Below are 55964 nucleotides of genomic sequence, written 5' to 3'. Positions count from 1 at the left end.
CCTCGGCCCGCAGCCTGATCGAGCCGCTGATGGCGCTTTACGGCATTGCGGCGGGCGACCATGGCGGGCGGCTGACGCTCTGCGTGCCGGCGCGCCTTGCGGCGCCCGCGCGCCGTATCGATGTGCTGGCGGAGCCGGAGGAGGGCGGGCGGATCGAGGAGACGATCGGCCATGCGAGCGACTTTGCAACCGGCGCGGTGCTGGACCTTTACGATGCCAGCCGCGACTATGAGCGGCGCACGCTGCGCTCGCGCCGCCTCGGCCCGGCCGGCGAGCGCACGCTGAGCCTGTCCCTGCCGGGAACGCTGCACGAGACAGCGGCCGAAGCGGCGATGGAGACGGCGCTCGCCGACCAACAGCTCGCCCGCCGGCGTCTGACCTTTCACCTCTCGCCGAGCGAGATCGCGGTCGAGCCGGGCGACCGGCTGCGCCTTGCCGACGGGCCGGCGGGCCTCTGGCTGGTGGAGCGGATCGAGGACGGGGCGATGCGGCGGATCGAGGCCCGCGCTTTCGCGGCCGGCCCGGCGCTCTCGGCATCCTCGGGGGAAACCGCTGCCGCCACGCCGCGGCGCGAGGCCTCCGATGGCTACCAGCCGGTCGTGGTGCTGATGGACCTGCCGATGATGGGCAATGCCGCGCCGGAAAGCTTTGCCAGCGCGGCGGTGCTGGCGCGGCCCTGGCGCAGCACGGTGCTGTCGTCCTCCGCAACCGGCGAAGGCTATCGCCTGCGCTGCCGGATCGACCGGCCGGCGCGGCTTGGCCGGCTGGTCGAGGCGCTGGGGGCGGGCGTTTGCGGGCGTTTTGACCGCCGGCAGGCGCTGGTGGTCGATCTCTCCTTCGGTGGCCTCTCTTCGGTGTCTCCCGGCGATGTGCTGAACGGTGCCAACCGCGCCGTGCTTGTGGCCGGCGATGGGCGTCTGGAAGTCATCGCCTTCACCGCCGCCGAAGAAATCGCGGCGGGCCGTTTCCGGCTGACGGGCCTGCTGCGCGGCCTCTTCGGCACCGACGACGCCATGTCGGCGGGCTTTGCCGCCGGGGACCGCTTCCTGATGCTGGACGAGGCGGTGACCTCGCTGGCGCTGGCCGCCGACGAGGCGGGCCGGAGCCTCAACTGGATCGCCGAAGCGGCGGGCCGCGCTTTGCCGCCGGTGGGGCCGCAGGTCTTTGCGGGCGGCCTGCGCGCCGTGACGCCGCTGGCGCCCGTGCACCTTCGCGCCCGCCGGCAGGACGATGGCAGCGTGGTCTTCGGCTGGCTGCGGCGCGGACGGATCGAGGCCGACACATGGTTCGACGGCGACGTGCCGCTGGACGAGCCGGAGGAGCGCTACCGCATCGAGGTGCTCGCGGGCGCGGATGTGCTGCGCCGCGCGGAGACGACGACCGATCGATGGACCTATGCGGCGAGCGAGGAGATCGCGGATTTCGGCGCGCCGCAGGAGACCATCGCCATCCGTGTGCGCCAGATCGGCGCGCGCATGGCCAATGGCCTGCCGGCGACGGCGCGGCTTGCGCCCTGATGGCGGCACACATCCTTCAACAGCAAAGGAGAGGCACATGATCGACATGAAGAACTGGTACGAATCGAAGGCCGTCTGGGGCGGTATCGTCGCTGTCGGCGCATCGCTGGCCGGCCTATTCGGCGTCAACCTCCCGGAAGGGACGGCCCATGACGTGACCGAAGCCCTCACCGCCATTGCCGGCGCCGTCGGTGGCCTGATCGCCGTTTATGGGCGCCTTTCCGCCGACAAGCGGCTGCGGTAACGACCATTTGAACGGCTGCAAGGGCAGATGCGTAGGCTATGACCGGGGCGGGAACTGCCGCCTCGGCAGCGGTGGTCGGGGTGAGAGTGTGCGGTGCAAAAACGACGGCCGACATTCATTCCGCATTCAGCCGCATTCGGATAAACCCTTGACCACGATCACTTCCCTGTCGAAAGTGCAACCATGTCGTCACCGATCATCATTGCCGTGCTTGCTGTCGGACTGTCCGGCCCGAGCGTTCCGCCGCGCGCGGATGGCGGGGGCGTGATTCTGGCTGCCGAAGACTGCGCCGCTGCTGCCGCCCGGGTCGTTGCCGAGACCGGTGGCATTCTGCTGTCGGCCATTCCCAAGAGCGACGGGACCTGCGAGGTCATCGTTCTCAAGAACAAGGACGGCGAGCGGCGCGAGAAGATCATCCGCCGCGAGCAGCCCTGAGGCGCTGGCAGGACCGGCCTCGGCAACGGGGCGTCATAATTGGGGCCGGACGGGGGCGGCATGGGGGAAAACGCGGCGTGCCCGCAATTCCATCATGATACGCTGCCATGAGAGGCGGCAAGAACAGGGCCGGCGCGACCCGACGGGGCGGTGCCGGAGCCAGGTGGAACGGAGCAAGGCATAGATGCGCATACTCGTGGTCGAGGACGATGAGAACCTGAACCGGCAGCTGACCGAGGCGCTGAAGGAAGCGGGATACGTCGTCGATCAGGCCCATGACGGCGAGGAAGGCCATTTTCTCGGCGACACCGAGCCCTATGACGCCGTCATCCTCGACATCGGCCTGCCGGAGATGGACGGCATCACCGTGCTGGAGAAGTGGCGCGCTGCGGCCAAGCGCATGCCGGTGCTGATCCTGACCGCCCGCGACCGCTGGAGCGACAAGGTGAGCGGCATCGACGCCGGTGCCGACGATTACGTCACCAAGCCCTTCCATGTGGAGGAGGTGCTGGCCCGCATTCGCGCGCTGATCCGCCGCGCCGCCGGCCATGCGAGCTCCGAGATCGTCTGCGGCCCCGTGCGCCTCGACACCAAGGGCTCCAAGGCGACGGTGGACGGGGTGCAGTTGAAGCTGACCTCGCACGAATTCCGGCTGCTGTCCTACCTCATGCACCATATGGGGCAGGTCGTGTCCCGCACCGAGCTGGTCGAGCACATGTACGACCAGGATTTCGACCGCGATTCCAACACGATCGAGGTCTTTGTCGGCCGCCTGCGCAAGAAGATCGGCAATGACCTGATCGAGACGGTGCGTGGCCTCGGCTACCGGATGCAAGCGCCCGGCAATGGCCATTAGATCCCTCACGATCCGCGTTCTGCTGGTCTCGACCATCTGGGCGGCGCTGGCGCTCGTGGTGACGGGCGTGACCATCTCCACCCTCTACCGGCGCGGCTCCGAGCGCGGCTTCCAGGACCTCTTGCGCGCCCAGCTCTACAACGTCATCAACTCGGTGACCGTCAACGACAAGGCGGCGCTGTCCGGCAGTCCGCAACTGGGAGACCTGCGCTTTTCCCAGCCGCAGACCGGCTGGTACTGGATCGTCGAGCCGATCGGCGAGTTCAAGACGGCGCCGCTGGTCTCCACCTCGCTCGGCTCCGGGACGCTGCCAATCGTCAGCGTCGACGAGGTGCCCTTCGACTTCCGCTACGAGCGCTTCTACACGACGAAGGACAGCTTCGGAAATTCGGTGGAAGTGGCCGAAACCGAGGTGGTGCTCGATATTGACGGGCGCACGGCGCGCTTTCGCGTGGCCGGCAACCGCGCGGTCCTTGAGGCCGACGTCAACGCCTTCGACCGCAACCTCGCCATCGCGCTCTCCATCTTCGGTCTCGGCGGCCTCGGCATGAACGCACTCGCCATTCTCTTCGGGTTGAGACCGCTCGATGGCGCGCGGCGCTCGCTGGAGAAGATCCGGGCCGGGGAGAGCGAGCGTCTGGACGGCGAATTCCCGCGCGAAATCATGCCGCTCACCACCGAGATGAACGCGCTGATCGAGAGCAACCGGCGCATCGTTGAGCGCGCCCGCATGCAGGTCGGCAATCTCGCCCACTCGCTGAAGACGCCGATCGCGGTGCTGCTCAACGAGGCGCGGGTGCTGGAGACGCCGCATTCGGAGGTGATCCGCATGCAGGCCGAGGCCATGCAGTCGCAGGTGCAGTCCTACCTCAACCGTGCCCGCATCGCCGCCCAGCGCGAGACGGTGCTGGCGCGCACCGATGTGGAGCCGACGCTGGAGCGCCTGATCCGTGTGATGCGGCGCCTGCATGCCGAGCGCGTCTTCACCCTGGATGTCGATCCGCCCGTGCTGATTCTCGCCATGGAACAGCAGGATGTGGAAGAGACGGTCGGCAACCTCCTGGAGAACGCCGCGCGCTTTGCCGTGAGCGAGGTCAGGATCGTCGTCCGGGCAGCGCCGGACGGGGTCAGCGGGCCGGATGCAGCGCGCAAGCACTGGGCGACGATCGCCGTCGAGGATGACGGGCCGGGGCTGGAGCCGGACGAGATCGCCTATGCCCTGAAACGCGGCCGGCGGCTGGACGAAAGCAAGCCGGGCACGGGACTCGGCCTGTCCATCGTCTCGGAAATCGTCTCGGAATATCAGGGCACGCTCAGCCTTTCGCGCGGGTCGCTCGGCGGCCTGAAGGCCGACCTGGTGCTGCCGGTGGCGACTTGACGCATCGCAGCCCCGCGCCAACTTTGTCTGGCGCTTCAAGCGTGCGGCCATGAGGTTGGACAAATGTGATGAATGCCGTTTGCTGCGATTGCGTCCACGGGCGGCGAATGTCAAAAGACAGGCGGATCGGGCGTTATCCTCCTTTACAGGGGACGGCGCGGCAGGACAGCGGGAAACGGGCATGATGGGTAGGGCGTTGAAGCAGTTTGATGCGGGCGTGAAGTCGGTCTGCGTAGCCTTTGCATGCATGGCCCTGGCGGCCTGCACGACGACGGCACGGGCGCCGTTGACCGCGGCGCTGGGCGGAAGCTCGGCAGCGGCGACGACGGGCTCGCAGACCTATCTTGCTGCGCTGCAGGGCGGAATTATCGGACGTCTTCCTTCGGCCGACCTCGGCAGGGCCGATCGCCAGCGGGCGCTCGAGGCCGAATATCGCGCGCTGGAAGCAGCGCCGGGCGGCCAGCCCGTCGCCTGGAAGGGAAGCGCCATATCCGGCGAAGTGGTCGCCGCGGCGCCCTATCAGGTGGGTTCGCAGAACTGCCGCCAATACAGCCACACCATCGTTGCCGGCAGCCAGACGCAGACCGCACGGGGCGTGGCCTGCCGCAACCCGAACGGCAGCTGGACGCCGCTCGGCTGATCGCCAGCTCTCGCTCTTGCGGCGAAACGCCTCAAATTTCGGTGTGGCCAGTCTTTGATGTTGGAATGGGCAGGGCCGCATAGTAATTGAGCGGTATGCTTTTCTGGATCATCGTGTCGGCCTTGACGGCCGCAGCCGCCGCCCTCGTCATGTTGCCGCTTTTGCGGGCCGGCAAGCTATCGGCCAGCCCGGCCGCCGGACACGACGTTTCCGTTTATCGCGACCAACTGGACGAGCTGGAGCGCGACCGCGCATCGGGGCTGATCACGAGCGGCGAGGCGGAACTGGCGCGGGCCGAAATTGCCCGGCGCCTCTTCGCCGCCACCGATGCCGCCAATAAGGCCAGCGCCTCGGCCGGGTCACCGCTGCTGCGGCGGCTTGGGTTTGCGCTGATCTTTCTCTGTCTTCCCGCCGTGGGGCTTGGCTTCTACCTGCGGACCGGCAGCCCGGAAATGCCGGACCAGCCGCTGGCGGCCCGTCTCGCCAATCCCGGCGACGACATGAATGTTCTCCTGGCGCGCGCCGAAAACCATCTGGCGACCAACCCGGGCGACGGCGCGGGCTGGGACCTGCTGGCGCCGATCTACATGCGGGCCGGCAGGTTCGACGATGCGGCGAACGCCTATGCGCGGGCGCTCGACATTCTCGGCGCGACGCCCGACCGGCTCGGGGGCTATGCCGAGGCACAGGTCGCACTCTCCGGCGGGCTGGTGACGACCGAGGCGCAGGAGGCGCTGCAAAAGGCCCTGGTGCTTGACCCGAAGGACGCCCGGGCGCAATTTTATCTCGCTCTCGGCCTTGAGCAGGAGGGCAAGCGCGAGGCGGCGCTGACGGCCTTCGAACAGCTGGCGGCCGAGGCGCCGAAGGATGCGCCCTGGCTCGGCGCCGTCAATGACCATGTGACCTCCCTGCGCAGCGGAACCGCGCAGGCGGCCGCGCCGGAAGAGACCGCCAAGGCGCCGGGCAACCCGACGGCCGACGATGTGGCTGCCGCCTCCGGCATGGAAGCGGGCGACCGCCAGCAGATGATTCGCGGCATGGTGGACAGTCTCGCCGCCCGGCTGAAGGACGACCCGAAGAATTTCGAAGGCTGGGCCCGCCTTATTCGGTCCTATGTTGTGCTGGATCAAAGGGACAAGGCGGCAGAGGCGCTAGGGACGGGCCTGAAAACCTTCCCCGCCGATGGCGCGGAGGGGCAGCAATTGCTGGCGCTGGCACAGGAACTCGGCCTGTCCGCACCGCAAGCAGCACCCGCTGAGGGAGAGGGCAAATGACCCGCAAGCAGAAACGGCTGGCCATTATCGGTGGTGGGGTGAGTTTTCTTCTGGCCGCCGTGCTGCTGGTGATGTTCGCCTTCAGCCAGGCTGTCGCCTATTTCTACATGCCGGAAGACCTTGCCAAGACGCCGGTGCCGCCGGACACCCGCATCCGCCTCGGCGGATTGGTGGCGGAGGGCTCGGTCAAGCGCGGCGAGGGATCGACCGTCAGCTTCTCGGTGACCGACAGCCTCAACACCATTCCGGTCACCTATACCGGTATCCTGCCCGACCTCTTCCGCGAGGGGCAGGGCGTGGTCACCGAAGGCAGGTTCGAACCGGGAAATCCGGTTTTCGTCGCGGATACGGTCCTTGCCAAGCATGACGAGACCTACATGCCCAAGGAGGTCGCCGATCGCCTGAAGAAACAAGGCGTCTGGCAGGGTGGAGACGGGCAGGGCGCAAACGCCGATACCGGCAGCGGGGCGACGCAATGATCATCGAGATCGGGCATTATGCGCTGGTTCTGGCACTGGCGACGGCAATCATCCAGTCCATCCTGCCCGTGATCGGAGCCCTCCGGCAGGATGGCGCCACCATGTCGGTGGGATCGACGGCGGCGCTGGCCACCTTCCTGCTCGTCGCTGTCTCGTTCGGCGCGCTGACCTATGGCTACGTCGTTTCGGATTTTTCGGTCAGCAACGTGTGGGAAAACTCCCATTCGATGAAGCCGATGATCTACAAGGTCTCGGGCGTTTGGGGGAACCATGAGGGCTCGATGCTGCTCTGGCTCCTCATCCTCACTTTTTTCTCGGCGCTCGTCGTTGTCTTCGGCCGCAACCTGCCGGAACAGTTGAAGGCCCTGGTGCTGGCCGTGCAGGCCTGGATCGCCACAGCCTTCGGCCTCTTCATCCTGCTGACCTCCAACCCCTTCATCCGCCTCGCGCCGGCCCCGGGCGAGGGCCGCGACCTCAATCCGGTGCTGCAGGATATCGGCCTCGCCATCCACCCGCCGCTGCTCTATCTCGGCTATGTCGGCTTTTCCGTCTGCTTCTCCTTTGCCGTGGCCGCCCTCATCGAGGGCCGGCTCGACGCCGCCTGGGCGCGCTGGGTGCGCCCCTGGACGCTGGCCGCCTGGGCCTTCCTGACGGCCGGCATCTCGATGGGTTCCTACTGGGCCTATTACGAACTTGGCTGGGGCGGCTGGTGGTTCTGGGATCCGGTCGAAAACGCCTCCTTCATGCCCTGGCTCGCCGGCACCGCGCTGCTCCACTCCGCGCTCGTCATGGAAAAGCGCGAGGCGCTGAAGATCTGGACGGTGCTGCTCGCCATCATCACCTTCTCGCTGTCCCTGCTTGGCACCTTCCTCGTGCGCTCGGGCGTGCTGACATCGGTGCATGCTTTTGCGACCGACCCGGCGCGCGGGGTCTTCATCCTCGTCATTCTCTGCATCTTCATCGGCGGCGCCTTTGCGCTTTTCGCCTTGCGTGCCACGCGGCTGAAGGCGGGTGGCCTTTTCGCGCCGATCTCGCGCGAGGGCGCGTTGGTCTTCAACAACCTGATCCTCACGACGGCGACGGCGACGGTGCTGACGGGCACGCTCTATCCGCTGGTGCTGGAAGGGCTGACGGGCGAGAAGATCTCGGTCGGCGCGCCCTTCTTCAACATCACCTTCGGGCTCCTGATGCTGCCCCTGCTGTTTGCCGTGCCCTTCGGTCCGCTGCTCGCGTGGAAGCGCGGCGACCTCCTGGCGGCCGGGCAGCGCCTCTTCGCCGCCGCCGGCATCGGTATCGTCGCGGCCCTTGTCTGGGCCTATGTCGAAACCGGGGCGCCGGTGCTGGCCTATGCGGGCCTTGCGCTGGGCTTTTACCTCTTCATCGGCTCCTTTGCCGACCTCTGGCTGCGCTCCGGCATCGGCAAGGTGGCACCGGCCGTCGCCTGGCGGCGCTTCTCGGGCCTGCCGCGCTCGGCCTTCGGGACGGCACTCGCCCATGCCGGCCTCGGCGTGACGCTGATCGGGATTGTCGCGGTGACGGCCTTCGAGGAGGAGGTGGTGGTGGAGATGAAGCCCGGCGTGACGGCGCAAGCCGGCGGCTATACGCTGACCTTCGACGGCATGCGTGACGGGCAGGGGCCGAACTACACCGAGCAATCCGCCCATTTCACCGTATCCAAGGGTGGGGTACAAGTGACCGACATCTGGTCGTCGAAGCGCCTGTTCACGGCCCGGCGCATGCCGACGACGGAAGCCGGCATTCGCACCTTCGGGCTCAGCCAGCTCTACGTTTCGCTGGGCGATCCCATGGCGGACGGCGGCATCGTGGTGCGCATCTGGTGGAAGCCTTTCGTGCTGTGCATCTGGGGCGGGACTCTGCTGATGATGGCGGGCGGCGCCGTCTCGCTGACCGACCGGCGCCTGCGCGTGGGGGCGCCCGCCAAGGCCCGGCGTCATGCAAAAGCAGCAACCCCGGAGCCGGCCGAATGATCCGCCGGACCCTCATTGCGCTGGCTCTTCTGGCCGCCTCGGCCCTGCCGACGCTTGCCGTCAACCCGGACGAAGTGCTCTCCGACCCGGCGCTTGAAGCGCGCGCCCGGGCGCTCTCGGCGCAGTTGCGCTGCATGGTGTGCCAGAACCAGTCGATCGACGATTCCAATGCCGAGCTTGCCAAGGACCTGCGCGTGCTGGTGCGCGAGCGCATCACCAATGGCGACAGCGACCAGGCGGTGATCGACTATGTCGTCTCGCGCTACGGGGAATTCGTTCTGCTCAAGCCGCGATTCGAGGCCAAGACACTGATCTTGTGGGGCGCGCCGGCTGCCCTGCTGCTGATCGGCGGCGCGGCCATGATCGTTGCCGCGCGCCGCAGGGCAGGCCGGGTGACGGGCGTTGCGCTTTCCGATGCCGAAACGAAACGGCTGGCGTCGCTGCTTGCAGATCGCGACCGCGGCTGATCACGACGCCGAAGATTACCAAGATTTCATCTTCCGGACAGATGCAGTTAAGGTCGGACGAACTATCTCTCATGTCACAGGCTGCAACATGCAGCTTCGACATTCAACGACGAGAGAAGGCTACTCGACCATGACGACAAACGCTTCCAAGCGCTCCCCCTTCAAGATGGTTCTGCAGACCTCGGCGGTCGCCGGTATCGCCGCCGTCATGCTCGCCACCGGCATTCCGGCGGCCGTGACCTCTTCCTTCGCCGAGCCCGTCAAGGTGGCGACGCCGCAGCAGGTTCCGAGCTTCGCCGACGTCGTCAGCGCGGTCTCCCCGGCGGTCGTGTCGGTCCGCGTCGAAAGCCGCGTCAAGCCCGTCTCCGATGACGGCTCCTACGGCTTCGACTTCGGCGGACGTGGTTTCGACCAGTTGCCGGACGATCATCCGCTGAAGCGCTTCTTCCGCGAATTCGGTGGCCCGGAGATGCGCGGCGATGGTGGCGGCGAGCGCCACGCCGAGCGCGGCCCGAAGGCCGGTCCGCGTGAAGGCCGCCTGCGCCCGACGGCCCAGGGCTCCGGCTTCTTCATCTCTGAAGACGGCTACATCGTCACCAACAACCACGTTGTCTCGGACGGCTCCGCCTTCAAGGTGGTGATGAACGACGGCACCGAATACGATGCCAAGCTGGTCGGCAGGGACAGCCGTACAGACCTTGCCGTTCTCAAGGTCGATGCCAAGCGCAAGTTCACCTATGTCAGCTTTGCCGATGACAGCAAGGTGCGTGTCGGTGACTGGGTCGTTGCCGTTGGCAACCCCTTCGGTCTCGGTGGCACCGTCACGGCCGGCATCATCTCCGCCTTCGGGCGAGACATCGGCTCCGGCCCCTATGACGACTATATCCAGGTCGATGCGGCCGTGAACCGCGGCAATTCCGGTGGCCCGACCTTTGATCTGGAAGGGCAGGTCGTCGGCATCAACACCGCGATCTTCTCGCCGTCGGGCGGCAGCGTCGGTATCGCTTTTGCCATCCCCGCTTCCGTCGCCAAGTCGGTCGTGGAAGACCTGATCAAGGACGGCAGCGTATCGCGCGGCTGGCTTGGTGTGCAGATCCAGCCGGTGACGCAGGATATCGCCGAATCGCTGGGCCTGTCGGAAGCCAAGGGCGCCCTCGTGGTCGAGCCGCAGGCCGGTTCGCCGGGCGAAAAGGCCGGCATCGAGAAGGGCGACGTGGTGACGGCGCTGAACGGCGAGGAAATCGCCAGCCCCCGCGAACTGGCCCGCAAGGTGGCGCTGCTGCGTGCCGGCTCCGAGGCGGATGTCACGATCTGGCGCAACGGCAAGTCCGAGACGAAGAAGGTCACGATCGGCGCCCTGCCGGCTGACGAAAAGCAGGCTTCGGCAAACGACAATGACGGCGCCGAGACCGAGACCCAGCAGCCGGCCAGCGAGAAGGCCCTTGCCGATCTCGGCGTGACGGTGACGCCCTCCGACGATGGAACGGGCCTGAAGATCGCCTCGGTCGATCCGGACTCCGACGCCAGCGACAAGGGCTTGAAGCAGGGTGAGACCATCGTCACCGTCAACAATCAGACGGTGAAGTCCGCCGATGACGTTGCCAAGGTGCTCGACGCCGCCCGCAAGGACGGCCGTACCAAGGCCCTGTTCCAGATCCAGTCCGAAAGCGGCAGCCGCTTCGTGGCACTGCCGATCAACCAGGGTTGATCAGCCAGACGCCGGGTGGATGATCCGCCCGGCGGACGGTCCGGGGCGCCGCGAGACACTTCTTCGCGGCGCCCCGCTATCTTTCGGCAGGGCCCGATCGGCGCCAATCCTGCCATCTCTCCGCCAATTGAAAGCGCAATCAAGCAGTTGTGACGGCAAGGGAAGTCGGATTATGGTCGCGCACATGAAGATTCTCATCATCGAAGACGATATCGAGGCCGCCGCCTATCTGGTGAAGGCTTTTCGCGAGGCCGGCATTGTCAGCGACCACGCCAGCGATGGTGACAGCGGCCTCTTCATGGCGAGCGAAAACAGCTATGACGCGCTGGTCGTGGATCGCATGCTGCCGCGGCGTGACGGTCTGGCGGTGATTTCCGAACTGCGCCGCAAGAACATCCACACGCCGGCCCTCATCCTCTCCGCGCTCGGGCAGGTGGACGACCGCGTCACGGGCCTTCGCGCCGGCGGCGACGATTACCTGCCCAAGCCCTATGCCTTCAACGAGCTTCTCGCCCGCATCGAGGTTCTCGGCCGCCGCAAGGGTGCACCGGAACAGGATACCGTCTACCGTGTCGGCGACCTCGAACTCGATCGTCTCTCGCATACGGTGCGCCGGCAGGGCCGGGAAATACCGTTGCAGCCGCGCGAGTTCCGCCTGCTGGAATATCTCATGAAGAATGCCGGGCAGGTGGTGACCCGCACCATGCTGCTCGAAAACGTCTGGGACTATCATTTCGACCCGCAGACCAACGTCATTGACGTGCATGTGTCGCGGCTACGCTCGAAGATCGAGAAGGACTTCGACCAGCCGCTGCTGCGGACCGTGCGCGGCGCCGGATACATGATGAAGGACGAGCGCTCCGAATGATGGCAGGTCCCCGCGCACTGGCGGCGAGAGCATGAAGCGTATCAGGGTTCTGCTGCGCTCCACGGCCGTCCGCCTGTCGGCGCTGTTCCTGCTGCTCTTTGCGATCTGCGCCGGCATCCTGGTCGTTTATGTCACGGCGATGTCGGAGCGGCTGCTGCAACAGCAGACCCGCGAGGCGGTCGCGGCCGAAGTGGCGCAGATCGAGGCCATCTACGACCGGTCCGGCGTCAACGGCCTGCTGCGGACCCTGGAGCGCCGCGCCCGCCAGCCGGGCGCAAACCTTTACGTCATTGCCGGGCCGACCGGCGAAATCCTCGCCGGCAACGTCGCCTCGCTTGCCCCCGGCCTTCTGGAGGCGGAAGGCTGGACGGACGATCCTTTCACCTACACGCGCTTCACCGACGAGGGAAAGACCCGTCACGTGGCGATCGCGCAGGTCTTCTTCATGCCGAACGGTCTGCGCGTTCTGGTGGGCCGGGACCTGCAGGAGCCGGAGAATTTTCGCGTGCTGATCCGCCGCGCCCTGATGGTCGCGCTCGGAACGATGGGCGTCGGCGCGCTGCTGATCTGGTTCGGCATCGGCCGCAATGCACTGAAACGCATCGAGCGCATGTCGGAGGCGAGCACCCGCATCATGGAGGGTGACCTGTCCCAGCGCCTGCCGACCAGCGGCACGGGCGACGAATTCGACCGCCTGTCGGAATCGCTGAACGCGATGCTGGAGCGGATCGAGAAGCTCAACGAGGGCCTGAGGCAAGTCTCCGACAACATCGCCCATGACCTGAAGACTCCGCTGACGCGGCTGCGCAATCGCGCCGAGGCCGCGCTTGCCGGCCATGAGGTCGACCATCAGGTGACGCTGGAGCAGATCATCGGCGAGTCCGATCAGTTGATCCGCACCTTCAATGCGCTTTTGATGATCTCCCGCGTCGAGGCGGGGTCGGCCGTCGCCGAAATGAGCACGATCGGCCTCAGCGGCATCGTCGCCGACAGCGCCGAGCTTTACGAGGCCCTGGCGGAGGATCGGGGCCTGCGGCTCGTCGCGGATATCGCGCCCGGCATCACCATTACCGGCAATCGCGAACTGGTGGGGCAGGCGATCGGCAATCTGCTCGACAATGCCATCAAATATTCCGAAGGCGCGCTCGATCCGATCATTCGTGTCACGCTGAAATCGGAAAGCGGGTTCGCGCGGCTTTCCGTGGCCGATTACGGGCCCGGCGTGCCGGCCGAGCGCCGCATGGACGTCATCAAACGCTTCGTGCGCCTCGATGAAAGCCGCAGCAAGCCGGGCACCGGCCTCGGCCTTTCTCTGGTGGAGGCGGTGATGGAACTGCACCACGGCCAGTTGGAACTGTCCGACACCGAGCCACATGCGGCCGCGCGCGGCCTGACGGCCTGCCTGATCTTCCCGGCCTCTGTCTGATCCGGTCGCGGCCCGCCCCTCAGAAAGCGATTCCGCTTTCTTGCCCGATGCGTTAGCCTTTTCCCATGCCGTCGTCGCATGGAAGACGGCATCCGCGACAAGACAAGAGCGGCAGCATTGCCGCCGCGATGGGAGACGACATGCAGGATGAGGAAGGCGCGGCCGTGCTCGGGGCGCTCAAGACGTGCCCTATTCGCCCTTTCAAGCAGGCTGACGTGCGCGCCATTCTTGCCGATCTCAGGGACATGGCCAAATCGGCGCCGTCCTTGAAGGCAGCGCTGGAGGCCGAAGCGCCGGTGCGCGACCTGCTGGTGGCGGCCTTCTCGCTTTCCACCTATCTGCGCGACATGGCGCTGCCCTGCATCGAGACGCTGGATGCGCTGATGATACGGCCGCTGGATGCCATTCTCGCCGAAGCGCTGACCGCCGCCCGTGATGCCTGGAAGACAGCGGAGGGAAAGGCTGCCTCGGATGGCGAGGTCATGGCCCGTCTGCGGCGCGCCAAGCGGCAGGTGGCCTTTGCCGTCGGTCTGGCGGATCTCGGCGGGCTCATCGATGGCCGGCAGGCGACGGCGGCGCTGTCCGATCTCGCCGATACGGCGGTGGCCGCCACGATCGACCATCTTCTGCTCTCGGCCCATGAGGCGGGGCACCTCAGACTGTCTGATCCCGGCGCGCCGTCCGAGGGCTCGGGCCTCGTGGTGCTCGGCATGGGCAAGCATGGCGCGCGGGAGCTGAATTACTCCTCCGACATCGATATCGTCGTCTTCTACGATCCGGATGCGGCGATCATTCTTGATGAGGAGAAGGCGCCGGAGATGTTCGCGCGGCTGATGCGGCGACTGGTGCGCATCCTGCAGGAACGATCGGGCGACGGATACTGCTTCCGGACCGACCTTCGCCTGCGGCCCGACCCCGGCTCCACCCCGCTCGCCATCCCCGTGGAGGCCGCGCTGATCTATTACGAGGGGCGTGGCCAGAACTGGGAGCGGGCCGCCTACATCAAGGCGCGGCCGGTGGCCGGCGACATCCGGGCCGGCGAAGCGTTCCTGCGGGAACTCGTGCCCTTCGTCTTCCGCAAATATCTCGACTATGCCGCGATCGCCGACATCCACTCCATCAAGCGGCAGATCCACGCCCACAAGGGCCATGGCGAGATCGCCGTCAAAGGGCACAACATCAAGCTCGGTCGCGGCGGCATTCGCGAAATCGAGTTTTTCGTGCAGACCCAGCAACTGATCGCTGGCGGACGCATGCCGGAATTGAGGCTGCGCGGCACGGAGGCGATGCTGGCGGCGCTGGCGAAGGCGGGCTGGATCGACGCGGAGACGGCCCGCGAACTGACCGAGTCCTACTGGTTCCTGCGCGATGTCGAGCACCGCATCCAGATGGTCGCCGACGAGCAGAGCCATACGCTGCCGGAGAGCGAGGCGGAGCTGAAGCGCATCGCCTACATGGCCGGCTTTGCCGATACCGGAACATTTTCGACGGTGCTGTCGCGTATCCTGAAGACCGTGGAACGGCGCTATGCCCAGCTCTTCGAGCAGGAGCGCAAGCTGTCGGGCGAGGGCGGCAACCTTGTCTTCACCGGGCAGGGGGATGACCCGGATACGTTGAAGACCTTGGAAAGCCTCGGTTTCGAGCGCCCAGCCGACATCTCCCGAATCATCCGCACCTGGCACTACGGCCGCTACCGCGCCACCCAATCGGTGGAGGCGCGCGAGCGGCTGACGGAACTGACGCCGGAACTGCTGCGCGTCTTCGGGCAGAGCAAGCGGGCCGACGAAGCGCTGGCGCGCTTCGACAGCTTCCTGTCCGGCCTTCCCGCCGGCATCCAGCTCTTCTCGCTGATCGCCAGCAATCCGCCGCTGCTGAAGCTCATCGTCAACATCATGTCCGCCGCGCCGCGCCTTGCCGATATCATCGCGGCTCGTCCGCATGTCTTCGACGGCATGCTCGATCCGCGCCTTCTGGCGGAACTGCCGACGCGGGAGGAAACGCGAAAGCGGCTTGCCAGCTTCGTCGGCGGTGCGCGCCACTACGAGGAGAAGCTGGACCGGCTGCGCATCTTCGCGGCCGAGCAGCGTTTCCTGATCGGCATCCGTCTGCTGACCGGCGCCATCACAGGCGAGCGCGCCGGCCGCGCCTTTACCGCCGTTGCCGATCTCGTCATCGAAGCGGCACTTGCCGCCGTGCTCCAGGAAATCGAGGCGGCGCATGGCCGCATCGAGGGCGGGCGCGTTGCGGTGCTCGGCATGGGCAAGCTCGGCAGCCACGAACTGACGGATGGATCCGACGTCGATCTCATCCTGCTCTATGATCACGCCGACGATGCGGGCGATTCCGATGGGGCCAAGCCGATCGATGCCCTGCGCTACTTCACCCGCGTCACCCAGCGCCTCATCGCCGCCCTGTCGGCGCCGACGGCCGAAGGCGTGCTCTATGCCGTCGACATGCGCCTTCGTCCCTCCGGCAACAAGGGCCCGGTCGCGACGCGCCTCGGTGCCTTCGCCAAATATCAGCGGGAGGAGGCCTGGACGTGGGAACACATGGCGCTGACGCGGGCAAGGGTGATTGCCGGCGACGCGGCGCTTGCCGAGGCGACCCGCGCCACCATCGCCACCGTCCTTGCGGCCGGGCGCGACCCGGCACAACTGGCTGGCGATGTCTCGGAGATGCGGGCGCTGATCGAAACGGAAAAGCCGCCGCGCGACCTCTGGGACCTGAAGCTGATTGCCGGCGGTCTCGTCGATATCGAGTTCATCGCCCAGTTCCTTGCGCTTTCGGCTTCGGCCGCAGCGCCCCCGGTGGCGGGAACGCCATCGACCGGCGAGTTGATCGCAAAGCTCGGCGCGGCGCACATGACGAGTGAGGAGACGGACCGCGTGCAGGAGGCGCTGGCGCTCTTTACCGAGATCGCGCAGATCATCCGGCTGTGCATCGACGGTCACTTCGACCCGAAGGAAACGCCCGCCGGCCTCATCGATCTCGTGTGCCGCGCCGCTGACGCTCCGGACCTGCGCGCCGCCGAAGCCGATATCCGCCGCCTCTCCACCACCGTGCGCGGCATCTTCCGGCGGCTGGTCGGGGAGAAGAAGGCAGGGCGGGGGACGGGGGGCTGAATCTCCCTCAGGCCACCGCCTGCTCGAACCCTTGATCGGCCACGTGGTCGGGAATGCGCACGGTGATGATCGTGCCGACATTTTCGGTCGAAACGATCTTCATGCGTCCGCCATGCAGATGGGTCAGCGAGCGGGAGATGGCGAGGCCAAGGCCGGAACCGCCCTTGCTCTTGGCATACTGGCTCTGCACCTGTTCGAAGGGCTGGCCGATCTTGCGCAGCGCCGCGCGCGGGATGCCGATGCCGGTGTCGGCAATGGTTAGCGTGACGGCGCCGGCGACCTTGCGGGCGCGCAGCATGATGCTGCCACCGTCATTGGTGAACTTCACCGCATTCGACATGAGGTTGAGCAGGACCTGCTTCATGGCGCGTCTGTCGGCTACCAGCGTCAGGCCGCTATCGACAGCATGTTCGACGCGGATGTTCTTCTGCTCGGCCGGGATGGAGGTCAGGCGCAGCGTTTCGTCGATGAGCGGCGCAAGGTCGATGACCTCCGTCGTGATGCGCATATGCCCCGCTTCGATCTTCGACATGTCGAGAATGTCGCTGATAACGTGCAGCAGATGCTGGCCGCTATCGTGGATGTCGCGGGAATACTCGTGGTACTTCTCCGAGCCCAGCGGGCCGAACATCTGGTTCTGCAGGATTTCCGAAAAGCCGAGAATGGCGTTCAGCGGCGTGCGCAACTCATGCGACATATTGGCGAGGAATTCCGACTTGGCCTTGTTGGCGGCCTCGGCGCGTTCCTTCTCCGCCTGGTAATTGGCATTGGCGATCGACAGCTCGGCCTTCTGGCGCTCCAGCGTCTGGCGCGAGGCGGAGAGGTCACCGATCGTTGCCATCAGGCGCCGTTCGCTTTCGCGCAGGCGGACCTGGTGACGTTTCAGCGCGGTGATATCCGTGCCGACGGAGACGAGGCCGCCGTCGCGGGTACGCCGCTCGTTGATCTGCAGCCAGCGCCCGTCGGCCAGTTGCACTTCGGTGGTCTTGGAATGGTTGGACGACTGCGCATCCGCGATACGCCTCTCGATGATCGGGCGGGCAGCGGCGGCCTGCACGGTTCCGCGCTCGACGCCGGGCACCAGCACGTCGTCCGGCAGCTTGTAAGCCTCCTGGAAATGCGTGTTGCACATGACGAGGCGGTCGGCCTTGTCCCAGAGCACGAAGGCTTCCGAGGTGCATTCGATGGCGTCGGCAAGCCGCTGGTCGGCCTCTGCATAACGCTGGGCGAGGCGATGCTGCTCGGTGACATCCATGGCGATGCCGATGAGATGCAGGCGGCCGGAGGCCGTGCGGATCAGCTGGGCACGGGCCCTGAGCCAGACGAAATGACCCTCGGCATGGCGCATGCGGAAGACGTGGTCGATGTGGCGGACATCGCCGCGGGCAATCGCGCGGGCAACACGGTAGATCGCATTGTCTTCCGGGTGCATCAGGCGTGCGGCATCGGCAAAGGAGAGCACGCTGTTCTGCGCCGCCATGCCGAGCATTTCATACATGGAGCGCGACCAGAACAGCCGCCGGTTGGCAAGATCGAAATCCCACAGCCCGCAGCGGCCGCGCGACAGCGCCGTCTCCACCCGAAGGTTGGATTCGGCAAAGATCGCATCCGCATCGCGGGCGCGCTTCGCCTGGATGTAATAGGCGTAGAGAATGACCAGCAGGATCGAGGAAATGCCGGCAAACAGCGTGACATTCAGGGAGATTTCATCGCGCCAGTATTTGTCGACCACGGCCAGCGGCGTGGCCGATAGCACGAAGCCGGCGCCACCCGAAATCTCCGAGCGCGCCACGATGTGGCTTTCGCCGTCGAGCGCTGCGGTGAGAACGGAAGCGGCCTTGTCGCCGAAGAAATGTGAGACAGCGACCTCGGGCGCGAGTTGCGACAGGTTTCGGCCCACATAGAGCGCACCCTCCGGCGAACTGGCGAAAACGCGGCCATCGGCCCGCACGGCCAGAATGAAGCTGCCGGCCGGCAGCATGCCCGGTTGCAGCACCTGGGCAAGACGGGCTTCCGCGGCGGGGCGGGCCGCCTCGACAAAGAGTGCGGCGCCATCATTGGCAAAACTGGTACTGACCAGCGTCGCCGCCAGCATGCCCTGCTGGCGCATCTGCGCATCCATGCGCTCATGCTCGAGCATGATGCTGCTGGCGCGCGCCAGCGCCACAACGATCAGGAAAGCGATGATGAGGATCGGGATGGACCGCTTGAGGATGGGCTCGGCCCGAGAGAACCGCGCACCGGCCGGTCCGGCAAACACCCGCATCTGATCGACGAAACTTGACGGACCGGACCAGATATTGGGAATCCGGACACGCCATGTCTCACCGGCTGCGCGCCCTCGCTGCGCATCCGCCAACTTTGCCAATGTTGTCACCCTTTGATGATTCGCCGCGCCGCTCGCCCGAATCTATCGTCAATGAATCAAAGGTGATTCGCCTTGTCCAGCGGAAAAGTAACGATCCGTTAAGGTTCTGATTCCGCGCGAGGAAAAGCGCGACTGGCCTGCAACACTTTGCCAGCAAGGATGACCGTCTCACCGGACCGGCGGGCGTCTGCCGCCAGGGAAAGCGGCAGCGGAAAGACAAGGCGGCACGGTCGTGCCATCAGCCTTTCAGCATGCGCTCGACGATATCGCCGACATCGGCCGACAGCGGGCTTGCCGCGGCGATGTCTTCGAGGGCTGCGCGGGCCGCAGCGGCGCGGGCTGGCTCCAGCGAGCGCCAGGAGCGCATGGCCGTCAGCAGACGCGCGGCGAGCTGCGGGTTACGCGGATCGATATCCAGCACCTGCGCGGCCAGCAGCCGGTATCCGGCACCGTCCTTGCGGTTGAAGCCGGTGCCGTTCTGGAAAGCGAAGCTGCCGATCAGCGCCCTGACGCGGTTCGGGTTCTGCGCATTGTAGATCGGGTCGGCCACCAGCGCCTCGATGCGCGGCATGGCTCCCTCGCCGGGAATGGTCGCCTGGATCGAGAACCATTTGTCCATGACGAGCGGATTGGTGCCGAACCGGTCACGGAAGGCCGCCAGCGCATTCGCCGTTTCGGCGTGATCGGGGAACCGGTGGGCGAGAATGCACAGCGCCTGCGACAGATCCGTCATGTTGTCGGCGGCGTCAAAGGCGGCCTTGATCGATCCCGGTGCGCGTTCGGCGGCGGCCAGGAAGGCGAGCGCCACGCCCCGCAGCGCCCGGCGGCCTGCGCTGTCGGCGTCCGGCGAAAAGGCGCCGGTCGCGGCCAGCGTGTCGACGAGCCTCGCAAAAAGCGGCGCACCGCTCTCAGCAACCCTGGTGAAGAGATTTTCGCGCGCGGCATGGATCGCATCGGGATCGGTATTGGCGCCGATGGCACGTGCAATATCGGCCTCGGCCGGCAGCGTCAGCGCCATGGCGCGGAAAGCCGGCTCAAGCTTCAGATCGGCGGCGATGTCGAGCAGCGCGGCGATCAGGACAGGGTTCCATTCAGGTGCCTTGCCGGCCACGATGGCGTGTGCCGCGTTGACGAGATCGGGAAGCGCCAGATCGCTGATGGCCTGCCAGCGGGCGAAGAGGTCGCTTTCATGGCGCGCAATATGCGCAAGGTCGGCCGCGCTTTGCGAAAACTGCAGATTGATCGGCGCGGAAAAGCCGCGATTGATCGACAGGACCGGCCGCGAGGCGATGCCGTGGAACACGGCGCTCTCCCGCCGTTCGGTCAGATGCAGCACGTCTGCGGTGACCCGCGCGCCCTCGACCCGCGACGGCTGCGCCTGGCTGCCATCTTCCAGGATCAGGGCGAAGGTCAGCGGGATGTGCATCGGCTCCTTGGCGCTCTGGCCCGGCGTCGGCGGCACCATCTGCTCGAGATCGAGCGTGAAGGTCTGGCGACCGGCATCATAGGCGCCCGAAAGCGTCACCAAGGGCGTGCCGGACTGACGATACCACAGCGAAAACTGCGCAAGGTCCTGTCCGCTGCTGTCCTCGAAACAGCGCACGAAATCCTCGATCGTCACGGCCTCGCCGTCATGCCGGTCGAAATAGAGGTCCATGCCCTTGCGAAAACCGTCGCGGCCGAGCAGCGTCGCGATCATGCGCGTCACTTCGCTGCCCTTCTGGTAGACCGTCGTCGTGTAGAAGTTGTTGATTTCCTTGTAAGTATTTGGGCGCACCGGGTGGGCCAGCGGCCCGCCGTCCTCGGCGAACTGTTCGGCCTTCAGGTGGCGTACCTCGGCGATGCGCTTGACGGCGCGCGAGCGCTGGTCGGCGGAAAACTCATGGTCCCGATAGACCGTCAGGCCTTCCTTCAGGCACAGCTGAAACCAGTCGCGGCAAGTGATGCGGTTGCCGGTCCAGTTGTGGAAATATTCATGCGCGATGATCGCCTCGATATTGGCGTAGTCGGCATCCGTCGCCGTTTCGGGGTCGGCGAGCACGTATTTGTCGTTGAAGACGTTGAGACCCTTGTTCTCCATCGCCCCCATGTTGAAGTCGGAAACGGCGACGATCATGAAGATGTCGAGATCGTATTCGCGCCCGAAGGCCTGCTCGTCCCATGTCATCGAGCGTTTCAGCGCATCCATGGCATAGGCCGCCTTCGGCTCGTTGCCGTGCTCGACATGGATGCGCAGCGTCACCTCGCGGCCCGACATCGTCACGAAACGATCTTCCACCGTGCCGAGGTCACCGGCGACCAGCGCGAAGAGATAGCTCGGTTTGGGATGCGGATCGAACCAGGCGGCGAAGTGGCGGCCATCGCCCATGTCGGCGCCGCCGAGATAATTGCCGTTGGACAGCAGCAGGGGGGAGGATGCCTTGTCGGCGATAATGTTGACCGTATAGACCGACAGGACATCGGGACGATCCGGGAAATAGGTGATGCGGCGGAAGCCTTCCGCCTCGCACTGGGTGCAATAGACGTTGCTGGTGCGGTAAAGCCCCATCAGCTGCGTGTTGGTTTCGGGCGAAAGCTCGGTGACGATGGTGATCTCGAAAGGCGCCTCGGCCGGCAGGTCGCGGATCACAAGGCTCGTATCCGTCGCGGTAAAACGACCGGGCTCGATCGGCTCCTGATCGAAGAGGAGATCCTTCAAGACGAGGTCATCGCCATCCAGCACGAGCGGCGCGGCGGGGTCTGCGCCTTCGCGCCGATGGAAGATCAGGCGTGCCTCGACCTTGGTTTCACGCGGGTCCAGTTCGAAGGTCAGATCCACCCGTTCAAGAATGAAGTCGAACGGCTTGTAGTCGGCAAGGTGAACGATCTGGCCCGTCTGTGTGCGCATAGTGCTTCCCGCTTGCGGCCGGCACCCCCCAGAGGCTCCTGCCGGTCCTGAACTGCTGCCCGCACCACCGCTTTCTGTCCGCGCCGGTCATCGGGGCTCCGCCGAAGGACCGCCGAATGGCAGCGCGTAAGGCGAGGCTGCCGATCTTTACGGTGATCCCACTAACAATCGCTAAAGACTGTGCCATCTTTCGACACATCATCACTGCCCAATACTGACGATATCAGGATAGACAAGAAAAGCCCTTCACATCTCCAAAATCATGGCATGTATCACGAGAATTGATCCCGTCTGCCGACGAATTGCCGTAAGAGCGGTGTGCGAGAGGCGGCAGGGCGAGAGGCGCGCCCCAGGCAGGAATTCCCGACACGATGCATGATGCCCATCCGAACCCCTTGCGCGGCATTGCGCTGAAGATCGCCTCCGTCATCGTCTTCCTTGTGATGTCCACCTGCATCAAGGCTGCCGGCAGTGACATCGCGACCGGCCAGATCACCTTCTATCGCTCCGCTTTCGCTCTGTTGCCGATCATCGCCTATCTGTCCGCCACGGGGCGGCTCTTCGCCGCTTTCCACACGCGTGATTTTGGCGGTCACATCATGCGCGGCTTCGTCGGCATTCTCGCCATGAGCTGCGGCTTTTACGGCCTCATCCATCTGCCATTGCCGGAGGCGATCGCCATTGGCTATGCGATGCCGCTGCTCACCGTTGTTTTCGCAGCGCTCTTTCTGAAGGAGACGGTGCGGCTCTATCGCTGGTCGGCGGTCGCGGTCGGCCTCGTCGGGGTGATCATCATCGTCTGGCCGCGCCTCACCCTCTTTTCTGAAGGCAGCGTCGGGGCGAGCGAGGCCCTTGGGGCGCTCGCCGTTCTCCTGTCCGCGACGCTTGGCGCCACGGCCATGGTGCTGGTGCGCAAGCTGGTGCGCTCCGAGCGTACCGAGACCATCGTGCTCTATTTCTCCTTGAGCGCTTCGCTCTTTTCGCTTTTGTCGCTGCCGTTTGGCTGGACGGCGCTGTCGCTGAATGCCTTCCTGCTCCTCGCCGTGGCGGGCATCTGCGGCGGCATTGCGCAGATCCTGCTGACGGAAAGCTACCGCCATGCCGACATGTCGACGATCGCGCCGTTTGAGTACACCTCGATCCTGCTCGGAACCGTGATCGGCTATCTCTTGTTTGACGACGTGCCGACCCTGCACATGCTCGTCGGAACCCTGATCGTCATCGCCGCCGGCATCTTCATCATCTTCCGGGAACACCGCCTCGGCCTCGAACGCCGCGCCGCCCGCAAGGCGATGACGCCGCAGGGGTGACGCTCAACCGGGTAGTGGCCGCGTTTCGTCCTCGGCGGACGTCTCGGCTTCACTGGCCGCCTGCTGCAAGGTGCCGGCCGGGTCGAGACCGGGCTGCGGGACGGGACTGGGCTGGAAGTCCGTTTTCCCCACCATGCCGTCCGTTTCCCGGCGCATCGTGATGCGCCACGCCGCATAGCCGCCGTAGAGCGCGAAATAGGCCGTCATGACCGCAAACAGCGCGGCCGGCCCGAATGTATCCATCACCGGGGCGACCATCAGGGGGCCGGAAATCGTTCCGATGCCATAGACGATCATCATGCCCGAGGAGACCTCGACATAATCGGTCGGCGCGGCGAGGTCGTTGGCATGGGCGACGTTGAGCCCGTAGATCGGGAAGATGACGGCGCCGACGAAGGCCGCCACGACATAGCGGATGGTCGGATCACTGCCGGTCACCAGCATCATGGCAATCGAGGAAAACACGCCGAAGATGCCGCATCCGACCATCACGAGGCGCCGGTCGATCCGGTCGGAGAGGCGTCCGATCGGAATTTGCGCGATCGAGCTGCCCGCCAGCACGGCGGCGAGCAGGGTTGCTCCTTCCGCCGTCGAAAGTCCCGTCTTCTGGGTAAAGACGCCGCCGAGATTCAGCCATGCGCCGGAGATCGCGCCGGCGACAAAGGCGCCGACGACCGCCACCGGCGAGCGCCGGAAGAGGCCGGCGAGATTGAAGCGCACGCTGGCGGGTGCAGCCGGTAGCGCCGAGGCACTCAGCGCCGTCGGCAGCAGCGCCAGCGAGAAGATGATGCCGCACAGCATGAACAGCGTCGTGTTGGTGGGATCGCCAAGCGGCACGAGATATTGCCCACCAATGGTCCCGACCATGGTGGTGATGAGGTAAAGCGAAAACAGCATGCCGCGGTTTTCATTCGTCACCCGCTCGTTCAGCCAGCTCTCGATGACGAGATAGCTGCCGGAAATGGCAAGGCCGGAGATGAAGCGGAAGACGATCCAGGCCCGCCAGTCGACGAAAAGCCCGCACAGCAGCACGGCAACCGAGAGCAGCGTGACCAGCGCCGTGAAGACGCGCACATGCCCGACCCGGGAGATGAAGCGCGGCGTGACGAAACAGGAAAGCGTGAAACCGATCGTATAGCCCGTGGCGAACCAGGAAATCGTCAGCGTCGACCAGTGCTCGGCGACGGACCGAACCGGGATCACATAACTCTGCAGCCCGAAGCCGACCATCATCAGCAGGGTGGAGAGCATCAGGCTGAGGACAGACGCCAGACTCGCAAACATATCGACCCCTCAACCGCCCGGTTCGCAAAGGTCGCCCACTTTCGGGACGTACCTGTGCAGTACACCACTTTGCGGTATCCGGGAGCGAACTGTCCCGTGAAATGCGACAGGCGATGACGCAAGTGTCAGGGGATCGACGCGGAGAGCAGAAGCGACGAGCGGACGCTGGATCGTTGCACCCGTGCCATGATCATCGTGGAACACAGGCTCGCGAGAGCGCGGAAGAAATGATGTCTGAGGCGCATATGGCGCAGGGTACGTCAGGCTCGCAGTGACCCGTGCCGTCAGCCCTGCGGCAGCAGGTTGCTGATCACAGGCATGCGTGCCTGCGGCTGACCGGCCAAGCGGCGATATTCGCGCGACGCGCTGACGGCGGTGCGGATATCGTCAACGCCGGACAGCAGCGTGCGGATCGGGGAAAGAACGGTCGTCATGTCATGGCCTCATTCTTGAAGATGTGAGCCCTTCGCCGGTCTCCGGCGCAAAGCCTGAAAGCGCGTTATCCGCCGTCAGCGTACCAGCGCTTCGGCATGCAAGGGGCAGGGACGCACGACGCGGGCATAGCTTGCTGCGGTCAGTTGTTCGTTGGCTGCGCTGCCGAAGGCGAAAACAGACGCGCGACGCGCATTGCCGGCTTGGCGAAGCGTCTCGAAGCTGCTGTGAACGGGGCGAAAGCGGGCAGTCATGGTCTGATCCTTATCCAGTCCTCCCGCACTGTCATATTGCGCCGCAGCATGGTTTTTGCAAGGCAGCAGGGAGCGGCGCTGCCATGCGCAATTTGCATGGCTTTTTTCATCAGTTGTTTAGAATTGAGATGCGCCCGATCGTTCAGCGAGGACCGGCCTTCAGGGCCAGAAGATCGGCCCAGACCTGCTTCTTTTTCTCCGGCGTGGCGGCCATGTCCTGCGGGTGATGCGTCGCCATGACATCGACCTCATGGCCGTCAAAGGTCAGCCGATGCCAGCGTCCCCTGAGGTCGTGGATCGTCTCGTTGCTGCCAAGAAGCAGGCGCGCGGTGAAGTTTCCGAGCAGCAGCAGTTTTTGCGGCCGGAAGAGCGCAATCTGCCGGTCGATGAAGGGACGGCAGATCTCTGCCTCGCGCGGTGTCGGCATCCGGTTGCCCGGCGGCCGCCAGGCAATGGCCGTGGTCAGCGTCACCTGATCACGAGAAAGGCCGATGCCGGCCAGCATGCGGTCGAGCATGGTGCCGCTGCGCCCGGAGAACGGCCTGCCGTCCCGGTCGTCGTCGGCAAGGGGAACAGGCCCGACGATCATCAAGGCACGGCCCGGCTCACCCTCGGCAAACAGGGTCGATCGCGCCGAGTTCTTGAGGTTGCAGCCGGTAAAGCCGCGCATTGCCTCGCTCAGCGCCTCCACGGATGTCGCGGCTGCGGCCAGTCGCCGGGCTTCCGCGACGGCCTGCTCGTCGGGGATCGCGACCGGTCCTGCCGCCGGGGTCGGGGAAGGGGGCGTCGCCCGCTGACCGCGCTGTGGCGCCGTCCGTGTCGCGCCGCCCGTCTCAGCGCGCGCCCGCTCAGCGCTCGCCGCCTGGCCCCGCGCCTCGCCCGTCGCTGCGCGCGGTGCGACGAAGCGATCGACGGGGCTTTCCTCCAGCAGCCAGTCCACGCCCGCATCGGCATGGAATGCCAGCAGGGCGGCGAGTTCCGCGGCGGAAAACTGATCGAGCGTGTCTGGGGTCATCGGCCCATCTTAGCGGATCGAGAGGTGGGAAGAACAGGGCAGAAATATTTTTCACGCCTGGAATTGACGGGGGTCAAGGCTGGCGGGGCAGCACATGTCTTTTGGTCGGTATCCTTAAGTCCTTGTTAAAAGCGCCTCCGTAGCGTCGACTTTCGCTTAAATAAGCAGGAGGTGATTTTTTAATGTTTGCGCGTTTGATGACACGACGGTCCGCCGTGGCCCACCAGATGGTCCCGGCGTCCCCCTTGCCCGCGTATCTCGAAGCGGACAGGGCGGCGCAGCCGTCCGGTGGCGCGCAGCCTCCCCACTCACCCGCCGACGGCGAGGCCGAAAATGCCGCGCGCGCCAAAGCCGACCCGATGCGTGTCATGCGCACCGACATGCGCCTGACCGGCGTCTCGCCGGATGCTTTCGTCTTTGCCGGACGCCCGGCGCGCTTCGCCTTCATCTATGTCTCGCCGCATGTCGATTTCGCAGCGGTCTGCAAGCTGGTGCGGGAGCGGGCGGGCACGGTTCCCTTCGTTGCCACGACGACGGCCGGCGAACTGTGCGGCGGGCCGCAGGCGCCGGGGCCGCTCTATTGCCGGGGCGGGGACAGCTGGGACAACGTCATCGTTCAGATCTTCAGCCCCGATCTTCTCGGCGCCATTTCCGTGCAGACCGTGCCGCTCGCCAATGCCGATATTCGCGCCGGTCAGATCCGCCTCACGCAGGATCAGCGCGTCGCGGAAATGGCGGGAGCGCTCTCCCGCATCCGTTTGCCTTTCGATGTCGATGCGCGCGACACCGTCGCCTTCACCCTCATTGACGGCCTGTCGGCGAGTGAAAACTATTTCATGGAAGCGATCTACGAATCCGGCCGCTTCCCCTGTCTCTTCGTCGGCGGTTCGGCCGGTGGCAAGCTGGATTTTCGCCAGACCCTGCTCGCCGCCGATGGCCGTATGCTGCAAAATCACGCCGTCATCGTCTTCGCCAAGGTGGCGCCTGGCATCCGCTACGGTGTTTTGAAGAGCCAGAACTTTGCCCCCACGGGCAAGTCGCTGCTGGTGCTCGAGGCTTCGGCCGAAACGCGGCAGGTCCGCGCCGCCGTCGATCCCGATACGGTCGAAGTCGTGCCGGTCGTTGAGGCGATGGCCCGCATGATGAACTGCCGGCCGCAGGAGTTGAACGACCGATTGAACGGCTACACCTTCGCCCTGAAGGTCGGCGGCGATTACTTCATCCGCTCTGTCGCCGGGATCGACATCGACCGCGGCACCGTCAACTTCTACTGCGACGTCAATCCCGGCGACGAACTGCATCTTGTCCGCGCCACCGACTTTGCCGGCCAGACGACGGCCGACATGCGTGCCTTCTTCCAGAACAAGCCGAAGCCGCTCGCGGCCGTCCTCAACGACTGCATCCTGCGCCGCCTCAACAATCAGAAGGCGCTGGCCAGCCTCGATCGGGCCTGGGACATTCCTGCTGCCGGCTTCTCCACGTTCGGCGAATTGCTCGGCATCAATGTCAACCAGACGCTGACCGCCGTCGTCTTCTTCGAGGTGCCGGAGGGCACGCCCTTTACCGATGCCTATGTCGATGGCTTCACCGCCCATTATGCCCGCTTCGCCCGCTATTTCACCGAATGCCGTCTCAGCCAGCAGCAGCTCATCAACGGCCTGCGCAAGAAGGTCATCGGCCGGCTGAAGGCGTTCGTCGATCAGTCGAGCGGCCTGTCCAGCGAGCTCGATCAGGTCGTCAGCCAGACCGAAGGCGTGCGCCAGCGCGTCGAAGGCATGCGCGGCGAGCTGGAAACGCGCATTGCCGGCGTTTCGGCGGGGGAAAGCCGCGGCGTGCTGCGCGAGGAGTTCCTCAAGGTCGCGACCATGATGCAGCGCCTGAACGATATCGTCGGCATCATCGACAAGATCACCATGCAGACGAACCTGCTGTCCCTCAATGCCACCATCGAGGCCGCGCGCGCCGGAGAGGCCGGCCGCGCCTTCGCCATCGTCGCCAACGAGGTACGGGGCCTTGCCACCGACACCAAGTCGACGCTCGACCGCAGCCGCGAATCGCTCTCGCAGGTCGAGGGCAGCCTCAATGTGCTCGGCCAGCATATCCAGGTCTCCGAAGAGAAGATCGACAGCGCCCAGCAGGGCTATTCCGACATCTTCACGCGGCTTGGCGACCTCTTCGGCGGTTTCGAGCGCATCTCCGAGGTGATGCGGCAGGTGGAGCAGATGTCGCGCCAGCAGCGCAACATGATGGCGCAGGTCGATGAGGACATGGACCGCCTGAAGCGCATCGACGGATAAGAACCTGCCGAAGGGCAGGGGCGATCTTTGGCAGCCCGCCATCCGGTTTCGTCCTCCCTTGCATGCCGGCACGACCGTCGTGTCGGCATCGCTCGTTTTCCGCTGCCCGTTCCACTGACGTGACGCCATCTTGCTGGTCGCCGAATATTGACGTTTACGTCAATGTCAATATTATGCCCGGTCATGACCCCATGCGCATTGCGAAGCGTCGCTGTCGCATCCCGGCTCGACAAGGCGTTTTGCATTTGCGATGACGGATTTGACAGGAACATGGGGCAAGACCGGCAGGATCCGGCCCGAAACAGACAAGAGCCGCGCCAGGCGGCGGGAGACGAGACGATGAGCGACGCCACCGACCTTCCCGAACGCGAGAGCATGGAATTCGACGTTGTGATCGTGGGCGCCGGCCCGGCCGGCCTTTCGGCCGCGATCCGCTTGAAGCAGGTCAATCCGGACCTGTCGGTCGTCGTGCTCGAAAAGGGCGCGGAAGTCGGCGCGCATATTCTCTCCGGTGCCGTCGTCGATCCCGTGGGCATCGATGCGCTGCTGCCCGGCTGGCGCGAGGAAAGCGATCATCCTTTCAAGACCGAAGTGACGGACGACCAGTTCCTCTTCCTTGGGCCCGCCGGCTCGGTGCGCCTGCCGAACGCCTTCATGCCGCCCCTGATGAACAATCACGGCAACTACATCGTCTCGCTCGGCAATGTCTGTCGCTGGCTCGCCGGCCACGCCGAGGCGCTGGGCGTCGAGATCTATCCGGGCTTTGCCGCCACCGAGCTGCTGTATAACGAGGCCGGCGCCGTCATCGGTGTCGCCACCGGCGACATGGGCATCGAGCGCAACGGCGAGCCCGGCCCTGCCTACACGCGCGGCATGGCGCTGATGGGCAAATATGTGCTGATCGGCGAGGGCGTGCGCGGTTCGCTCGCCAAGCAGCTGATCGCCAGGTTCGATCTCCAGAAGGACCGCGAGCCGCAGAAATTCGGCATCGGCCTCAAGGAACTCTGGCAGGTCAAGCCCGAGAACCACAAACAAGGCCTCGTGCAGCATTCCTTCGGCTGGCCGCTCGGCATGAAGACCGGCGGTGGCTCCTTCCTCTATCACCTCGAAGACAACATGGTCGCCGTCGGTTTCGTCGTGCACCTCAACTACAAGAACCCCTACCTCTACCCCTTCGAGGAGTTCCAGCGCTTCAAGACGCACCCGGCGATCCGCGGCACCTTCGAGGGCGGCAAGCGGCTTTCCTATGGCGCGCGCGCCATCACCGAGGGCGGCTACCAGTCGGTGCCGAAGCTCTCCTTCCCCGGCGGCGCGCTGATCGGCTGCTCGGCCGGTTTCGTCAACGTGCCGCGCATCAAGGGCAGCCACAATGCCGTGCTCTCGGGCATGCTCGCCGCCGACCGCCTGGCGGCTGCAATCGCAGCGGGCCGCGCCAATGACGAGCCGGTGGAGATCGAAAACGACTGGCGCGGCAGCCTCATCGGCAAGGATCTGAAGCGGGTGCGCAACGTCAAGCCGCTCTGGTCGAAGTTCGGCACGGCGATCGGCGTGGCGCTCGGCGGTCTCGACATGTGGATCAACCAGATCTTCGGCTCCTCGCCCTTCACCTTGAAGCACGGCAAGACCGACGCCGCCTCGCTGGAGCCGGCTGCCAAGCACACCAAGATCGACTATCCGAAGCCGGACGGCGTCTTGACCTTCGACCGTCTCTCTTCTGTGTTCCTGTCGAACACCAACCACGAGGAAGACCAGCCGATCCACCTGCAGCTCAAGAACCCGGAACTGCAGAAGACCTCCGAACTCGACGTCTATGCCGGCCCGTCCACGCGCTACTGTCCGGCCGGCGTCTACGAATGGGTGGAAAAGGACGGCAAGGACGTCTTCGTCATCAACGCCCAGAACTGCGTCCACTGCAAGACCTGCGACATCAAGGACCCCAACCAGAACATCAACTGGGTGCCCCCGCAGGGCGGCGAGGGTCCGGTCTATCCGAATATGTGACGGGGAAGGGGCGGACGAACTCCGCCCCGCCTGGGCCCCGTTCGAAGGCGCACACGCCAAACCACCTCCGCGTCATGCTCGGGTCAAGCCCGAGCATGACGGGGGTATGACCTACAGCAGCGTCCCGCTCAAGATCGCCAGGGCCACCGTGAAGTAGATCACGAGACCGCTGACATCCACCAGCGTGGCGACGAAGGGGGCAGACGCGCTGGCAGGGTCGAACTTCATCTTCTGCAGCAGGAAGGGCAGCATCGAGCCGGCCATGGAGCCGAAGGTGACGATGCCGATCAGCGCCGCGAAGACGGTCGCACCCACCAGCATCCAGTGGCCACCGTAGTCGTAGAAGCCGGCAAGCTGCCAGACCGCGATGCGCACGAAGCCGACGGCGCCGAGGATGGAGCCGAGCGCGATCCCGGTTGGCAGTTCGCGCAGCGCCACCTTCCACCAGTCCTTGAGCTGCAATTCGCCGACGGCCAGCGCCCGGATGATGAGCGACGTGGCCTGCGAGCCTGAATTGCCACCGGAGCTCATGATCAGCGGCACGAAGAGCGTCAGCACGATCGCCTTTTCCAGTTCGGCTTCGAAATGCTGCATGGCGGTTGCCGTCAGCATTTCGCCGAGGAAGAGGGCGGCGAGCCATCCGGCGCGCTTGCCGATCATGCCGCCGATGCCGATCTGCATGTAGGGCTTTCCAAGCGCTTCCATACCGCCATACTTCTGGGCGTCTTCCGTCGTGTCGGCGATCATCGTGTCGATCACGTCGTCCACGGTGACGATGCCGAGCACGCGGCCGTCATCGTCCAGCACCGGCAGGGCGAGAAGGTTGTTGGCGCGGATCAGCCGGGCGACTTCATCCTGTCCCATCAGCGGCGTGGCGCTGACGACGCCATCCTTCCGGGCAAGGTCGAGGATCTCCGTTTCCGGATCGCCGGTGATGAGACGGCGCAGCGTCACCACGCCGACGAGATTGCCGTGGCGCTCGTCCAGCACGTAGATGGCGTAGACCGTTTCGCTCGCGCGTTCCACACGGCGCACATGGGCGAGCGCCTCGCCGACCGTGGCGCCAGCGGGAACGCTGACGAACTCCGTCGTCATCATGGCGCCGGCCGTGCGGCGCGGATAGCCCATCAGGTGCTCGACAGCGCGGGCGGTGGCCGGGTCCAGCCGTGCGAAGATCTGGTTGCGCCGGCCGGCATCGCTCATCGCCTGGAAGAGGTCGGTGACGCGGTCATGCGCGGTTTGCTTGAGCAGCGTCGCCGCCTGGGCCGTTGGCAGGGCGGCGACGATGTCGGCGGCCTCATGCAGCTCGGGCCGCGCGATCACGGCGAGCGCCTTGCCCTCGGGAAGGGAAGCGAGAAGCTGTGCGCCTTCCGTCGTATCGAGCGCATTCATCTGCTCGATCCGTTCGGAGATGCTGGGGGTGTCGCTGCGGGTGTTGAGAAGATAGCGGGCAGCGCGGCCTGCCCGAACGGGAAAGTCCTGGATGTTCATGTCTCGCCTTTCCGTCGATCGAAACCTCGCGGGGATCGACCGGGCGAGCTGACGGCAAAGGTCAGTGCACGGAGGCCACGCGAGGCATTCTCAATCGACTGTCACTGTCGCTTGGCATCTGGAAGATGGCTCCGTTGATATCCGCACCGGGAGGAAACTCGTGCGTGAGGACAGGGGTGCGCCTGCTTTTGATGCTTGTCAAGACGGACGGTGTCGCACCCTGTCGCAGCCGTATGGCAGCGGTGGGTGGCGCCCAGATTTTGCCACACCCATTGATGCTCGCGACGCTCTTTTACCGGGCGTTAACCATGTTTTCCTAACACTTGTCGGCATCCATGAAACGTTAGGGACTGCTCCATGTCGATTTCGCGCCGCGGCTTTCTGATCGGGGTTTCCGCACTCCTCGCCGGTTGCTCCACCACTGCCGTCAACCACCAGGCAAATTACGCCGCGCGCCCGGACGAACCCTTTCCGCTGAAGCAAGTGCCGATCCACAAGATCAAGCCGGAACTGCGCCGCACCGAAGTCGCCTATGAGACGAACGAGAAGCCGGGCACCGTCATCGTCGATACGCCGGCCCGCCGGCTCTACTATGTGCTCGGCGATGGCCGTGCCATGCGCTACGGCGTCGGCGTCGGGCGCGACGGGCTGGCCCTCGCCGGGACTGCGATGGTGGGCCGCAAGGCGGAATGGCCGAGCTGGACCCCGACTGCCAACATGATGCGCCGCGACCCGCGCAATCGCAAATATGCCGGCGGCATGCCGGGCGGCCCGAACAATCCGCTTGGTGCCCGCGCCATGTATCTTTACCGCGGCGGCAACGACACCCACTTCCGCATCCACGGCACCAACCAGCCGCAGTCGATCGGCCTTGCCATGTCCTCCGGCTGCATCCGCATGATGAACCACGATGTCATCGACCTCTATGAGCGTGTGACTGTGGGCGCCCGCGTGGTGGTCATGCAGGCTTAAGAGCTGTATCGGCGCTTTGCCCGTTTGAGACTGGGCGGCTCGACACACTCTGTCATCCTCGGCCTGCGAGCCGAGGATCCACGCCTGGGCGCGGCAGGGCCGCATGGGTCCTCGGGTCAAGCCCGAGGACGACGGCGGAGCGGGGGCGGAGAGGGCGCCGCCAGCGCGAAGGGCCGGAGGGCGACCTTCCACTTCAGAACCCTTCGAGCACGATCTTGCCCTTCGTGGTCCCGCTCTCGATCTGCTGATGCGCGCGCTTCAGGTTGGCCGCGTTGATCGTCCCGAAATTCTCGCCGAGCGTGGTGCGGATGCGGCCGCTGTCCACGAGGCGCGAGACTTCGGTGAGCAGCCGGTGCTGCTCGGCCATGTCGGCGGTGCCGAACACCGGCCGCGTGAACATGAACTCCCAGTGCACCGAGGCCGACTTGCGCTTGAAGGGCATGATGTCGAGCGTGCCGGGATCGTCGATCAGGCCGAAACGGCCCTGCGGCGCGAGGAGGTCGACGATCTCCTTGAGATGCTTGTCCGTCTGGGTGGTCGAGAAGACGAGACCCGGCGCGCCGAGACCGAGGGCCGCCACCTCTGCCGCCAGCGGCTTGCCATGATCGATGACGTGATGGGCGCCGAGCGAGCGGACCCATTCCGCCGTCTCCGGCCGCGAGGCGGTGGCGATGACGGTGAGATCGGTCAACGCCCTCAAGAGCTGGATGGCGATGGAGCCGACCCCGCCCGCACCGCCGATGATCAGCGCGGCCGGTGCTGCGCCCGGAATCGCATCCTGCACCTTCAAACGGTCGAACAGCATTTCCCAGGCCGTGATCGCCGTCAGCGGCAGGGCGGCGGCGGCCGCGAAATCGAGTGAGGCAGGCTTCGGGCCGACGATCCGTTCGTCCACCAGATGCAGCTCGCTGTTGGTGCCCTGCCGGTTCAGCGCGCCGGCATAGAACACGGCATCGCCCGGCTTGAACAGCGTCACGTCCGGTCCGACGGCCGTCACGATGCCAGCAGCATCATAGCCCAAAACCTTCCAGCCGCCGTCTTCCGCCGCGCCGCGCATGCGCACCTTGGTATCGACGGGATTGACCGAGATCGCCTTCACCGAGACGAGGAGATCGCGGCCCGTTGCGACCGGGTCCGGCAGCGTCACGTCCACGAGGGCTGTTTCGGCGGTGATGGGCTGGGGTGTCTGATAGGCGACGGCACGCATGGCAGTTCTCCTTAAACGTTGGAAACTTGTCTGCCCGCTAGATGCGCACTATTCTCGAAATGCGCAAGAATGCACATTTCCTGTATATAGTACCCTAAAGGATACCATGATGGCCCGTGTCCGCCGGACCCTTCTTGAACGGTCGCCCAATTGCCCGGTGGAAGGCGTGCTCGATCTTCTCGATGGCAAGTGGAAGGGCGTGATCCTCTATCACCTCCTCAGCGGCACGCTGCGTTTCAGCGAATTGCGCCGCAAGCTGAAGGGCATCACCCAGCGCATGCTGACCAAGCAGTTGCGGGAATTGGAAGAGGATGGGCTGATCACGCGGACGGTCTTCGCCGTCGTGCCGCCGCGTGTCGATTATGCTCTCTCCGGGAGGGGCGAAAGTCTTCGGCCGGTGCTTGTCGCCATGAAGGAATGGGGCGACCGGCATCTGCCACCGGGCGTGAGCGCCAGCCCCGAAACGGCGGGGCTGGACGGGTTGGCCGGCAAGGCGCAGGCGGTCAAGGCCGCCTGACCGGCGCGCCCGATCACTCCGCCGGGCAGATGAGCGCCGCTTGCCGGTCCATCCGCTCCAGCATCAGCGAGAGCGCGAAGACACCGAGACCGATCACCGCCATGAACGCCCCGACATAGCCCATCGAGCCGTAGCCATAGCCGCCCTTGATGGCGAGGCCGCCGAGAAAGGCGCCGAGCGCATTGGCAATGTTGAAGGCGGAGTGCATGAGAGCTGCCGACAGCGTCTGCGCATCGCCGGACACGTCCATGAGCCGTGTCTGCAGGGCGGGTCCGATCACGAAGCTGCAGCCTAGCAGGAAGCAGAAGACAAGCAGCATCACCGGCTGATGGGCCGTCAGCGAAAAGCCGACGAGCACCCCGGTATAGGCGAGCGTCACCCAGCCGATCGTGCGCATCAGCGAGATGTCCGCGAGCTTCGCACCGAAAATGTTGCCGACGATCATGCCCGCGCCGAAAAGCGCCATGACCACGGGAACCATGCCGACGCCCATGCCCGCCACATCGGTGACGATCGGCGAGATGTAGGTGAAGACGGCAAACATGCCGCAAAAGCCGGTCGCAGCGATGCCGAGCGTCAGCCACACCTGCTTGCGCTTCAGGGCGGAGAGCTCAGACCAGATGCCGCGCCGCTCTTGGCGCGCATCCCGCGGCTGCAGGAGCGCGATCAGCACCATGCAGACAAGGCCGGTGACGCCGACGGCCGCAAAGAGATACTGCCAGTCCAGCACCTGACCCAGCCATGCGGCGAGCGGCGTGCCGATCAGCGTTGCCACCGTCAGGCCGAGCATGACGCGTCCCACCGCCTGCGTGCGCCTGTTGATCGGCACCATGGAGGCCGCCACCAGCGCCGCAACGCCGAAATAGGCGCCATGCGGCAGGCCGGTAATGAAGCGCAGCAGGGTGAAGCTCCAGAAATCCGGCGCAAACGCGCTGGCGAGATTGCCGGCCGCAAACAGGCCCATCAGCCCGATCAGCAGATCGCGGCGCCGGAACCGCGCCCCGAACATGGCGATCAGCGGCGCGCCGACGACGACGCCCAGCGCATAGGCACTGATCACATGGCCAGCATCCGCATTGGAAACGCCGAAACTCTTCGCCACGTCGGGGATCAGCCCCATGATGGCGAATTCTCCGGTGCCGATCCCGAAACTGCCGACGGCGAGCGCGAAGATGATCAGCGCAACACGCGCCGGAGACAGGCAAACGGGAGAAGCGGGAAAAGGCCGGCCGGAGGAGGCGCCGTCCTCGATGAGAGGAGAATGGGACAAGGCTCTGTTCCTGTGCGCAGCCGAAGCGACCCATGGCCGCCACCCGGCCTCCTCCTGCCGGTCACCGTCCCGAAATCGTTTTCTGGCTGATCGTGCTGTGAGATCATCGAAGCAGCGATGCTTCGCAAGCGCAACATTACCAGATTTGCGGCGAGAGCCAATCGAAAGTTGACGGTTGTGAGGACCAGAATGCGCCGCGCCTACTGCCCGCGCGCCTCGAAGAGCAAAACGCACCCCTCGAAATGCGGCGTTTCCTGCGGCGACATGGCGATGTCCTGAATGCTGGACCGATCCCAGTGGCTCTTGAACTGGCGATGGACGGCGTCAACCGAAAGCTGCGACTGGGCCGAGACCGCAGCGGACGCCGGCTGGTCATCGACATCCATCACGCCAATCACGAAAAGGCCCCGATCGTCTGTCCCGGAAAACCACATTTCATGGTGCACCCCCTCCTGCCGAAGCGCGGCTTCGACCTCGGGAAGGTGTGCCCGCATAAAGGCGGCCCATTGCTCTACAATCTCGATCGTGCACAAAAGACGGATCTTTTTGGCCCTGTAATTCATCTTCAGTTTCGGTGTTTCAAAACAGGTTTGCTAGCCGCAGAGGGGATCACACCAAGAAGTTTCATCCGGTCCTGCCCAGATGCAACGCCATTTCTGATGCCAGGAGCGTCTCGTTGGTGACGATGGAAGATCATGAAAAGTCGCGTGACCGGCGGAGGGCAACAACGCCTGCCGCCGGAGACAGGGTTGGCCTCCCTCAGCACCGCCCGCCTACCGCGGCAACTGCGCATATCCCTTGGCGAGAATCGGCCCGGTCGGGCGTCCCGTCGGCGAGCCGCCGGCCTGCTCGAGGGTGATTTCGTAGAGCTGGTTGTCCTTCGGGCGGGGCAGTGCCGGTCCCGCGAGGCGTGCCGAGCGGATGCCGTCGAGCAGGCCGAGAGAGACGGGGCCGGTATCCTTGGAGGGCAGGGTCCAGACCTCGATCGTCTTGTCCGAGGGCACCTCGAAATCGGCAAGCAACCGCACGGTGGCATTCTCATTGCCGAAATCTTCCACAACGGCCTGAACCTCGCCCGCCTCGTTGAGGAGAACGGCGACCACGACAGGATCGACGGTCCGCATGAGGGAAGCGGCAAGGCCTGCGACCAGCAGCACGCTCGCGGCCATCGCGGCGATGGCGGTGGTTCGCCAGCCATGTCCGGCTTTTGCGCCAGGATTGTCGTTGGCGGGGGCCGGTTTTGGCCGGGCACCGGGACCGGGCTGCGCGGGCAAGGCTGTTTCGATTCGCTGCCAGAGGAGCGTGTCGGTTGCGACGGGCTCGGCGGCCGTATCGAGCGGCAGGAAGCGCTCGCGGCTCGCTGCCACGGCGGCCTTCAGTTGGGCGTCGTGGGGAAGGGCAGCCTCTACCTCTTCCGCTTGCGCCGTTTCGAGAAGGCCCAGCACATAGTCGTCGGCGATGTCAGGAATGTCGTTGCGCGCAAACCTCATGCCATGCACTCCCGAAGCGCGGTCAGGCCGCGGCGGATCCAGGATTTCGTCGTCCCGAGCGGCAGGCTGAGGCGTCCGGCGATCTCGCCATGGGAGTAGCCCCCGACATAGGCCATCAGAATGCCGCGCTTCTTCTTCTCGTCCAGCGCCTCCAGGCAGCCATAAAGACGCGAATTGCGGTCCAGCCGGTGCCAGGCTGCCATGATGGCATCGGAGCTTTCCTGCTCCTGCACCGCCTCCACGTCCTCGATCACCGTTTCCCGCCGGCCGTCCCGCACGAGGTTGAGTGCCCGGTTGCGCACGATCGCGTAGATCCAGCCGCGCGCCGAGCCTTGAGAGGAATCATACTGGTGTGCATGGGTCCAGATACGGATGAAGGCCTCCTGCACGACCTCCTCGGCCAGCTCTCGGCGCCGGACAATCCGCTGCGCCACGGCAATCAGACGACCGGCCTCGGCATCGAAGATGCGACGCAGCGCCATGCGGTCGCCACCGGCGCAGGCCGCAAGCAAAGTCTCGAATGTGTCTGCCCGTCCGTCCATGCGCATGAAGTCCCGTCTGCCGCCGCGCTGACTGCGCCCACGGTCCGTATGCTCTATACCCGCAGAATGCGCTCTTGGATGCACACAAAGTTTTTTTCCCGGCGCTGCATCCAAACGGGGTGGCCCGCGTGTCTTCCTTCTGTGAGCCCTCGACGGCATGAGGCCCGACGGCTCCGGATCCTTGGATTTTTAAGGGAGACTGAGACATGTCCAACACCATCCGCCTGACCCTTCTTGCCAGCGCCGTCTTTGCCGCCTCTGGCGCAACGGCCTTCGCGGCCCCGGTTCTCGGCCTGACGGGCGACAAGACGCTCGTCATGTTCGATACGGAAAAGCCCGCCGTGACGAAGACCATGGAGGTCACCGGCGTCGACAAGCTGGTCGGCATCGATTTTCGCCCGGGCACCAAGGCCGTCTTCGGCGTGACGCCGGATCACCGCATCGTTTCCATCGATCTGGAAACCGGCGCCGCCACCGATGTCGCCAAGATGGACACGATGCTGACCATGACGGAAGCGCCCGTCGTCGTGGATTTCAATCCGGCGGCAGACCGTCTGCGCTTCATGTCGGGCACCACGAACCACCGCGTTCACCCCGATACGGGTGCCGTAACGGTCGATGGCACGCTCGCCTTCGAGGATGGCGACATGCACAAGGGCGAGACGCCGAACATCGTCGCCGCAGCCTACACCAATTCCATTGGCAAGCCGGAAAAGACCGCGATGTACAACATCGACGCAACGATCGGCGCGCTCATCCAGCAGACCAAGCCCAATGACGGCACGCTGAAGGCCATCGGCAAGCTTGGCCTGACGGCAACGCCCGCCACCTATGCCTTCGATATCCAGGGCATGGAGGGCGGACAGAACGCCGCCTATCTCGTTGCCAACAAGACGCTCTACACCGTCAATCTGGAGACCGGCGCTGCCACCGAGGTTGCCCCGGTGACGGGTCTCGACGCAGACGTGCGTGACATCGCCGTCCTCCCGGCCATGTAAGACCGAAACGGGGGATCGGGTTCCGGCCCGATCCCCCGTCCTCATCACTCTTGCGACCCTGCGGAAAAAGGCCAGGAAATCACCCGGCCTGCATAGAGCGCCAGCCAGACCAGCACGGGCTGCAGCGGCAGACGGATGACATGGTAGAGCCAAAGCCACAGCGAGGCATCACCAGCCGAAAGACCGTCGATCGCGTGCTTGATGTTGGCGGGGTAGACGCAGACCGCGTAGAGCGCGAGCCCGATGCCGGCCGGGGCGCGCAGCGCCGGCACCAAGAGCCCCGCCGCACCGGCAAGCTCGCAGACACCGGTGATAAGGATCACCGTCTCGGGATAGGGCACCCAGGCGGGTGTTATGCCGAGAAAGGGCCCCGGTATCGCAAGATGCAGGAGACCGGCCAGCGCATAGAAAATCGCCAGCCCGTTCCGCCAGTGTCCGCGCCGCATGGTCATTCCGGCCCGCTCCCTTGTCTGCTCATCCCTTCCCATAACCGAAACAACGCGCAGAAGCGCCTGGCAACGGCAGGAATGTCGGGCGTCTGCGCAACGTTCCGCTGTCGGCGTAAGGAGAAGCGCTCCACGAGCGTCGGCCGCCCCTCTGTTTTTCCCGATCCGCTTAACTATCTAACCCTTGCCGGCGCTCCGCCGGCTTTGGAACGGATATGATGCGACTTCAGGCGATCTTGAACCGCGATGGCGGCACCTTTCGCACCACCGACATGGACGCTTACGTGAAAAAGGCCGAGACGGTCTTCGGCGCGGCCGGCCATGATCTGGACTGCACGGTCGTTGCCGGCGACGAGATGCAGGCGACACTGGAAAAGACCGCCGGGCGCGACGATCTCGACGGCATGATCGCCGGCGGTGGGGATGGCACGATCTCCTCTGCGGCAGGTGTCGCGTGGCGGGCCGGCATGCCGCTCGGCATCATTCCGGCCGGCACGATGAACCTCTTTGCCCGCTCGCTGAAAGTGCCGCTCGACATCTGGCAGGCGCTGGATGCGCTTGCGGACGGGCATGTCCAGGAGGCCGATATCGGCAGCGTCGATGGCCGCGCCTTCGTGCACCAGTTCTCCGCCGGGCTGCACGCGCGCATGGTCCGCATGCGCAACACTATGAGTTTCAAGTCCCGCTCGGGAAAGATCGCCGCCAATGTGCGCGCCGCCTTCGGCGTGATGCTCGATCCGCCGGTCTTCGATGTCGAGTATCACATTGACGGCCGTCACGAGCGCCGCAAGGTCTCCACTATCAACGTCTCCAACAACGCTTTCGGCGAAAACGGCCTGCTCTATGCCGATGACGTCACGGGCGGTCATCTCGGCTTTTACACCTCCAAGCCGCTGGGCCCGGCGGGCGTTGCCAAGCTCACCTTCGACATCCTGCGTGGCCGCCTCAAGGACAATGAGGACGTGACGGAGATGAAGGGTACCGCCATCGACCTGCATTTTCCGCGCGTCGACCGCAAGATCAACTGCGTGATCGATGGCGAACTTCTGCCGATGGGCAGAGATGTTTCCCTGCGGCTGCATCCCGGCGAATTGAAGGTGATTGTGCCGAAGCCGGAAGGACAAGCCGCGGCGGTTGCCGCGGCTTGAGGGGAGGCGGCTGAGGTCACATGACCCCCGTCAGATCCGCGGCAAATACGTCCGGTAATCGAAATCCGAGACGGTACGCAGGTAGGTGATCGCCTCCTTGCGCTTCGTGTCGCCGTAAAGCTTGCGGTAGCGCTGGCCGAAAACATCGGCGATGAAGGGCGATGCGGAGAATTCCTCCACCGCCGTGAGGAAGTCATGCGTCAGGCGTTTGGCGTCCGGCGCGTCCTGTCCGGGCTCCGTCGCCGGACCGGGATCGAGATCGTTGTCCAGCCCTAGCAGCATGCCGCCGAGGATGGCGGTCAGCAGGAGGTGCGGATGCGCGTCGGCACCCGCGACGCGGTGTTCCACTCGGGCTGCCGGACCGTTGGCATCGGGAATGCGGATGGCGGTGCCGCGATGGCCGAAGCCCCAGGTGAGATCGACCGGCGCGAACGAGCCCGGCTGGAAGCGGCGATAGGAATTGGCAAAGGGCGCGAAGATCAACTGCGCATCGCGCATCGTCTGCAGCATGCCGGCGACGACCGATTTCAGTCGCTTCGGATCGCCGCCCTTGGCGTCGAGGATATTGTTGCCGTCGCGGTCGATGATGCTGGCATGGACGTGGAGGCCCGAGCCCGCCTGGTCTGCATAGGGCTTGGCCATGCAGGTGGATTTGAGCCCAAAGCGTCGCGCCGCCTGTTCGGCGATGCGCTTCAGGTAGATGCAGTCATCCGCCGCCGCCAGCGCATCCGGCCGGTGCAGAAGGTTGATCTCGAACTGGCCGTGGCCAAATTCGGCCGTCGTTGCATCCGCGGGCAGATCCTGCGCCCGAGCCCAGGCGCGCACGGTCTGGAGGTAGCCATCGAGCGCATCCACCGCTCCCATGTCGTAGAGCTGGAAGCCATTCGGCTCGCCGCGCCACGTCAGCGCCTTGGGCGGGCGCGGCACGCCGGTTTCCAGCCAGTCGCCTTCCACCACGTAAAATTCGAGCTCCGTCGCCACGACAGGCGTCAGGCCGCGCTCCGCGAAGCGGTCGAGCAGGCTCTTCAGGATGGCGCGCGGATCCATGAAGGAGGGCGTGCCATCGAGTTCGTGCATGGTGGCCAGCACCTGCTTTGATCCCGCCGGCGCCCAGGGCATTGCGGCGAGCGACCGCCTGTCGGGAATGCACAACCCGTCGGGATCGCCGACCGAGAGCGAGAGCCCGGTGATATCGTCATTGTCGTCCCCCCAGATGTCGAGTGACTGGGTGGAGGCGGGCAGGCGCACCGTGCCGTCCCAGACCTTCTTTTCCGCCTCGAGCGGGATCTGCTTTCCCCTGAGATCGCCGTTCATGCCGACGAGAATGATCTCGATGCGCGGCGGAAGGCCGGCATCGTCTGCGGGGGAGGAAGCTGTCATGGAGCACTCTGGGGTTCTGGAGGGATGCGAAGAAAGATTTGACCAAATGGTCGCGCCACCTTGCCAAAAGCCGGCCGCCTCGGCAACCTCGGCCGCATCCGTGACCCGGACGCGATGTCCGGCCACGGCGCTGATCATTGCCAAAGGTGCCAACCATGTCCAGCTTTCCCGCCGCTTCTCCCTCCAACATCGGGGCGCTCGACGCGGCCCACCACCTGCATCCCTTCGCCGACACGAGGAAGCTGAATGCAGCCGGTGCCCGCATCATTGCCCGCGGCGAGGGATGCCTGATCTTTGACAATCACGGCAAGCGCTACCTGGATGGTTTTGCCGGGCTCTGGTGCGTCAACATCGGCTATGGCCGCCGCGAGATCACCGATGCGGTGACGCGGCAGATGAACGAGCTGCCCTATTACAACACCTTCTTCGGCACCACGACGACGCCCGCCGCCCTGCTCGCCGAGAAGATCACCAGCCATGCCGGCCCGAACATCAACCGCGTCTTCTTCACCGGCTCCGGCTCCGAGGCCAACGACACCTGGTTCCGCATGGCCCGCGTCTACTGGGGCGCCATGGGCAAGCCAACCAAGAAGACCGTCATTTCCCGCGTCAACGGCTATCACGGCTCCACCGTCGCCGGCGCCTCGCTCGGCGGCATGAAGTGGATGCACGAGCAGGGCGACCTTCCCATTCCCGGCATCGTCCATATCGGCCAGCCCTACTGGTATGCAGAGGGCGGCGACCTTTCGCCGGAGGACTTCGGCCTGAAGGCCGCGCGCGAACTGGAAGCCAAGATCGACGAACTTGGAGAGGATAACGTCGCCGCCTTCGTGGCGGAGCCCATCCAGGGCGCTGGCGGCGTCATCATCCCGCCGGACAGCTACTGGCCGGAGATCGCGCGCATCTGCCGGGAGCGCAACATTCTGCTCGTCTGCGACGAGGTCATCTGCGGCTTCGGCCGCACTGGTCACTGGTTCGGCCACCAGCATTACGGCGTGACGCCGGATCTCGCCCCGATCGCCAAGGGGCTCTCCTCCGGCTACCTGCCGATCGGCGGCGTGCTCGTGTCAGACCGCGTCGGCGATGTCCTCGTCAACGAGGTCGGCGACTTCAACCATGGCTTCACCTATTCCGGCCATCCGGTCTGCGCCGCCGCCGCGCTCGAAAACATCCGCATCCTGGAAGAAGAAGGCATCGTCGACAGCGTCCGCGACCGGATCGGCCCCTATTTCGCCAGGGCCTGGAGGTCGCTGGAAGATCACCCGATCGTTGGCGAGGCGGTCTCGGTCGGCCTCATGGGCGCCGTCCAGCTTTCCGCCGACAAGGCGACCCGCAGACGCTTCGCCGACAAGGAGGCTGCCGGCGTTGCGGTGCGCAACCACTGCCTCGAAAACGGCCTCATCCTGCGCGCCACCGGCGACCGCATGCTTGCCTCACCGCCGCTCGTCATCTCCGAAGCGGAGGTGGACGAGATGGTGACGAAACTGCGCGCCGGGCTCGATCATGCGTGGGGCGTGTTGGAGCGGTGAGGACTTAACCGATCGGCCAGTCCGTCATGGGCTGGTCGCGCAGCGTCGAAATCGCGCACAAGGATAAAGGCGGAGGCACCCGTATGCCGCCGTCATTGCTGATAAGGAGCGTACAGGCTGTCTCTACCGCTGTTGCGACATGGATGGCGTCGATGAGCTTCAGGCCATAGTCCGCCGATATGATGGCAGCACGTTCCAGGATGGGGACGGTAGGCGTGACGATGTCCGGCGCGGTTTCACCGAGGAAGATCGTTTTGTAAATGTCGGCGAGAGCTTCGTTCTTGCGTTTGCGCGCGCCGGTCAGGCACTCCGCATAGACCAGGCTGCTGCAGACGATCGGCACGGCGCGGGCCCGCAGGTGCGAGAAAAGCGCCTCAGCCACGCGACCGAAATCGCCGGTGTCTTCCAGAAGGTAGATGAAGACGTTCGTATCAATGTAAACGCGCTTTGGGATAATACTGGAACTCAACGGTCATCTCGCAGGGTCTGTAAATCCTGGTCGATTTCCTCTCGCGTCCGTCCGCCGCTCGCTGCAAGCCCTCTGCGTCTCAGAGCCGCATAGTCGTCTGTCGGCACGGCTTCTTTCTTGGCGGACATCTTCTCCAACTGGTGCGACAGAACTTCGCTTGCCACATCTTCGGGCCTCCGCTGCCGCGCCTTCGCAAGATCCTCAAGCGTCGCAGCGGCCTTTTCCGAAAGATGAAGCTCAATCGTATTCATCGACAAAACCTCTGGCCGTATAGTCGCTTCAAGGAAAGTATAGCGCAAAGCGGTACGGGTTTGAACATGTGCGCCTTGTCTGGCGATGCGGCGCCACTCAGTGACACCGCACGCCTCACAACGTCACTGGAACGCCGTCTCGAAGAAGCTCCTGAGCTTGCGCGAATGCAGCTCTGCCGAGGGCATGCCGGCGAGGATTTCCATGGTGCGGATGCCGATCCTGAGGTGCTGGTTCACCTGGGTGCGATAGAAGGCCGTCGCCATGCCGGGCAGCTTCAGTTCGCCATGCAGCGGCTTGTCCGAGACGCAGAGCAGCGTGCCATAGGGCACGCGGAAGCGGAAGCCGTTGGCGGCGATGGTGGCCGATTCCATGTCGAGCGCAATGGCGCGGGACTGGGAGAGGCGCTTGACGGGCCCGCGCTGGTCGCGCAGTTCCCAGTTGCGGTTGTCGATGGTCGCGACGGTGCCGGTGCGCATGATGCGCTTCAGGTCGTAGCCCTCGTAGCCCGTCACTTCCTCGACGGCCTCTTCCAGAGCCACCTGGATTTCGGCAAGCGCCGGGATCGGCACCCACACCGGCAGGTCGTCGTCGAGCACATGGTCCTCGCGCACATAGGCATGCGCCAGCACATAGTCGCCGAGCCGCTGGCTGTTGCGCAGGCCGGCGCAGTGGCCGAGCATCAGCCAGGCATGCGGGCGCAGCACTGCAATATGGTCGGTGATCGTCTTGGCGTTGGAGGGGCCGACGCCGATATTGACCATGGTGATGCCGCCATGGCCCTTCTTCTTGATGTGATAGGCCGGCATCTGCGGCAGCCGGCCAAGCACGCTGTCGGTTTCGGGCTTGGTGGCGCCGGCCGGGGTGATGACGTTGCCGGGCTCGACGAAGTGCGTGTAGCCATTGCCCCCCTCCGCCATCTGCTGGCGGGCCCAGGCGCAGAATTCGTCGATGTAGAACTGGTAGTTGGTGAAGAGCACGAAGTTCTGGAAATGCGTCGCGCTCGTTGCCGTGTAGTGGCTGAGCCGTGCCAGCGAATAGTCGATGCGCTGCGCCGTGAAGGGCGCGAGCGGCGACGGCTCGCCGGGGCCGGGCTCGTAGCTCCCATTGGCGATCTCGTCGTCCGTGGTCGTCAGGTCCGGGGCATCGAAGAGGTCGCGCAGCGGCAAGTCGCTCGCCTCCGCCGCGCCCGCCTCCACATGCGCCCCCTCGTCAAAGGCAAAGTGCAGCGGGATCGGCGTCGCCGATTCGGACACCGTGACCGAAACACCGTGATTGCGCATCAGAAGGCCGAGTTGTTCCTTGAGATAGTGCCGGAAGAGCTTCGGCCGCGTGATGGTCGTCGTATAGACGCCCGGCGAGCTCACATAGCCGTAGGAGAGGCGCGAATCGACGTGGCCGAAACTGCTCGTCTCGATGCTCACCTGCGGATAGCAGGCCCGGAAGCGCGCGGTCGCCGGCCCGTCACGGCCGAGATTGCCGAAGGCATCGCAGAGGAAACGCGTGTTGCGCTCATAGAGCGCTTCGAGGCAATCGACCGCCAGAACCGGGTCATCAAAGACCTGCGGCTCGAAGGGCTCGGGGGTGGCGATGGAGAGGATCGAGAAGGGATAGATTCGCTGGGTCATAGCGCATTATAGAAGCGCCTTCATGGCACGCAAACGACAAGATGAACGCGCTGCACAAGAGGAAGAGGTCAGCGCGGCGCCGCGAGGATGACGATGGCGCCGCCAAGGGCGAGCCCCGCGCCGATCAGGTCGAAGCGATCGGGCCTGACAGCCTCGACCAGCCAGAGCCACAGCAGCGACGCGATAATGTAGATGCCGCCATAGGCCGCATAGGCGCGCCCTGCGGCGGCGGTGTCAACGAGGGTGAGGAGCCAGGCGAAAACGGCAAGCGCCGCAAGGCCGGGGACAAGCCAAAGCGGCGAATGCTGCAGCCGGAACACCGCCCAGACAGCAAAACACCCGCCGATTTCGGCGAGTGCGGCAAGGGCGTAGATCAGAAGGGGTGGCATCGCGTCGATCTCCGTTCGGGTCAGGAGATCGGATTCCAGACCGCAACGCAACCTGTCGATCACGTCCGCTGGAATGCTCGTGATGGGCGAGGGCCTTTGCCCTCACGTCATGGCGTTGCGCTGCAGCGTCACGAAAAGCAGGAGGCCGGGACCGCGCGATGCCATCCCGACTTCATTCGCGCCCTGCGCCGCAAGACCCAGAACGGGTGCGGCGAGCAGGCTGGCGAGAACGACGATCCGGGTCAGCATCTTCTGGGTTTCCTTCCTCCTTGTGCCGCGGCTTAAAGCCGTGCCTGGCAGAATTGCGACGTATGGGCCGTGCAGTCGGACAGCGAGCCGACATAGGTCTTGGCCCGGCGTTCGGTGTCGGCGCTGACGGCAGCGCCAAGCATCATGGCGAAGACGACCATCATCAGGCTGATGATGGTAAGGCGGCGAGCGAGCGTATCCATGTGGTCCAGTCCATTCCGGTGGGGTTCGATGATGGTGCCGTTTTAAAGGAGGCTAACTGAACGCGTCCTGAGAGTGCGGTTCATCTCCCATTCATCTTCGTTCCGCCCCAGATCGGACACGAAAAAGGCGGATGCCTTTCGACACCCGCCGTCTGTCTTCACCCCTGTGGACGGCGTTCAGCCGTTACAGACGCGACCAGGTCTGCGACTTGCAGAGGACGGCAAGAACGCAGCCCTTCAGCTTCAGCGAATTGCCCGTGACGTTTGCCGAGCCGCTGTAGGTCTTGTCGCTGTCGGGGTCGGTGACTTCGCCGCTGTAGCTGGCGCCTGCGCCGGAAACCTTGCCGATCTGCTTGCCGGCGTGCTTGCCGGTCTTCAGCGTGATGCAGTAGGCGCCGCCGCAGTTGGCGATGGCCGCCGTCGCACCGCTCTGGGTCTTCCAGTTGCCCACGATGGGCTCCGCTGCCATGGCGCTCGTTCCCATGAGCACGGAAATGGCAACGGCAGTCATAAGTTTTGCGATCATCAAGACGTTTCCTCCTGGTCCATGGCGCACGCCGGCTCCGGTCCTTGTCGGTGCGTCGGCGGCAGGGCAGGCTCCTCCCTGTCCTTACCCTCACATTATCTTACGCAAACGTAAAGGTAAACGGGGTGGGTCCGTCGATGTCGATGTCATTTGGCGATTTCCGTGGGTCCCGCCACCTCTTGTTTTGCCGTGCGTCAGCGAGCCTCTCGCCGGCATGGTTAGAAATGCGTTGAAAACGGCGCGTGAAAGAAACGTAAAGTTTGAGCCGAAATGCCTGTAATGACGGGATTGCGATGTTTAACGAAAAGCTGCGTTTACGCGTTGTTTGTACTTTGTTTTCAGCAAATTAATCACGCATTTTAAGCGCCCGTTGAAAGCCGTCTGCGATAGTGAAACCCATAAGAGGAGCGGAAAAAACCGCCACGGTCCGGGGGGAGCGAGCCGCAGAAGACGGCAGCCCCCCGGGACCTTCAAACAGGGACCAGATCGTCAGAACGACGCACAACGACAGACAACGACAGGGACAGAAATCATGGCACGCTTTGACATTCAGAATGCTTCGAATGCCACGATGGGTGGCGAAAACCAGGCTGAACTCCTCTGCGAGATGGGCCTGATGTATGCGACCGGCCGCGGCTGCGAGATCGATCTCGTTTCGGCCCACAAGTGGCTCAACATCGCCGCGATCAAGGGCTCCGACCGCGCCGCTGCGCTTCGCGCCGACCTTGCCCAGACCATGTCGAAGTCCGACCTCGCCAAGGCCCTGCGCGCCGCCCGCGAATGGATGACGATGCATTGAAGAGCGAGGGGCTAGGCAATAGGCAGTAGCCAATAGCGTATAAGGCAAGCGCAGTTGACGGGCACTCGCATCGCAGTCAGCATTCTACTGCCTACTGCCTACTGCCTACTGCCTACTGCCTACTGCCTACCGACTGCCTCCACCACATCCCCCAAAGCCCCCGCCAGGAGCCCCATCTCCGCCTCCGGCCCCGTGCTGATGCGGATGCAGCGGTTAAGAGGGGCAACGCCGGGCATGCGGATGAAGATGCCGTGCTCGGCCATGAGGCGGTCAACGATGGCGCGGGCGAATGCGCCGTCGCGGCCGCAATCCACCGCCACGAAATTGGTCGCCGAGGGCAGGGGCTTGAGGCCCGCCTCCTGGGCGATCCGCGCGATCTCGGTGCGCGATGCTGCGATCTTCGACAGGGCCTCGGCCAGGTAAGTCTGATCGCCAAGGGCCGTGATCGCCGCCTCGACGGCAATGCGGTTCATGCCGAAATGATTGCGGATCTTGTCGAACAGCACGGCATTTTCGGGCGTGGAGATCGTGTAGCCGACGCGCGCGCCGGCAAGGCCGTAAGCCTTTGAGAAGGTGCGGGTGCGGATCACGTTCGGCTGGTCGATCAGGCTTGCGATGTCCGGCAGCGTGTCCGCCGGCGCGGTCTCGCTATAGGCCTCGTCGAGAATGAGCAGGCAGGTCTCCGGCACGGCCCGGGCGAAGGCGATGATGCGGTCCGCGTTCCACCAGCTTCCCATCGGATTGTCCGGGTTGGCGAGATAGGCGAGCGTCGCCTTTTCACGGCCGATAGCGCCGAGCAAGCCATCAAGATCCTCGCGGTCGTCGCACGTGTAGGGAACCGTCACCAACCGTCCGCCATGCCCGGTCACATGATAGTTGAAGGTGGGGTAGCCACCCTGCGAGGTCACCACCGTCCGGCCGGGCTCAATCACCAGCCGCACGATCTGGCCAAGCAGCCCGTCAATGCCTTCGCCGACGGCGATGGTCGCGGGCGCCACACCAAGATGCCGGCCAAGCGCGGCCTTCAGCCGAAAATTCTCCGGATCGGCATATTTCCATGTCTCCATCGCCGCCGCTGCAATCGTCTCGATGACGCGCGGCGAAGGGCCAAAGCCGCTTTCATTGGCGCCGATGCGTGCCAGGACCGGCCGGCCGCGCATCCGTTCGATCGCCTCCGGCCCGACGAAAGGCACGGTGGAGGCAAGGCTTTCGGCGAGCGGGGTGAGAAAGGGAAAGACGGACATGCAAAAGCGCACCTTGAATGGGGTGATCGACCGCGGCCGATGACGGGACACGACCGACCGGAACAACGATCCTGATCAGTTGCGACCCTAATACGCTTCTTGTGGCAGGCAAGCCTTCTTCAAGGGGGAACGGAGCGAGCTCAGACGAAATCCGGGGAAGGACGCACGCCGAGGCCCGGTTTGGTATTGGCGCGCCCGCCCGTCGTCGTGCTTCCGCCGGTAAAGAAGTCGGCGCGCACGATCTTGCGCAGCAGCGCCTCATCGATCGGCTTGATGAAGGCCACGGAAATCCGCTCGTCCCGCCGGTAAATCTCCGCGCAGCCGATCTTTCGGGAAAAGCCGAGGATCGTCAGATAGTAATGGGTTGGAAGACCTGTCGTGCTGTGCACGGTGAACGAGGCACCGCCGCGGGAAATGTCGATCAGCTGGCAGGACCGCACGCTGACCTGTGACAGGCCGGGGCGGACAGACATGATCGACCCTGCGCGATTGAGAGCGTAACGCTCGAATTTGCGTTCATAAAACTCAGATCGCACCCGTGCATAGACATTCGCATCCTTCACGGCATTCTCCCATATCGACCGGGAGCATGGTCAGGCGGCCTTGGGAAGCCGTCCTTGCTGCTCCAACTTTTTCTTTTCGAGCAAACTCGCGTGCAAGGCCTTGGCCCGCAAACGCAAGGCCTTCGGTCCTCGAGCCAGCCCCGGCGCATCATGCACAAGGGCTGGCATCCTGTTTTCGAGGCGCTCCGGGCAACCTCAAGGCCATTTTGCGAGGCCCGTCTTTCGGTCGGGTGAAGGGAATGGTTAAGATTCTAGCCATCCGTCACAAAATGCCAGCCGCGACTTACATTTCGGGTCTGCAGCAGGACGCAGGCACCCGGCGACGGCGGAAAACAGCGCATGACAAAACCCCGGAGAACGGTGGTGCGCCGGCGTTTTTCGATCAAGGAATGGTGTAGATAGCCGTCTCAGGCGAACTGGCGAACCGCCAGATAACCGGCGGCGGCACAGGTTGCCGTGATGAAGGTGCCCCAGATCATGTCGACGACGGTGACGATGACCGGCCAGCCCTTCAAAACCGCAAGGTTGGTGATGTCATAGGTGCCGTAGGCGGCCAGACCAAGCACGGCACCGTAACCGATCGCCATCCAAATCGATCCCGCCTTTACGCCCGGCAACACTGCGAGGATGACGATGGCAACGGCATAAAAGAGATAGAACAGCGCCGCGATGGTGAAGTTCGGCGAGGGCAGCATCATCGAGCCAAGCTGGTCGCGGTAGAAGGTGCGGGCCACGACGCCGAGCCAGATGGCATCGGCAACGAGCAAAGTGGAAAATGTGCCGGCATAGGCGATCAGTGCGGTCTTCATCGGTGCATCCCTCGTTTGTGCTCGTTACGCGGGCGGTGATGCAACGGATTGCGGCACGCCTTCAAAAAGCGCAAACGTGCGAGATGTCTTTCGGTTCAAAGGCAGCCGCTGGCAAATTGCAGGCGGATGAGCCGGCTGATGAATTCCTGTGAGATCAGCATGTTGAAGCGGATACCGAGCGCTGCGCCCTTCCGGTAGACCTGCGAGCAGCCCATCTCGTCATTGAAGCCGTCCACCTGCAGAAAGAACTGCTTGGGCAGTTGCAGGCCCGGATTGCAGTCGAGAAGTGCGCCGCCGATGGAAATTTCGCGCAGCAGCGCCTGGTATTTCTGCTTCGGCTTCAAATGCTGGCCGATGATCAGAATGCGGCACGGACGTTCGATCGGGAAATGCTTGTAGCGGGTCGATGTCTCGCCGGGTCTGCCTTGGGCCACATGCATCAGCATCGTCTCAGCTCCTGTCTGTCGCGGGCCTTTCTCCTCGTGACACTTTGCACATCGCCACTTGATGCTTGCCAAATCCATTCGGTCGCATTTTACGCATCTGCTCCATTTTCGGTCTGACCCGATTTCGTTGCTTCACACCGCATTGAAACTGCCCGCGCCATACGTAATAGTTGGGAAAACGGGCGGTGCGGGCGGCGTTTCGATGCGTGTGCCGGAGGGCTCGAAAAAATGACGATGCGGGATGCCTCGAAAGGGCCCCGCCGTCTGCCATGGAGGACAAGATGATCCGGGGTTTCATCAGGCGTGCGGCGTCCTTTGCCGTTCTGTCCGTCTCTGTCGTGGTCGTCATGGGCACGGATGCCTTTGCGGCCAAGCGCGTCGCGCTGCTAATCGGCAATGAAAAATATCAGGCGACCTCGCAGCTCAACAATCCCTCCAACGATGTGAGTCTGATGAAGACCTCCTTCGAGGAGGCCGGTTTTGACAGCGTGACGACGATCTTCGATGTTTCCCGCCAGGACATGGTCAAGGCCCTGCGCGATTTCGAAGATGCGGCCACCGGCGCGGAGGTTGCGATCGTCTATTATTCCGGGCATGGCATGGAAATGAACGGCACCAACTACCTGCTGCCGGTCGATGTGCGCCTGAAGACCGACAAGGACGTGGAAGACGAGGCGATCCCGCTCGACCGCGTGCAGCGGTCGCTGGAAGGGGCAAGCAAGCTCAAGCTCATCATTCTCGATGCCTGCCGCAACAATCCGTTCGAACAGTCGATGACCCGCTCCATCTCCACCCGCGCCGTCAGCCGCGGTCTTGCAAGGGTCGAGCCGGAGGGCGCCGATCTGCTGATCGCCTTTGCCTCCAAGGCGGGCACGGTGGCGCTGGACGGGGAGGGCAGGAACAGCCCCTTTGCCACGGCCCTGTCCAGATACCTGACCGAGCCCGGCGTCGACGTGCGCATCGCGCTCGGAAAGGTGCGCGACCAGGTGGTGGCCGAGACCAATCGCGGTCAGGAGCCCTTCGTCTACGGCTCGCTCGGCGGCGCGCAGATCTTCCTCAACATCAAGGAAGTCAACATCACCATCAACGAGGATCAGCAGGTTGCGCCGAACGGCCAGTCGGAAGCGGCCGCCGACTGGCAGAACATCCGCGACCTCGCCGATGCCGACCTCTTGAACCTCTTCATCGAGAAACACGGCAGCGATCCGGTCTACCGCATGCTGGCCGAGAAGAAGCTGAAGCTTCTGAACGAGGCGACCGCCGGCGCCACGGCGAGCCCCGACGAAATTGCCTGGGAAGCCCTCAAGCAATCGACGGACGGCGCCGCGCTCACGCGTTTTGTCGAGCGCTATCCCGATAGCAAGCACCGCGCCGAGGCCGAGCAGCAGATCGCCGCGCTCGAGCCGCGCAAGGGCATCAACATCTCCCCGACCGGCAAGGACACGCAGGCCTCGCGCGACTGCTATCTGCTGGCGGGCGAGCCGCAGTCCATGCCGGGCTTCCAGGGCGTGAATTTCCTGAAGATCGACGCTGAGCGCGCCATGGTGGCCTGCGCCCAGGCCGTCAATGAAAATCCTGACGACATGATGCTCGTCAACCTGCTCGGCCGCGCCCAGGATGCCGGTCGCATGTATGCCGACGCCCGCCAGAACTACCAGAAGGCGGCCGACGGTGGAAACATGTATGCGCTGACCAACCTCGCCTGGTTCTCCATCTACGGCACGGATGGCGCCGTCGATGTCGAGAAGGGCCGTTCCATGTTCGAGCGCGCCGCCGGCGCCGGCAACGCCTACGGCCAGGCCTCGCTCGGCTTTCTCTATCGCGAAGGCTATGGCGGCATCGCGCAGGACTACGCCGAATCCGTCAAGTGGTACCAGCGCTCCGCCGATCAGGGCTATGCCAATGCCATGGCGACCATCGGCTGGTTCTACCGCGAAGGCCTCGGCCTGCCGCAGGATTACGCGCAGTCGCTCGCCTGGTACACGAAGGCGGCCGAAGCCGGTGACGTCAGCGCCATGTCGTCTCTCGGCTGGGCCTACCAGAACGGCCTCGGGATTACCCAGGACTACAAGCAGGCAAAGGTCTGGTACGAACGTGCCGCCAATGTGGGCGATGCCTATTCCATGGCGCTTCTTGGCTGGTTCTATGATGTCGGTAACGGCGTCGAGCAGGATTATGCCGAAGCACGCCGCTGGTACGAGGCCGCATCCAACGCCGGCAGCGCCTATGCCATGGGCAATCTCAGCCGCCTCTACGATTTCGGCCTCGGCACCCAGTCCGATCCCAAGGAGGCAGCCCGCTGGGCCGCCGCCTCCGTCGAGGGTGGCGACCAGGGCAAATATGACGAGCTGCGCGGGCAACCGAACAACTTCACCGCCAATTTCCGCCGCGAAATGCAGGCGCTGCTCAAGGAACGCGGCTACTATACCGGCCCCATCGACGGCGATTTCGGCGCTTCCACCCTCAACGCCATCGACCGTCTGAAGAACAAGGGCTGAGAAAAAGACCGGCCGGCCGGCGCGACCCCATCGCCCGGCCGGGCGCCAAGCGTCCCGGCACGCGGCAAGCCGCGCCACCTTTTCGGGGAAACCCATCAGAATTTCCTTGCAATGCCGCCGCGACGCAACTAGTTCAGACCCGGACGGAGAGGTGGCCGAGTGGTCGAAGGCGCTCCCCTGCTAAGGGAGTATACCGGAAACGGTATCGAGGGTTCGAATCCCTTCTTCTCCGCCATTCTGGCTGTTCGTCATGATCCTTCCAGTGATATCCGAACGGCTGAAAAGGCGTGTTCCTCCGCCGCTCAAGCGCGGATCATGGCGGCCTGATTGCACGCGCCTCATCCCAAAGGTTCCGATTGCTTCCGGAGGCCCCTGATGTCCAGTCCCTTTTCCACCATCGGCTTTATCGGCACGGGGGCCATCACCGAGGCCATGGTGCGTGGTCTTCTGGCTGAACCGGCGGCGACGGCGCGCATTGTCGTGTCGGCGCGCAATGCGCAGACGGCGGCGCGCCTTGCCGCCGACTTTCCAGCCGTCGAGATCGCCGCCGACAACCAGGCGATCGTCGATGCGGCCGATCTGGTCATCCTCGCCATCCGCCCGCAGATTGCCGAAGAGGTCGTGCGCCCGCTGGTCTTTCGCGCGGGACAGGCGGTGATCAGCCTCGTGGCGGCCGTGGACCGGGAGAGGGTGGCGGACTGGATCGGCGCGCCCGTCAACTTGACGCAGGCGATTCCCTTGCCCTTCGTTGCCCGCCGCATCGGCGTAACGGCGATCTTCCCGCCCGATCCTCTCGCGGAACGCCTGTTTGGCATCCTCGGCACGCCCGTGCCCTGCGCAAGCCGGGAGGAGTATCAATTGCTGGCCGCGGCCAGTGCCATGATGGCCACCTATTTCGGCATCATGGACGAGACGGTGCGCTGGCTGGGTGCAAAGGGCATGCCGGATGAAGCGGCGCGGACCTATGTCACGGCGCTCTTTGCCGATCTTTCCGTATCCGCGCGCGACACCGATCTTCCGTCCTTTGCCGAACTCAGCCACGAATACGCGACGAAAGGCGGCCTCAACGAACAGGTGCACGACGATTTTCGCCGCCATGGCGGCGCAAGCGCCATCACCTCTGCCCTCGAGCGCGTGCTGGCCCGCATCGAAGGCAAGCCTTTCTGACACGCCCCCTGCGACTGCGGACGCTTCGGGGCGCCCGCGGGGAGGGCGGGCGCCCTGAGCCGGCCGCCCATCCGGCGACGCCTGCCCTGGAGGTATGGCAACAGACAGGCCGCCCGCCGATCAGGACGGCCGGACCTCCGGCTCGCTGGCCCTTTCCAGCACGGGAATGCAGATTGCCAGATCGCCGGAGGCAAGGTGCGCATAGCGCATCGTCATGGTCAGCGTCTGGTGGCCGAGCCACATCTGCACGCGGCGAATGTCGATGCCGCCGCGCACCAGACGGGACGCGCAGGTGTGGCGCAGAACGTGCGGCACGAGGTCCGTGTCGTGCGACAGGCCGATCTGCTGGCGTGCCTTCAGCCAGGCTTTCCGGAACTGCTGGCGATCGATGCCGTAAAAGGGGCCGAGCGAGCGCCCGCCCGAAGCGGCAATCGCCTTTTGCGCCCGCGCCGTCAGCGGCACGGAGCGGCTGCGGCCGGATTTGGTGATCCAGAATGTCGCCATGCGGCCGTGAATATCGTTCCAGCGCAGGCCAAGCGCCTCGCCAAAGCGCGCGCCCGTATCGACGAGGAAAATGCAGAGCCGCCGGAAGATATCGGACATGGCGCCGATGGCGGAGAACAGGCGTTCCTCCTCCTCCTGCTCCAGGAAGCGGATACGACCCTGCCGCTCCTTCTGGCGCGTAAACTCGGGGAGCGGCCCGATATCGCCCATCCGGTAGGCCTTGCGCAGCAGCTTGCTGAGCGCACTCAGCTTGCGATTGACCGTCGCATTGCTGTTGCCCGCCTCCTTCAGCCGCGCCACGGCCTCGTCCAGCATGCGCTGCGAGAACTGCAAAAAGCGCGGCGCTTTCAGCTTCACGTGAATATCGGTGATGAAAGCGTTCACATTGGACTGGTGACGCCCGTCTTCCCACAGAACCGCACCGTAGCGATCCAGAAGTTCCAGAAGATCTGTTGACACCATCGCGTCCTGACCACCGAAGGTCGCGCTGCATTCGCCCTCATCGGACGGCGGCTTTGCTTTCCCAAGGGAGCCAGAACAGATCGCGGATCGCATTACTTAACCTCACATTCCTCACCTTTGCCCGCCTCGCGTCCGAAATTTTCAGAACGAGCAAGGTCATTACGGCAAACGCGCTTCACCGCGTCCCGCCGCCTGTTGATCACAGCCGTCGATGTTCTTTTTTAAGAGGTTAATTGATAAGGTGAGTGATACTCAACCATTCGAACACAATTCTCGTGGTAAAATTGCATTTGTGTTGCAAACGCGCATCGCCCGCGCAACCTGTCGGCTGCGCGGGTAATGGAAAGCGGCAGACTCGCCCTTTCAGGCGAGTTTGTTAGAAGTCGCGCTGCAGGCGGATGAAGCCTGCAGTAACACCGGCCGCACGGTCGTTGTCCGTGTAGTTGACGGTTGCGAGGGTCTTCAGGCCTTCCGTGATCTGGTAACCAACGGTCACGCCAGCGCGCCACTGATCAACAT

The 55964-nt window shown here is 64.7% G+C and carries 52 protein-coding genes and 1 tRNA gene (1 of these 53 running past the window's edge); 26 read left to right on the top strand and 27 right to left on the bottom strand.

Going from position 1 to position 55964, the window contains the following annotated elements; translation table 11 throughout:
* The 14 genes from F3H41_RS16080 to F3H41_RS16015 all read left to right on the top strand — a co-directional run.
* Positions 1 to 1517, top strand: partial view of a glycoside hydrolase TIM-barrel-like domain-containing protein gene (locus F3H41_RS16080; RefSeq protein ID WP_149739705.1) — the end only. 2323 nt of this gene lie to the left of the window's left edge; the window shows 1517 of its 3840 coding nt (coding positions 2324-3840); the start codon falls outside the window, past its left edge; its stop codon occupies positions 1515 to 1517.
* A 37-nt stretch (positions 1518 to 1554) separates the two neighbouring features.
* The gene (locus F3H41_RS16075) at positions 1555 to 1761 is read left to right on the top strand and encodes a hypothetical protein (protein WP_149739704.1); all 207 of its coding nucleotides are present in this window, start codon (positions 1555 to 1557) and stop codon (positions 1759 to 1761) included.
* Positions 1762 to 1944: 183 nt separating this feature from the next.
* Positions 1945 to 2196 carry a hypothetical protein gene (locus F3H41_RS16070; protein ID WP_149739703.1) on the top strand — a complete coding sequence of 84 codons (252 nt, stop codon included), beginning with the start codon at positions 1945 to 1947 and terminating at the stop codon, positions 2194 to 2196.
* A 184-nt stretch (positions 2197 to 2380) separates the two neighbouring features.
* A complete protein-coding gene (locus F3H41_RS16065; RefSeq protein WP_149739702.1) occupies positions 2381 to 3052 on the top strand; it encodes a response regulator transcription factor in 672 nt (223 codons plus the stop codon).
* The gene (locus tag F3H41_RS16060; RefSeq protein WP_149739701.1) at positions 3042 to 4430 is read left to right on the top strand and encodes an ATP-binding protein; all 1389 of its coding nucleotides are present in this window, start codon (positions 3042 to 3044) and stop codon (positions 4428 to 4430) included. The genes F3H41_RS16065 and F3H41_RS16060 overlap by 11 nt, the downstream gene beginning before the upstream one ends.
* A gap of 184 nt (positions 4431 to 4614) precedes the next feature.
* Complete coding sequence (locus F3H41_RS16055) at positions 4615 to 5070, top strand: hypothetical protein (protein WP_149739842.1); 456 nt, start codon at positions 4615 to 4617, stop codon at positions 5068 to 5070.
* A 95-nt stretch (positions 5071 to 5165) separates the two neighbouring features.
* A complete protein-coding gene (ccmI, locus tag F3H41_RS16050) occupies positions 5166 to 6344 on the top strand; it encodes a c-type cytochrome biogenesis protein CcmI (protein ID WP_149739841.1) in 1179 nt (392 codons plus the stop codon).
* Entirely contained in the window at positions 6341 to 6823 is a 483-nt protein-coding gene (ccmE, locus tag F3H41_RS16045; protein WP_149739700.1) for a cytochrome c maturation protein CcmE, read from the top strand. The genes ccmI and ccmE overlap by 4 nt, the downstream gene beginning before the upstream one ends.
* Entirely contained in the window at positions 6820 to 8811 is a 1992-nt protein-coding gene (locus tag F3H41_RS16040) for a heme lyase CcmF/NrfE family subunit (protein ID WP_149739699.1), read from the top strand. The genes ccmE and F3H41_RS16040 overlap by 4 nt, the downstream gene beginning before the upstream one ends.
* Positions 8808 to 9278, top strand: coding sequence for a cytochrome c-type biogenesis protein (locus tag F3H41_RS16035; RefSeq protein ID WP_188129499.1), 471 nt, complete (start codon positions 8808 to 8810; stop codon positions 9276 to 9278). The genes F3H41_RS16040 and F3H41_RS16035 overlap by 4 nt, the downstream gene beginning before the upstream one ends.
* Positions 9279 to 9408: 130 nt before the next feature.
* Positions 9409 to 10986 carry a Do family serine endopeptidase gene (locus tag F3H41_RS16030; protein WP_149739698.1) on the top strand — a complete coding sequence of 526 codons (1578 nt, stop codon included), beginning with the start codon at positions 9409 to 9411 and terminating at the stop codon, positions 10984 to 10986.
* Positions 10987 to 11158: 172 nt separating this feature from the next.
* Positions 11159 to 11854, top strand: coding sequence for a response regulator transcription factor (locus tag F3H41_RS16025; RefSeq protein ID WP_149739697.1), 696 nt, complete (start codon positions 11159 to 11161; stop codon positions 11852 to 11854).
* A 31-nt stretch (positions 11855 to 11885) separates the two neighbouring features.
* On the top strand, positions 11886 to 13280 hold the full coding sequence (locus F3H41_RS16020) for a HAMP domain-containing sensor histidine kinase (RefSeq protein WP_149739696.1): 1395 nt from the start codon (positions 11886 to 11888) through the stop codon (positions 13278 to 13280).
* Positions 13281 to 13420: 140 nt separating this feature from the next.
* The gene (locus F3H41_RS16015; RefSeq protein WP_149739695.1) at positions 13421 to 16402 is read left to right on the top strand and encodes a bifunctional [glutamine synthetase] adenylyltransferase/[glutamine synthetase]-adenylyl-L-tyrosine phosphorylase; all 2982 of its coding nucleotides are present in this window, start codon (positions 13421 to 13423) and stop codon (positions 16400 to 16402) included.
* Positions 16403 to 16409: 7 nt separating this feature from the next.
* Here F3H41_RS16015 and F3H41_RS16010 read toward each other — a convergent pair whose 3' ends face one another.
* On the bottom strand, positions 16410 to 18770 hold the full coding sequence (locus F3H41_RS16010; protein ID WP_188129498.1) for a PAS domain-containing sensor histidine kinase: 2361 nt from the start codon (positions 18768 to 18770) through the stop codon (positions 16410 to 16412).
* 238 nt (positions 18771 to 19008) lie between these two features.
* Entirely contained in the window at positions 19009 to 21657 is a 2649-nt protein-coding gene (gene pepN, locus F3H41_RS16005) for an aminopeptidase N (RefSeq protein WP_149739694.1), read from the bottom strand.
* Positions 21658 to 22028: 371 nt separating this feature from the next.
* Here pepN and F3H41_RS16000 point away from each other — a divergent pair, with 371 nt between their 5' ends.
* Positions 22029 to 22967, top strand: a complete 939-nt coding sequence (locus F3H41_RS16000) for a DMT family transporter (RefSeq protein WP_149739693.1) — start codon at positions 22029 to 22031, stop codon at positions 22965 to 22967.
* 3 nt (positions 22968 to 22970) lie between these two features.
* Here F3H41_RS16000 and F3H41_RS15995 read toward each other — a convergent pair whose 3' ends face one another.
* The 4 genes from F3H41_RS15995 to F3H41_RS15990 all read right to left on the bottom strand — a co-directional run bounded on the left by F3H41_RS15995 (position 22971) and on the right by F3H41_RS15990 (position 25952).
* Positions 22971 to 24251 carry an MFS transporter gene (locus tag F3H41_RS15995; RefSeq protein ID WP_149739692.1) on the bottom strand — a complete coding sequence of 427 codons (1281 nt, stop codon included), beginning with the start codon at positions 24249 to 24251 and terminating at the stop codon, positions 22971 to 22973.
* 284 nt (positions 24252 to 24535) lie between these two features.
* A complete protein-coding gene (locus F3H41_RS21330; protein WP_188129497.1) occupies positions 24536 to 24685 on the bottom strand; it encodes a hypothetical protein in 150 nt (49 codons plus the stop codon).
* A 75-nt stretch (positions 24686 to 24760) separates the two neighbouring features.
* Positions 24761 to 24937: a hypothetical protein gene (locus F3H41_RS21325; RefSeq protein WP_188129496.1), complete on the bottom strand. Its 177-nt coding sequence runs from the start codon at positions 24935 to 24937 to the stop codon at positions 24761 to 24763.
* 142 nt (positions 24938 to 25079) lie between these two features.
* The gene (locus F3H41_RS15990) at positions 25080 to 25952 is read right to left on the bottom strand and encodes a uracil-DNA glycosylase (protein ID WP_149739691.1); all 873 of its coding nucleotides are present in this window, start codon (positions 25950 to 25952) and stop codon (positions 25080 to 25082) included.
* Between the two features lie 245 nt (positions 25953 to 26197).
* On the opposite strand from F3H41_RS15990, the gene F3H41_RS15985 reads away from it, so the two are divergent.
* Both F3H41_RS15985 and F3H41_RS15980 read left to right on the top strand, forming a co-directional pair.
* Positions 26198 to 28249 (top strand): FIST N-terminal domain-containing protein, encoded by a 2052-nt coding sequence (locus F3H41_RS15985; RefSeq protein ID WP_188129495.1) that lies wholly within the window; start codon positions 26198 to 26200, stop codon positions 28247 to 28249.
* 339 nt (positions 28250 to 28588) lie between these two features.
* The gene (locus F3H41_RS15980; protein ID WP_149739689.1) at positions 28589 to 30250 is read left to right on the top strand and encodes an electron transfer flavoprotein-ubiquinone oxidoreductase; all 1662 of its coding nucleotides are present in this window, start codon (positions 28589 to 28591) and stop codon (positions 30248 to 30250) included.
* Positions 30251 to 30361: 111 nt separating this feature from the next.
* On the opposite strand, the gene mgtE is transcribed toward F3H41_RS15980, so the two are convergent.
* Positions 30362 to 31741 (bottom strand): magnesium transporter, encoded by a 1380-nt coding sequence (gene mgtE, locus F3H41_RS15975; RefSeq protein WP_149739688.1) that lies wholly within the window; start codon positions 31739 to 31741, stop codon positions 30362 to 30364.
* A gap of 357 nt (positions 31742 to 32098) precedes the next feature.
* Here mgtE and F3H41_RS15970 point away from each other — a divergent pair, with 357 nt between their 5' ends.
* Entirely contained in the window at positions 32099 to 32713 is a 615-nt protein-coding gene (locus F3H41_RS15970) for a L,D-transpeptidase (RefSeq protein ID WP_149739687.1), read from the top strand.
* Positions 32714 to 32906: 193 nt separating this feature from the next.
* On the opposite strand, the gene F3H41_RS15965 is transcribed toward F3H41_RS15970, so the two are convergent.
* Complete coding sequence (locus tag F3H41_RS15965) at positions 32907 to 33920, bottom strand: zinc-binding alcohol dehydrogenase family protein (protein WP_149739686.1); 1014 nt, start codon at positions 33918 to 33920, stop codon at positions 32907 to 32909.
* 109 nt (positions 33921 to 34029) lie between these two features.
* Between F3H41_RS15965 and F3H41_RS15960 the strand changes: the two genes are divergently transcribed.
* Entirely contained in the window at positions 34030 to 34437 is a 408-nt protein-coding gene (locus F3H41_RS15960) for a helix-turn-helix domain-containing protein (protein ID WP_149739685.1), read from the top strand.
* A gap of 13 nt (positions 34438 to 34450) precedes the next feature.
* Here the strand turns inward: F3H41_RS15960 and F3H41_RS15955 are convergent, their stop codons facing one another.
* The 4 genes from F3H41_RS15955 to F3H41_RS15940 all read right to left on the bottom strand — a co-directional run bounded on the left by F3H41_RS15955 (position 34451) and on the right by F3H41_RS15940 (position 37739).
* The gene (locus tag F3H41_RS15955) at positions 34451 to 35707 is read right to left on the bottom strand and encodes an MFS transporter (protein WP_149739684.1); all 1257 of its coding nucleotides are present in this window, start codon (positions 35705 to 35707) and stop codon (positions 34451 to 34453) included.
* A 200-nt stretch (positions 35708 to 35907) separates the two neighbouring features.
* Positions 35908 to 36270, bottom strand: coding sequence for a DUF6176 family protein (locus F3H41_RS15950; protein ID WP_149739683.1), 363 nt, complete (start codon positions 36268 to 36270; stop codon positions 35908 to 35910).
* 210 nt (positions 36271 to 36480) lie between these two features.
* The gene (locus tag F3H41_RS15945) at positions 36481 to 37197 is read right to left on the bottom strand and encodes an anti-sigma factor (protein ID WP_149739682.1); all 717 of its coding nucleotides are present in this window, start codon (positions 37195 to 37197) and stop codon (positions 36481 to 36483) included.
* Entirely contained in the window at positions 37194 to 37739 is a 546-nt protein-coding gene (locus F3H41_RS15940; RefSeq protein WP_149739681.1) for a sigma-70 family RNA polymerase sigma factor, read from the bottom strand. Before F3H41_RS15940 ends, F3H41_RS15945 begins: the two co-directional genes overlap by 4 nt.
* Before the next feature lie 206 nt (positions 37740 to 37945).
* On the opposite strand from F3H41_RS15940, the gene F3H41_RS15935 reads away from it, so the two are divergent.
* The gene (locus tag F3H41_RS15935) at positions 37946 to 38737 is read left to right on the top strand and encodes a DUF4394 domain-containing protein (RefSeq protein WP_149739680.1); all 792 of its coding nucleotides are present in this window, start codon (positions 37946 to 37948) and stop codon (positions 38735 to 38737) included.
* Between the two features lie 44 nt (positions 38738 to 38781).
* On the opposite strand, the gene F3H41_RS15930 is transcribed toward F3H41_RS15935, so the two are convergent.
* A complete protein-coding gene (locus F3H41_RS15930; protein WP_210246663.1) occupies positions 38782 to 39189 on the bottom strand; it encodes a DoxX family protein in 408 nt (135 codons plus the stop codon).
* 212 nt (positions 39190 to 39401) lie between these two features.
* On the opposite strand from F3H41_RS15930, the gene F3H41_RS15925 reads away from it, so the two are divergent.
* Positions 39402 to 40331: a diacylglycerol kinase family protein gene (locus tag F3H41_RS15925; protein ID WP_149739838.1), complete on the top strand. Its 930-nt coding sequence runs from the start codon at positions 39402 to 39404 to the stop codon at positions 40329 to 40331.
* Positions 40332 to 40361: 30 nt separating this feature from the next.
* Here F3H41_RS15925 and F3H41_RS15920 read toward each other — a convergent pair whose 3' ends face one another.
* A complete protein-coding gene (locus tag F3H41_RS15920; protein WP_149739678.1) occupies positions 40362 to 41711 on the bottom strand; it encodes a glutamine synthetase family protein in 1350 nt (449 codons plus the stop codon).
* A 155-nt stretch (positions 41712 to 41866) separates the two neighbouring features.
* Between F3H41_RS15920 and F3H41_RS15915 the strand changes: the two genes are divergently transcribed.
* Entirely contained in the window at positions 41867 to 43240 is a 1374-nt protein-coding gene (locus F3H41_RS15915) for an aspartate aminotransferase family protein (protein ID WP_149739677.1), read from the top strand.
* A gap of 4 nt (positions 43241 to 43244) precedes the next feature.
* Here the strand turns inward: F3H41_RS15915 and F3H41_RS15910 are convergent, their stop codons facing one another.
* The 7 genes from F3H41_RS15910 to F3H41_RS15885 form a co-directional block, all read right to left on the bottom strand.
* A complete protein-coding gene (locus F3H41_RS15910; RefSeq protein WP_149739676.1) occupies positions 43245 to 43709 on the bottom strand; it encodes a PIN domain-containing protein in 465 nt (154 codons plus the stop codon).
* A complete protein-coding gene (locus F3H41_RS15905) occupies positions 43706 to 43960 on the bottom strand; it encodes a hypothetical protein (protein ID WP_149739675.1) in 255 nt (84 codons plus the stop codon). The genes F3H41_RS15910 and F3H41_RS15905 overlap by 4 nt, the downstream gene beginning before the upstream one ends.
* Positions 43961 to 44083: 123 nt before the next feature.
* A complete protein-coding gene (locus F3H41_RS15900; protein WP_149739674.1) occupies positions 44084 to 45586 on the bottom strand; it encodes an AMP nucleosidase in 1503 nt (500 codons plus the stop codon).
* A 68-nt stretch (positions 45587 to 45654) separates the two neighbouring features.
* Positions 45655 to 45975 carry a YnfA family protein gene (locus tag F3H41_RS15895; RefSeq protein WP_149739673.1) on the bottom strand — a complete coding sequence of 107 codons (321 nt, stop codon included), beginning with the start codon at positions 45973 to 45975 and terminating at the stop codon, positions 45655 to 45657.
* 102 nt (positions 45976 to 46077) lie between these two features.
* The gene (locus tag F3H41_RS21320; RefSeq protein WP_188129494.1) at positions 46078 to 46224 is read right to left on the bottom strand and encodes a hypothetical protein; all 147 of its coding nucleotides are present in this window, start codon (positions 46222 to 46224) and stop codon (positions 46078 to 46080) included.
* A 32-nt stretch (positions 46225 to 46256) separates the two neighbouring features.
* Entirely contained in the window at positions 46257 to 46427 is a 171-nt protein-coding gene (locus tag F3H41_RS15890) for a hypothetical protein (protein WP_149739672.1), read from the bottom strand.
* 184 nt (positions 46428 to 46611) lie between these two features.
* Positions 46612 to 46953, bottom strand: a complete 342-nt coding sequence (locus tag F3H41_RS15885) for a DUF2147 domain-containing protein (RefSeq protein ID WP_149739671.1) — start codon at positions 46951 to 46953, stop codon at positions 46612 to 46614.
* A gap of 532 nt (positions 46954 to 47485) precedes the next feature.
* On the opposite strand from F3H41_RS15885, the gene F3H41_RS15880 reads away from it, so the two are divergent.
* A complete protein-coding gene (locus tag F3H41_RS15880) occupies positions 47486 to 47752 on the top strand; it encodes a sel1 repeat family protein (RefSeq protein WP_149739670.1) in 267 nt (88 codons plus the stop codon).
* 119 nt (positions 47753 to 47871) lie between these two features.
* On the opposite strand, the gene F3H41_RS15875 is transcribed toward F3H41_RS15880, so the two are convergent.
* The 4 genes from F3H41_RS15875 to F3H41_RS15860 all read right to left on the bottom strand — a co-directional run bounded on the left by F3H41_RS15875 (position 47872) and on the right by F3H41_RS15860 (position 50814).
* Entirely contained in the window at positions 47872 to 48996 is a 1125-nt protein-coding gene (locus F3H41_RS15875) for a pyridoxal phosphate-dependent aminotransferase (RefSeq protein ID WP_149739669.1), read from the bottom strand.
* 140 nt (positions 48997 to 49136) lie between these two features.
* Entirely contained in the window at positions 49137 to 49469 is a 333-nt protein-coding gene (locus F3H41_RS15870) for a PilZ domain-containing protein (RefSeq protein ID WP_188129493.1), read from the bottom strand.
* Between the two features lie 497 nt (positions 49470 to 49966).
* The gene (locus F3H41_RS15865) at positions 49967 to 50368 is read right to left on the bottom strand and encodes a DUF2177 family protein (protein WP_149739668.1); all 402 of its coding nucleotides are present in this window, start codon (positions 50366 to 50368) and stop codon (positions 49967 to 49969) included.
* Between the two features lie 95 nt (positions 50369 to 50463).
* Positions 50464 to 50814, bottom strand: coding sequence for a PilZ domain-containing protein (locus tag F3H41_RS15860; RefSeq protein ID WP_149739667.1), 351 nt, complete (start codon positions 50812 to 50814; stop codon positions 50464 to 50466).
* A 281-nt stretch (positions 50815 to 51095) separates the two neighbouring features.
* On the opposite strand from F3H41_RS15860, the gene F3H41_RS15855 reads away from it, so the two are divergent.
* The 3 genes from F3H41_RS15855 to F3H41_RS15845 all read left to right on the top strand — a co-directional run bounded on the left by F3H41_RS15855 (position 51096) and on the right by F3H41_RS15845 (position 54479).
* Positions 51096 to 53312, top strand: coding sequence for a caspase family protein (locus F3H41_RS15855; RefSeq protein WP_188129492.1), 2217 nt, complete (start codon positions 51096 to 51098; stop codon positions 53310 to 53312).
* Positions 53313 to 53457: 145 nt separating this feature from the next.
* Positions 53458 to 53547: transfer RNA gene (locus tag F3H41_RS15850), tRNA-Ser, on the top strand.
* 140 nt (positions 53548 to 53687) lie between these two features.
* Positions 53688 to 54479, top strand: coding sequence for a pyrroline-5-carboxylate reductase (locus F3H41_RS15845; protein WP_149739665.1), 792 nt, complete (start codon positions 53688 to 53690; stop codon positions 54477 to 54479).
* 120 nt (positions 54480 to 54599) lie between these two features.
* On the opposite strand, the gene F3H41_RS15840 is transcribed toward F3H41_RS15845, so the two are convergent.
* Both F3H41_RS15840 and F3H41_RS21595 read right to left on the bottom strand, forming a co-directional pair.
* A complete protein-coding gene (locus tag F3H41_RS15840; RefSeq protein ID WP_244616233.1) occupies positions 54600 to 55442 on the bottom strand; it encodes a site-specific integrase in 843 nt (280 codons plus the stop codon).
* 379 nt (positions 55443 to 55821) lie between these two features.
* Positions 55822 to 55964 (bottom strand): porin (locus F3H41_RS21595; RefSeq protein ID WP_244616245.1); only part of this gene is annotated, 143 nt, incomplete at its 5' end.

Source organism: Rhizobium sp. RU20A, from assembly GCF_900155885.1.
Lineage (GTDB): Bacteria > Pseudomonadota > Alphaproteobacteria > Rhizobiales > Rhizobiaceae > RU20A.
Note: the sequence above shows the minus strand (reverse complement) of the source record. Positions and strands in the feature narration are given on the sequence as shown.

What these genes read in the sequence shown, in the direction of transcription:
- F3H41_RS15970 (WP_149739687.1), top strand. Translation starts at nt 32,099, where the DNA reads ATGTCGATTTCGCGCCGCGGCTTTCTGATCGGGGTTTCCGCACTCCTC.
- F3H41_RS15885 (WP_149739671.1), bottom strand. Translation starts at nt 46,953, where the DNA reads ATGATCGCAAAACTTATGACTGCCGTTGCCATTTCCGTGCTCATGGGA.
- F3H41_RS15995 (WP_149739692.1), bottom strand. Translation starts at nt 24,251, where the DNA reads ATGTTTGCGAGTCTGGCGTCTGTCCTCAGCCTGATGCTCTCCACCCTG.
- F3H41_RS21320 (WP_188129494.1), bottom strand. Translation starts at nt 46,224, where the DNA reads ATGCTGACCCGGATCGTCGTTCTCGCCAGCCTGCTCGCCGCACCCGTT.
- F3H41_RS15905 (WP_149739675.1), bottom strand. Translation starts at nt 43,960, where the DNA reads ATGAATACGATTGAGCTTCATCTTTCGGAAAAGGCCGCTGCGACGCTT.
- F3H41_RS16040 (WP_149739699.1), top strand. Translation starts at nt 6,820, where the DNA reads ATGATCATCGAGATCGGGCATTATGCGCTGGTTCTGGCACTGGCGACG.
- F3H41_RS16070 (WP_149739703.1), top strand. Translation starts at nt 1,945, where the DNA reads ATGTCGTCACCGATCATCATTGCCGTGCTTGCTGTCGGACTGTCCGGC.
- F3H41_RS15935 (WP_149739680.1), top strand. Translation starts at nt 37,946, where the DNA reads ATGTCCAACACCATCCGCCTGACCCTTCTTGCCAGCGCCGTCTTTGCC.
- F3H41_RS15860 (WP_149739667.1), bottom strand. Translation starts at nt 50,814, where the DNA reads ATGCTGATGCATGTGGCCCAAGGCAGACCCGGCGAGACATCGACCCGC.
- F3H41_RS15880 (WP_149739670.1), top strand. Translation starts at nt 47,486, where the DNA reads ATGGCACGCTTTGACATTCAGAATGCTTCGAATGCCACGATGGGTGGC.
- F3H41_RS16065 (WP_149739702.1), top strand. Translation starts at nt 2,381, where the DNA reads ATGCGCATACTCGTGGTCGAGGACGATGAGAACCTGAACCGGCAGCTG.
- F3H41_RS16015 (WP_149739695.1), top strand. Translation starts at nt 13,421, where the DNA reads ATGCAGGATGAGGAAGGCGCGGCCGTGCTCGGGGCGCTCAAGACGTGC.
- F3H41_RS15865 (WP_149739668.1), bottom strand. Translation starts at nt 50,368, where the DNA reads ATGAAGACCGCACTGATCGCCTATGCCGGCACATTTTCCACTTTGCTC.
- F3H41_RS16030 (WP_149739698.1), top strand. Translation starts at nt 9,409, where the DNA reads ATGACGACAAACGCTTCCAAGCGCTCCCCCTTCAAGATGGTTCTGCAG.
- F3H41_RS15895 (WP_149739673.1), bottom strand. Translation starts at nt 45,975, where the DNA reads ATGCCACCCCTTCTGATCTACGCCCTTGCCGCACTCGCCGAAATCGGC.
- F3H41_RS16000 (WP_149739693.1), top strand. Translation starts at nt 22,029, where the DNA reads ATGCATGATGCCCATCCGAACCCCTTGCGCGGCATTGCGCTGAAGATC.
- F3H41_RS16035 (WP_188129499.1), top strand. Translation starts at nt 8,808, where the DNA reads ATGATCCGCCGGACCCTCATTGCGCTGGCTCTTCTGGCCGCCTCGGCC.
- F3H41_RS15930 (WP_210246663.1), bottom strand. Translation starts at nt 39,189, where the DNA reads ATGACCATGCGGCGCGGACACTGGCGGAACGGGCTGGCGATTTTCTAT.
- F3H41_RS15950 (WP_149739683.1), bottom strand. Translation starts at nt 36,270, where the DNA reads ATGAATTACAGGGCCAAAAAGATCCGTCTTTTGTGCACGATCGAGATT.
- ccmI (WP_149739841.1), top strand. Translation starts at nt 5,166, where the DNA reads ATGCTTTTCTGGATCATCGTGTCGGCCTTGACGGCCGCAGCCGCCGCC.
- F3H41_RS16025 (WP_149739697.1), top strand. Translation starts at nt 11,159, where the DNA reads ATGGTCGCGCACATGAAGATTCTCATCATCGAAGACGATATCGAGGCC.
- F3H41_RS15925 (WP_149739838.1), top strand. Translation starts at nt 39,402, where the DNA reads ATGCGACTTCAGGCGATCTTGAACCGCGATGGCGGCACCTTTCGCACC.
- ccmE (WP_149739700.1), top strand. Translation starts at nt 6,341, where the DNA reads ATGACCCGCAAGCAGAAACGGCTGGCCATTATCGGTGGTGGGGTGAGT.
- F3H41_RS15940 (WP_149739681.1), bottom strand. Translation starts at nt 37,739, where the DNA reads ATGGACGGACGGGCAGACACATTCGAGACTTTGCTTGCGGCCTGCGCC.
- F3H41_RS16055 (WP_149739842.1), top strand. Translation starts at nt 4,615, where the DNA reads ATGGGTAGGGCGTTGAAGCAGTTTGATGCGGGCGTGAAGTCGGTCTGC.
- F3H41_RS16020 (WP_149739696.1), top strand. Translation starts at nt 11,886, where the DNA reads ATGAAGCGTATCAGGGTTCTGCTGCGCTCCACGGCCGTCCGCCTGTCG.
- F3H41_RS15890 (WP_149739672.1), bottom strand. Translation starts at nt 46,427, where the DNA reads ATGGATACGCTCGCTCGCCGCCTTACCATCATCAGCCTGATGATGGTC.
- F3H41_RS15980 (WP_149739689.1), top strand. Translation starts at nt 28,589, where the DNA reads ATGAGCGACGCCACCGACCTTCCCGAACGCGAGAGCATGGAATTCGAC.
- F3H41_RS15875 (WP_149739669.1), bottom strand. Translation starts at nt 48,996, where the DNA reads ATGTCCGTCTTTCCCTTTCTCACCCCGCTCGCCGAAAGCCTTGCCTCC.
- F3H41_RS15870 (WP_188129493.1), bottom strand. Translation starts at nt 49,469, where the DNA reads ATGTCTGTCCGCCCCGGCCTGTCACAGGTCAGCGTGCGGTCCTGCCAG.
- F3H41_RS21330 (WP_188129497.1), bottom strand. Translation starts at nt 24,685, where the DNA reads ATGACGACCGTTCTTTCCCCGATCCGCACGCTGCTGTCCGGCGTTGAC.
- F3H41_RS15945 (WP_149739682.1), bottom strand. Translation starts at nt 37,197, where the DNA reads ATGAGGTTTGCGCGCAACGACATTCCTGACATCGCCGACGACTATGTG.
- F3H41_RS15900 (WP_149739674.1), bottom strand. Translation starts at nt 45,586, where the DNA reads ATGACCCAGCGAATCTATCCCTTCTCGATCCTCTCCATCGCCACCCCC.
- F3H41_RS16075 (WP_149739704.1), top strand. Translation starts at nt 1,555, where the DNA reads ATGATCGACATGAAGAACTGGTACGAATCGAAGGCCGTCTGGGGCGGT.
- F3H41_RS16060 (WP_149739701.1), top strand. Translation starts at nt 3,042, where the DNA reads ATGGCCATTAGATCCCTCACGATCCGCGTTCTGCTGGTCTCGACCATC.
- F3H41_RS15920 (WP_149739678.1), bottom strand. Translation starts at nt 41,711, where the DNA reads ATGACAGCTTCCTCCCCCGCAGACGATGCCGGCCTTCCGCCGCGCATC.
- mgtE (WP_149739688.1), bottom strand. Translation starts at nt 31,741, where the DNA reads ATGAACATCCAGGACTTTCCCGTTCGGGCAGGCCGCGCTGCCCGCTAT.
- F3H41_RS15990 (WP_149739691.1), bottom strand. Translation starts at nt 25,952, where the DNA reads ATGACCCCAGACACGCTCGATCAGTTTTCCGCCGCGGAACTCGCCGCC.
- F3H41_RS15960 (WP_149739685.1), top strand. Translation starts at nt 34,030, where the DNA reads ATGGCCCGTGTCCGCCGGACCCTTCTTGAACGGTCGCCCAATTGCCCG.
- F3H41_RS15845 (WP_149739665.1), top strand. Translation starts at nt 53,688, where the DNA reads ATGTCCAGTCCCTTTTCCACCATCGGCTTTATCGGCACGGGGGCCATC.
- F3H41_RS15965 (WP_149739686.1), bottom strand. Translation starts at nt 33,920, where the DNA reads ATGCGTGCCGTCGCCTATCAGACACCCCAGCCCATCACCGCCGAAACA.
- pepN (WP_149739694.1), bottom strand. Translation starts at nt 21,657, where the DNA reads ATGCGCACACAGACGGGCCAGATCGTTCACCTTGCCGACTACAAGCCG.
- F3H41_RS15915 (WP_149739677.1), top strand. Translation starts at nt 41,867, where the DNA reads ATGTCCAGCTTTCCCGCCGCTTCTCCCTCCAACATCGGGGCGCTCGAC.
- F3H41_RS21325 (WP_188129496.1), bottom strand. Translation starts at nt 24,937, where the DNA reads ATGACTGCCCGCTTTCGCCCCGTTCACAGCAGCTTCGAGACGCTTCGC.
- F3H41_RS15855 (WP_188129492.1), top strand. Translation starts at nt 51,096, where the DNA reads ATGATCCGGGGTTTCATCAGGCGTGCGGCGTCCTTTGCCGTTCTGTCC.